General features: G+C 34.6%; 45 protein-coding genes (2 of these 45 only partly in view). 19 read left to right on the top strand and 26 right to left on the bottom strand.

Going from position 1 to position 57,671, the window contains the following annotated elements; all coding sequences use genetic code 11:
* The 5 genes from QL232_RS02840 to QL232_RS02860 all read right to left on the bottom strand — a co-directional run.
* A protein-coding gene (locus tag QL232_RS02840) for a PCMD domain-containing protein (RefSeq protein WP_281612990.1) crosses the window boundary here: on the bottom strand, positions 1-672 show its 5' portion. 657 nt of this gene lie to the left of the window's left edge; only the first 672 of its 1,329 coding nucleotides appear in the window; it begins with the start codon at positions 670-672; its stop codon lies off the left edge, out of view.
* Between the two features lie 4 nt (positions 673-676).
* Complete coding sequence (locus tag QL232_RS02845; RefSeq protein WP_281612991.1) at positions 677-1,429, bottom strand: hypothetical protein; 753 nt, start codon at positions 1,427-1,429, stop codon at positions 677-679.
* 29 nt (positions 1,430-1,458) lie between these two features.
* Positions 1,459-2,268: a carbonic anhydrase family protein gene (locus QL232_RS02850; protein WP_281612992.1), complete on the bottom strand. Its 810-nt coding sequence runs from the start codon at positions 2,266-2,268 to the stop codon at positions 1,459-1,461.
* A gap of 286 nt (positions 2,269-2,554) precedes the next feature.
* Positions 2,555-4,027 carry a DUF1214 domain-containing protein gene (locus tag QL232_RS02855; RefSeq protein WP_281612993.1) on the bottom strand — a complete coding sequence of 491 codons (1,473 nt, stop codon included), beginning with the start codon at positions 4,025-4,027 and terminating at the stop codon, positions 2,555-2,557.
* A 118-nt stretch (positions 4,028-4,145) separates the two neighbouring features.
* Positions 4,146-4,796: a DUF2490 domain-containing protein gene (locus tag QL232_RS02860; protein ID WP_281612994.1), complete on the bottom strand. Its 651-nt coding sequence runs from the start codon at positions 4,794-4,796 to the stop codon at positions 4,146-4,148.
* Between the two features lie 172 nt (positions 4,797-4,968).
* Here QL232_RS02860 and QL232_RS02865 point away from each other — a divergent pair, with 172 nt between their 5' ends.
* The gene (locus QL232_RS02865) at positions 4,969-5,934 is read left to right on the top strand and encodes a helix-turn-helix domain-containing protein (RefSeq protein ID WP_281612995.1); all 966 of its coding nucleotides are present in this window, start codon (positions 4,969-4,971) and stop codon (positions 5,932-5,934) included.
* Between the two features lie 51 nt (positions 5,935-5,985).
* On the opposite strand, the gene QL232_RS02870 is transcribed toward QL232_RS02865, so the two are convergent.
* The 3 genes from QL232_RS02870 to QL232_RS02880 form a co-directional block, all read right to left on the bottom strand.
* A complete protein-coding gene (locus QL232_RS02870; protein ID WP_281612996.1) occupies positions 5,986-7,428 on the bottom strand; it encodes a DUF1254 domain-containing protein in 1,443 nt (480 codons plus the stop codon).
* A 36-nt stretch (positions 7,429-7,464) separates the two neighbouring features.
* A complete protein-coding gene (locus tag QL232_RS02875) occupies positions 7,465-8,883 on the bottom strand; it encodes a DUF1214 domain-containing protein (protein WP_281612997.1) in 1,419 nt (472 codons plus the stop codon).
* 187 nt (positions 8,884-9,070) lie between these two features.
* Positions 9,071-12,184 carry a glycoside hydrolase family 2 TIM barrel-domain containing protein gene (locus QL232_RS02880; protein ID WP_281612998.1) on the bottom strand — a complete coding sequence of 1,038 codons (3,114 nt, stop codon included), beginning with the start codon at positions 12,182-12,184 and terminating at the stop codon, positions 9,071-9,073.
* A 353-nt stretch (positions 12,185-12,537) separates the two neighbouring features.
* Here QL232_RS02880 and QL232_RS02885 point away from each other — a divergent pair, with 353 nt between their 5' ends.
* The 5 genes from QL232_RS02885 to QL232_RS02905 all read left to right on the top strand — a co-directional run bounded on the left by QL232_RS02885 (position 12,538) and on the right by QL232_RS02905 (position 16,503).
* A complete protein-coding gene (locus QL232_RS02885) occupies positions 12,538-12,720 on the top strand; it encodes a hypothetical protein (RefSeq protein ID WP_168882476.1) in 183 nt (60 codons plus the stop codon).
* A gap of 220 nt (positions 12,721-12,940) precedes the next feature.
* Positions 12,941-14,131, top strand: a complete 1,191-nt coding sequence (locus QL232_RS02890; RefSeq protein ID WP_168882477.1) for a multidrug effflux MFS transporter — start codon at positions 12,941-12,943, stop codon at positions 14,129-14,131.
* 30 nt (positions 14,132-14,161) lie between these two features.
* Positions 14,162-14,563: a YchJ family metal-binding protein gene (locus QL232_RS02895; protein ID WP_281612999.1), complete on the top strand. Its 402-nt coding sequence runs from the start codon at positions 14,162-14,164 to the stop codon at positions 14,561-14,563.
* A gap of 192 nt (positions 14,564-14,755) precedes the next feature.
* Entirely contained in the window at positions 14,756-15,781 is a 1,026-nt protein-coding gene (locus tag QL232_RS02900; RefSeq protein WP_281613000.1) for an alkane 1-monooxygenase, read from the top strand.
* A 125-nt stretch (positions 15,782-15,906) separates the two neighbouring features.
* A complete protein-coding gene (locus QL232_RS02905; RefSeq protein WP_281613001.1) occupies positions 15,907-16,503 on the top strand; it encodes a hypothetical protein in 597 nt (198 codons plus the stop codon).
* 66 nt (positions 16,504-16,569) lie between these two features.
* On the opposite strand, the gene QL232_RS02910 is transcribed toward QL232_RS02905, so the two are convergent.
* Entirely contained in the window at positions 16,570-16,749 is a 180-nt protein-coding gene (locus tag QL232_RS02910) for a hypothetical protein (RefSeq protein ID WP_168882481.1), read from the bottom strand.
* 371 nt (positions 16,750-17,120) lie between these two features.
* Positions 17,121-18,506, bottom strand: coding sequence for an MATE family efflux transporter (locus QL232_RS02915; protein WP_281613002.1), 1,386 nt, complete (start codon positions 18,504-18,506; stop codon positions 17,121-17,123).
* 397 nt (positions 18,507-18,903) lie between these two features.
* Between QL232_RS02915 and QL232_RS02920 the strand changes: the two genes are divergently transcribed.
* Entirely contained in the window at positions 18,904-19,878 is a 975-nt protein-coding gene (locus QL232_RS02920) for an AraC family transcriptional regulator (RefSeq protein WP_281613003.1), read from the top strand.
* 190 nt (positions 19,879-20,068) lie between these two features.
* Positions 20,069-20,452, top strand: a complete 384-nt coding sequence (locus QL232_RS02925) for a hypothetical protein (RefSeq protein WP_281613004.1) — start codon at positions 20,069-20,071, stop codon at positions 20,450-20,452.
* Positions 20,453-20,719: 267 nt separating this feature from the next.
* Here QL232_RS02925 and QL232_RS02930 read toward each other — a convergent pair whose 3' ends face one another.
* The 4 genes from QL232_RS02930 to QL232_RS02945 all read right to left on the bottom strand — a co-directional run bounded on the left by QL232_RS02930 (position 20,720) and on the right by QL232_RS02945 (position 24,289).
* Positions 20,720-21,373, bottom strand: coding sequence for a T9SS type A sorting domain-containing protein (locus QL232_RS02930; RefSeq protein ID WP_281613005.1), 654 nt, complete (start codon positions 21,371-21,373; stop codon positions 20,720-20,722).
* Between the two features lie 29 nt (positions 21,374-21,402).
* Complete coding sequence (locus QL232_RS02935) at positions 21,403-22,959, bottom strand: SUMF1/EgtB/PvdO family nonheme iron enzyme (protein WP_281613006.1); 1,557 nt, start codon at positions 22,957-22,959, stop codon at positions 21,403-21,405.
* Between the two features lie 287 nt (positions 22,960-23,246).
* On the bottom strand, positions 23,247-23,774 hold the full coding sequence (locus QL232_RS02940) for a GNAT family protein (RefSeq protein WP_281613007.1): 528 nt from the start codon (positions 23,772-23,774) through the stop codon (positions 23,247-23,249).
* A 200-nt stretch (positions 23,775-23,974) separates the two neighbouring features.
* The gene (locus tag QL232_RS02945) at positions 23,975-24,289 is read right to left on the bottom strand and encodes a hypothetical protein (protein ID WP_168882488.1); all 315 of its coding nucleotides are present in this window, start codon (positions 24,287-24,289) and stop codon (positions 23,975-23,977) included.
* A gap of 277 nt (positions 24,290-24,566) precedes the next feature.
* On the opposite strand from QL232_RS02945, the gene QL232_RS02950 reads away from it, so the two are divergent.
* Complete coding sequence (locus tag QL232_RS02950; protein ID WP_281613008.1) at positions 24,567-25,766, top strand: DUF418 domain-containing protein; 1,200 nt, start codon at positions 24,567-24,569, stop codon at positions 25,764-25,766.
* Between the two features lie 224 nt (positions 25,767-25,990).
* Complete coding sequence (locus QL232_RS02955; protein WP_281613009.1) at positions 25,991-28,510, top strand: MG2 domain-containing protein; 2,520 nt, start codon at positions 25,991-25,993, stop codon at positions 28,508-28,510.
* A 564-nt stretch (positions 28,511-29,074) separates the two neighbouring features.
* Here QL232_RS02955 and QL232_RS02960 read toward each other — a convergent pair.
* From QL232_RS02960 to QL232_RS03000, 9 genes are all read right to left on the bottom strand, one after another.
* Positions 29,075-29,941, bottom strand: coding sequence for an RnfABCDGE type electron transport complex subunit B (locus tag QL232_RS02960; RefSeq protein WP_281613010.1), 867 nt, complete (start codon positions 29,939-29,941; stop codon positions 29,075-29,077).
* Positions 29,942-30,002: 61 nt separating this feature from the next.
* Entirely contained in the window at positions 30,003-30,860 is an 858-nt protein-coding gene (locus tag QL232_RS02965) for a ferredoxin-NADP reductase (RefSeq protein WP_281613011.1), read from the bottom strand.
* Between the two features lie 251 nt (positions 30,861-31,111).
* Positions 31,112-31,693 carry an RnfABCDGE type electron transport complex subunit A gene (locus QL232_RS02970; RefSeq protein WP_168882494.1) on the bottom strand — a complete coding sequence of 194 codons (582 nt, stop codon included), beginning with the start codon at positions 31,691-31,693 and terminating at the stop codon, positions 31,112-31,114.
* Positions 31,690-32,328 carry an electron transport complex subunit E gene (locus QL232_RS02975; RefSeq protein WP_281613012.1) on the bottom strand — a complete coding sequence of 213 codons (639 nt, stop codon included), beginning with the start codon at positions 32,326-32,328 and terminating at the stop codon, positions 31,690-31,692. The genes QL232_RS02970 and QL232_RS02975 overlap by 4 nt, the downstream gene beginning before the upstream one ends.
* A gap of 59 nt (positions 32,329-32,387) precedes the next feature.
* Positions 32,388-33,035 (bottom strand): FMN-binding protein, encoded by a 648-nt coding sequence (locus tag QL232_RS02980; protein WP_281613013.1) that lies wholly within the window; start codon positions 33,033-33,035, stop codon positions 32,388-32,390.
* Positions 33,032-34,048 (bottom strand): RnfABCDGE type electron transport complex subunit D, encoded by a 1,017-nt coding sequence (locus QL232_RS02985; RefSeq protein ID WP_281613014.1) that lies wholly within the window; start codon positions 34,046-34,048, stop codon positions 33,032-33,034. The genes QL232_RS02980 and QL232_RS02985 overlap by 4 nt, the downstream gene beginning before the upstream one ends.
* Positions 34,041-35,384 (bottom strand): electron transport complex subunit RsxC, encoded by a 1,344-nt coding sequence (gene rsxC / locus QL232_RS02990; protein WP_281613015.1) that lies wholly within the window; start codon positions 35,382-35,384, stop codon positions 34,041-34,043. The genes QL232_RS02985 and rsxC overlap by 8 nt, the downstream gene beginning before the upstream one ends.
* 7 nt (positions 35,385-35,391) lie before the next feature.
* Positions 35,392-40,296, bottom strand: a complete 4,905-nt coding sequence (locus QL232_RS02995; RefSeq protein ID WP_281613016.1) for a 2-oxoacid:acceptor oxidoreductase family protein — start codon at positions 40,294-40,296, stop codon at positions 35,392-35,394.
* 757 nt (positions 40,297-41,053) lie between these two features.
* Complete coding sequence (locus tag QL232_RS03000; protein ID WP_168882499.1) at positions 41,054-41,299, bottom strand: hypothetical protein; 246 nt, start codon at positions 41,297-41,299, stop codon at positions 41,054-41,056.
* An 855-nt stretch (positions 41,300-42,154) separates the two neighbouring features.
* On the opposite strand from QL232_RS03000, the gene QL232_RS03005 reads away from it, so the two are divergent.
* Positions 42,155-43,675, top strand: a complete 1,521-nt coding sequence (locus tag QL232_RS03005) for a carboxypeptidase-like regulatory domain-containing protein (RefSeq protein ID WP_281613017.1) — start codon at positions 42,155-42,157, stop codon at positions 43,673-43,675.
* A gap of 297 nt (positions 43,676-43,972) precedes the next feature.
* On the opposite strand, the gene QL232_RS03010 is transcribed toward QL232_RS03005, so the two are convergent.
* Complete coding sequence (locus QL232_RS03010) at positions 43,973-44,116, bottom strand: hypothetical protein (RefSeq protein WP_168882501.1); 144 nt, start codon at positions 44,114-44,116, stop codon at positions 43,973-43,975.
* A 496-nt stretch (positions 44,117-44,612) separates the two neighbouring features.
* Between QL232_RS03010 and QL232_RS03015 the strand changes: the two genes are divergently transcribed.
* The 3 genes from QL232_RS03015 (at position 44,613) to QL232_RS03025 (ending at position 47,055) form a co-directional block, all read left to right on the top strand.
* On the top strand, positions 44,613-45,482 hold the full coding sequence (locus QL232_RS03015; protein ID WP_168882502.1) for an AraC family transcriptional regulator: 870 nt from the start codon (positions 44,613-44,615) through the stop codon (positions 45,480-45,482).
* Positions 45,483-45,562: 80 nt separating this feature from the next.
* Entirely contained in the window at positions 45,563-46,318 is a 756-nt protein-coding gene (locus QL232_RS03020) for an MBL fold metallo-hydrolase (RefSeq protein ID WP_281613018.1), read from the top strand.
* Positions 46,319-46,473: 155 nt separating this feature from the next.
* Positions 46,474-47,055 (top strand): hypothetical protein, encoded by a 582-nt coding sequence (locus QL232_RS03025; protein WP_168882504.1) that lies wholly within the window; start codon positions 46,474-46,476, stop codon positions 47,053-47,055.
* A 155-nt stretch (positions 47,056-47,210) separates the two neighbouring features.
* On the opposite strand, the gene QL232_RS03030 is transcribed toward QL232_RS03025, so the two are convergent.
* Both QL232_RS03030 and QL232_RS03035 read right to left on the bottom strand, forming a co-directional pair.
* Complete coding sequence (locus tag QL232_RS03030; protein ID WP_281613019.1) at positions 47,211-47,480, bottom strand: YciI family protein; 270 nt, start codon at positions 47,478-47,480, stop codon at positions 47,211-47,213.
* Positions 47,481-47,490: 10 nt separating this feature from the next.
* Positions 47,491-49,428 (bottom strand): acetoacetate--CoA ligase, encoded by a 1,938-nt coding sequence (locus QL232_RS03035; protein WP_281613020.1) that lies wholly within the window; start codon positions 49,426-49,428, stop codon positions 47,491-47,493.
* A gap of 189 nt (positions 49,429-49,617) precedes the next feature.
* Here QL232_RS03035 and QL232_RS03040 point away from each other — a divergent pair, with 189 nt between their 5' ends.
* From QL232_RS03040 to QL232_RS03060, 5 genes are all read left to right on the top strand, one after another.
* Positions 49,618-49,797: a hypothetical protein gene (locus QL232_RS03040; protein WP_281613021.1), complete on the top strand. Its 180-nt coding sequence runs from the start codon at positions 49,618-49,620 to the stop codon at positions 49,795-49,797.
* Positions 49,798-50,075: 278 nt separating this feature from the next.
* Positions 50,076-50,588 (top strand): hypothetical protein, encoded by a 513-nt coding sequence (locus tag QL232_RS03045; protein ID WP_168882508.1) that lies wholly within the window; start codon positions 50,076-50,078, stop codon positions 50,586-50,588.
* A gap of 207 nt (positions 50,589-50,795) precedes the next feature.
* Entirely contained in the window at positions 50,796-53,276 is a 2,481-nt protein-coding gene (locus QL232_RS03050) for a TonB-dependent receptor (RefSeq protein ID WP_281613022.1), read from the top strand.
* A 725-nt stretch (positions 53,277-54,001) separates the two neighbouring features.
* Entirely contained in the window at positions 54,002-56,779 is a 2,778-nt protein-coding gene (locus QL232_RS03055) for a TonB-dependent receptor (RefSeq protein WP_281613023.1), read from the top strand.
* A 52-nt stretch (positions 56,780-56,831) separates the two neighbouring features.
* Positions 56,832-57,671 carry the 5' portion of a right-handed parallel beta-helix repeat-containing protein gene (locus QL232_RS03060; RefSeq protein WP_281613024.1) on the top strand. Its footprint extends 600 nt past the window's final position, so 840 of the gene's 1,440 nt are visible here — the first part of the coding sequence; the start codon lies at positions 56,832-56,834; its stop codon lies beyond the right edge, outside the window.

Raw genomic sequence — 57,671 nt, forward strand, 5'->3', positions numbered from 1 at the left:
TGGTGTTTCACCAGCATTACGACCACCATAGTACCATGATTGGAAATTAGAATAAAGAATCTGGTCTCCACTTTTTTCAATTTCTTCATCGTCATATTCTACTTCTATTATCCATTCGATATCATCAAAAAAGAAACTTACAGGAGAGGAGAAATCGTGGATTTCAAAAGGGTTAGGAGATACTATTATATCATTTGGAGAGTAATCAAATGTAGTGATAGAAAGGTCTTCAATTGCTAAAGTATCTGGAATTATTACTTGAATTCTTTGAAGATCTTTATCTATTCTAGCAGAAAGTTGTCCTTCAATTTCAAAGTGATGTAGATTGATTTCAAAGTCATCTTCAATTACAGTTATTGTCCAGTCATACTCCTGATAGGTAGTAATTGTGAGATGAACGGGTAATGAGAAATCTGTCATATCTTTAATATCAGGAGTACATTTTGCACCTTCAGTGATTTCAAAATCAACAATACTTAATTGGGTCTTATCTGTACCATATGGTACTTTTATTTCAACAGTTTGATGTTCTGTAGAAATTGAAGATTGATCACTCTGTCCTTCCATTGATATTGATAATATCTCTCCAAATAGATACGGAAAAGGGATGTCATTTTTGATACAAGCGCTTAGTCCAAAAAGAGCGATTAGAATTGTAAATAATTTTTTCATGAGTTTAGATAAATAGCGTTAAGCCAATGTTTAATGAGAAAATGTCTATATCAAAACTTGCACTACTTGTCCTTCTTGAACCAGTTTCTACTTGATTCTCAATTTGTTCGGTTGTTTTCATATTGAAACCGATAATATCCATTTTTACTTCTAGAGCTATATTATTATTGATAAAGGCAACCATACCAGGAGACATCCCAATATTCAGTTCATGAGAAGTAGAATATACTCCGGAGACATCATGAGGGCCAGATTTAATATTTGTGTTTTTTGATTGCCCATAACCATATGATATACTTGTTTCATTAAATAACCCAAACCGATTCCCTTTCCCTAAACTAATGTAGTTTCTCATGAAGATAGATGTATAATAAGTTTGTGAGATATTAGAAACACCATCGATAGAAATATTAATATCTTCTCCTAAGTCTAGTTCTAATGCATCGATATTCAATTCACTTTTCACAAAAGTAAATCGCCCTCCTACTGCTAAATTATCTTTTAAGAAGTATCCAAAGAAAGGACTGACTTTAAAGTTATGGCCTTTTCCTTCCCAATTTTTTAGCATTAATATCTGGTAATTATCATTACTATGCTCAGAATAATTAAAAGTGGCTCCTACTAGCCATTGACCTTTTGGAATAAAAACACGGTCAATGATGCCTCTATCAAACTCTGGTTCGTTTTCGTTTCCTTGAGCAAATGTGAGAGAGATACTACTGAATAGTAGTAAAAGATAGATTGATATGGTTTTCATAATTTATTATTTAGATGATATTGAGTCTGTTAAAATAATTCAGTGATGGTTTCGTGATATATCGCTCTTCCATTTATTGGCTGAGTATCTCTATAATTATTTTTAGGCATCAGTGTTTCTAATAGTTTAATTTGACGTTCTGATGCAGTACTAGCATTCTTTAATACCACCCATTGAACATCCTGAGTACATGGAGGCGTTGTTAAAGAACCCTGGTAGGTGTAAACACCAATAGAATCCATTCCAAAAATATCTGAGATCGTAGCGCCTAAATCATAACTCTCATCAATACGTTTTGTAATCCCAATCCCCACAGGTAAATGTCTTTCTAAGAAAATGAAGGATGGGTCAGGTTCACCTTGTTGTACAAGAATCGCAAAAACTATATAGGAGTCAGTTTCTTCACAATGGTGAACCACATGGATCTCCAATGGATATCGAACACCGTTAATTGTATGTTCAGAAGGAGAATGAAAATGAAACTGTTTCATTTTATATACCTTGTCATTAAAGTTCAATTTATTGCGTTCTCCATTGAAATTATATTGGATCGTATGACCATTATTGGTAATCGAAGTAATTGTAGTTTCACCTTCGAAGTCCATTTCTTTTACATCATCCAATACATTACTAGAGATAGTATTGACATCGATGATATTGATGGGAGATTGGTGAAGTCCATCACAATTCGATTCCTCCTCTAATTTTGCCCAGTGCTTTGGACCTGTTTCTCCTTCATAGGCCCATTTTTTCTCTTTAGTGGTAAGTTGTGATTTCTCAATATTCTGACATGAAAATAGAGAAGTAAAAGCGATGATAATGATAAAATAAGTTTTCATTTTTGATTAAATAGATGATTTAGATTTAGAAGTAAATGTGTATAATTTTTTTGCTGCTCTTGAATCTGAGTTTTTATCTTCTGTTGATATTTCAAGTTGCTAAACCACTTTCAAAAGCATCATGAATGACTACATGACAAAAGTAGTGGAAGGAGTACCCTAAAAATTGTACATAATGACGGGCTATTGGTAAAAAATGACATTTCAAAAATTGCTTGCTAATAAAAAGTCCTTACCACTTCTAAAAAAGAGGTAAGGACTCCACTTCACTAACTTTTATGACAACTTAGTCTACTTCTTCAAAGTCATTTAATTGCCATGTCTTGTCAAAGAAAGGTTGTTGAGGAAAATATAAACGGAAATAGGTAAACCAATTAGTACCTTCTGAAGTTTGAATCCAATTATTTTCAAAACCCTCTGGTTTAGATGGGCCAACAAAAATTGTAGTACTACCATCATTATTTTGTTTTAAACCATTGATGGAGTTTAATTCAGCTTTTTGTTGATCATTTTCGATCAATGTTCTGTATTCACTATCATAAATTGTAATAGCCCAAAACTGTTTCGCAGGAACATGAGGAGGAACCACTAACTTATAATTCTTTCCACCATCAAATCCATGTCCATCAGAAGTTTCATATTGACTTAGATATGTACTTCCAGGACCAGGGCCTGTCATTTTCATAGCCCACGTAGAACCAATTGCCTCATGAAAATATGATGCCCTTTCAAAAAGTTGCCCATGGGTATCACTTAGCTGATTTGGTGATTGTACTAATGTAGTATACCAACGTTTTTCATCATAATATTTTGCTCCTTCAAATCTCTTTTTAAAGGTGTTGTTCACTGCCATTTGATACCCTATTCGCTCTGCCTCTGTCAATAATGCTGTTAACTGTTTATCAGGTTGAAAAGGTTTTCCTTTTTCAATTCCTATATTCTTCAACATTCCATAAAATAGTTCATCCCTTTTATGCATTTTCTCTCTCTGAATAATCACATTCAAATTATTCCAATATTCCATTCCATGTGGTTGTCTCTGTTTGTAAGCTTTTCCATCTTTTCTCAACTTCTTTCTACCTGCTAACTCCGGTTTGAAATATGGATAGGAATCAAACCCATTATTCACTTTGTGATGATCTTCCTCTCTGTTTTCCATATTTCTAGTTCCCAACCAAACGACATTAGTAGGACTATGTATTACTGTATAGCTATCATCATGATCAGGAACATCTTGGTTTGGACCAACAATGAGTAACTTTATACCTTGTCCTTTATCTTTTCCAGCAACACCCACATCTAATATGGGCCTTTGCCAGTAATCTCCAACATACCCAGCGGTTCTACCTGCTGGAATTTCCCATACTGCAGGCCCATGAACATCAGTATTTACAAATGAAATAGCATAAGTAACAGCAGTAGTTGGTGTAAGTATCCCACCTACTCCTTCATATCCACTGTAAAGACTAATTTGTCCGTCTAAAGAAGAATTTGCTCCCATATCTATGTTTGCATTTTCCCAACCTTTTAAACCAACTGATGGTAAAGCCCACATATAAAGTAGTGTTGCTGAATAATAATCCATTGCATTGAATAATTGTTCTGATGAATGGGGAGATGGTACTCCATTTGTAATCTCTACACTCTGGGTATTGTAGTTACACGGTGATTTTTCTAGATCATTTTGTCCTTGAGATTTATTATAATTGAGAAATAATATACTACTAATAAATACTGTGATAAATTGATTGATTTTCATCTTATTAATGATGTATAATTTGGTTTATTGATTGATTATGAAACAAAAGTAGTGGGATTGATATCCTAAAAATTGTACATAATAACAGGGCTTTGGTAAATAATAATCGACTTTATTATTAGTGTAGTCGAAGTGGATTGATTACATGGTCAATTTTAATTCTTATCATATGATTAGACTGAACAAAGTTTAGTTCTGAGTTAGAATAGTTTCTTTCTCTGATGTATTGAATAGTTATCAGTGTATTCTTTTTTGTATATCTGGTAATTCCTAGATACCATCTATTATTGGAAATACTAAAATTACTAAGTTGGATAAAGGGTTCGATACCAAAAGAAAGCAAGCCTAAACCAGTAGAGAGTTTAGCCATAGGATTGAATCTAACTCTATTATTATTAAGGTTTTTCTGTAGAAATAATTGTTCTTCAAAACGAAGTCTGCCGGATAGTATTACTTCACCAATTTTTGTTTTTTGTAGAATATCCTGATAGAAACGTAATTCCTGGTTCGAACGGTGTCCATCAACATACATTACACCAACTCTAATATTCAAACTCTCTTTTATATCATATTTTAAACCACTTCTAAACTGCCATCGCTTTATATCATCAAAATTATTTCTATATCCTATGTCGGAATCTATAGAATATTTGTAAGAGAGGTTGAATTTATTGAAATAATGAATCCACATCATATTATCTTGACCATAAGAACTGAAAGAAAACAGTATCTTTATAAGAAATATTAGAGAATATAATATGTGTTTCATAAAATATGAGAGAATTTTAGATTTACAAAAGAGGTACTATTTTGCCTAATTTTTATTTTGTAAAAGTAGAAGGATAACAATCTCTAAAATTGTAAAAAACAACATTGTCGTTGTATCAAAAAACACATGTTATTGCTATTCAAACTATTTGTTGATATATCAGAACATAGATATGAGGAATATAGAACTTAGTTTTATTGATTCGAAGAGAAGTATTTTAGGTGATCTTAAAAAAGCATTTCCTGATGGATCTATTTCCGAAAAAGGGTTTTGTTATGAGTCTAATAATGAGTTGTTTAATTATGAAATCATTAAGTTTTTTGGCGATATTCATATTGTCTTATTTGAAGGGAAGTTAACAGTAGATACACATGTCACGATTAAGCCCAATGAGATGAAATCTGTGGTTTTGAGATTTATCTTAGAATCAGATATCACTCATGGTGAAAATGAAACTGCTATTGGGGAAGGTAAGGAAAACGGAGCAACACTTTTTAATACATATACCGAACAAAATATTCGCCTAAAGAAGAATACTAAAATAAAATGGTTGGCAATACATATCCCTATTAAAGAATGGTTAGAATTTGCTGAATCTAGATGGGATAAATTAGAAGAAATTGTGATCAATCAGTCTCCATGGATTCTTTTTGAGAGTATGACACCAACTTTTTCAAGATTAATCAAAGATATTTTCTCTTATCAAAACCTTGAAGTAGGAAAAAAGGGATTGATCTCAGCTAAGGCTATAGAGTTAAGTACCTACCTTTTTGTGCAACTTTATAAAAGACATGATGATAAAGAGAAATACGGTATTCCTGATGTAGAATTAAGTAAACTATTTGCAATTAGAGATTTACTTTCACAGAATTTAGATTCTCCTCCTGATATTGATTCTTTAAGTAAAACATTTGCCATGTCACCGACAAAGCTCAGAGCAAATTTCAAGAAGGTTTTTGGAATGCCTCCATACCAGTATTTGCTCGCAGAAAGACTTAATGAATCTTATAGATTACTCGAATCATCTGACCGATCATTAACAGATATAGCCTTATCATTGGGATTTAATGATCAAAGCCATTTTACAAAAAGCTTTAAAAAGAATTTTGATTGTTTACCTAGTGCCATCAGAAATTAATTTAAAACTCCCCTAAAAGAGTATAATTAGGGGAGTTAAGTCTTCATCAAGTTATTTTATCAATTGAATTTCACTTGGTCTCCAAGTTTTGTCCATAAATTCTTTTTCTGGACCAAATAACCTTAAGTAGACAAAGAAACCAGTTGTTTTGTCTGTCTTTACCCAGTTGCTTTCTAATCCTTCAGGAGCGTCTGGTCCCATATAAAGATCAATACTACCATCCTTGTTTTTCTGCACATTACCATAGGAATCTATACCTGCTTTTTGCGTATCTGTAACGACCATAGATCGGGTATCAGCATCATAAACCATTAGTGACCAAAAGTTCCTGACAGGTACATTTGGAGGTAAAGTAAGTTTATAGTTTTTTGCTCCATCTAACCATACTCCTTCGTTATCTTTATAGGCTGCTATATATTGTGAACCAATACCTTCCATTTTTAAAACCATTGCATTTGCAGTAAAACATGCTTGATGTGTATAGGTTAATCTGGCCTCTAAATCAAGATAATTAGGGGTATAAAAGTTAGGGTTCTCCGTTAAGAAAATCCATTCCCACTGACTATTTTCATAAGGACTTTTTTGTTCATTTCTTGACGAATATGCAATTGCTCTCGACATAGCATTACCGGTTTTTGCCGCTTTCACAAAAATACTTTTTTGCTTTTCATTAGGGGTAAAAGGTTTACCGCTTTCTATACCTAAAGTTTGTAACATACCTAAGTAACTCAAATCTATATCCCTTATATTTTCTTTTGAGACAATATTTGATAACTGCTCAAAGAAACGCTCGTCTGTTGGGAAAGTAAGATCTGCATTGATATTTGAGACCATTTTATATTTCATTTTAGGAGGGTGGTCTTTTTTATTTAGAGGGTAAGTTTGTATTTGCTTCAACGAGTTGACAGGTGAAGAACCATCTTTTCCTTTAAAGCCCCTAACCAACCAGATATTTAAATAGGTGGATGATTGGAAGGTATGGTAACCTTCTGGTAGCTCACCTTCATAATGTGGAGGGACAATGAGGTATTTTCCTCCTTGTCCTCTATCTGGACCTGCCAATCCTAAATCTGTTATAGGTGAATACCATATGTCATTTACCATTCCCAATAAATTCTCTGGAATATCTAAAACCATTGGTCCCGTTTCTGACAGATCAAAATATCCTACAGAATAAATGGATTGTGAGTTTCCTGTAAGTACTACTGTTTTAGGTGATGCTGAATTTTCCCAGATATTTACTGTAGACATATCAGCTTTGTAATCTCTTTTTAAACCTTCAATAAAAGAATAAGTAGCTACTGCAGGTGTCGCCCATAAATAAGACTGAACAGCTCTTTGATAATCTAATTCATCATAAATTTGAGGGATTTCGGATAATGCAGGATACCCATTAGTAAACTCGTATTCTTGTTTTGGTTGTTCTATCATTGTACTTTTTGTACATGAGCCTAACATTACTATTGCAGCAATTGATATTAAAGTCTTTTTCATTTTCTTTTTTAATTATTATCGTCTGAATGGAATAGTTTATATCTTTTGAAAATCTCCTAATGCCCATCTATCTGAAGCAGTTGAGAACAATTCTGGTAATGGAGCATACCACCTAAATAATGTGAACCAAGTACCTTCACCCACAGTTGGAATATGGTTTGATACAGGATATCCTTCTGGACAAATAGGACCAAAGGTTAATGTTACAGACCCATCCCCGTTTAGTGATAGTTCCTCATCTAAAGAAGAAATTGCAACTTTTTCTACATCACTAAAGAATGTACCTCCTGTTTCAAGTTCGTAGACATTCACCGACCAGAATTGGCCAGCAGGTACATCTGCAGGAACTGTTAAAGTGTAAGTTTGTTGGCTTGACAGTACTTCACTTTTTTCATCTTTTTGTCCCACTAAATAAAATGTTTCTTTACCTAAATGTTTGGGAGCCCAAATGGCCCAGTGGAAGGTTTGTGCTCTAGTTTCCCAATAGTAGTTATTTTGTTCATCCACATAGGTGAACTGAGTTGAAGGTTCAACTTTATCTACAGGTGTAGTCCAATTTGAATTTGGGAAAAATGATGTACCTATATTTCTAAACCCTTCCTGTAGTTCTTTTTTTAGTAGTTGAGCCACTCTTTCATGAGATTCTTCAGGAGTAAATACTTTACCTTTTTCAATACCCAACTTTTTCAACATTTGAATAAAGTCAGTGTCAATGTCTTTATGATTTTCAGTTTGTATATAGTGATTCACCCATTTAAAGAAGGTTTTATCATATTTTGGTGTTGGATCATAAGGTTTATTTTCCCCATCTACAAAAACAGTTTCTTGATTAGTTCCTAAAGGATACAATTTCATTTTGTGAATAAACTGAATAGCATCATTTACATCTTTTTCATTAAAAGATTTAGGAGTAACCCTAATACCAGCAACTGTATTATAATGTTCAGATGAAATTTGAATATAGTCAGAGGGAATTTCCTTGTCATAATGTGGAGGTGTAATTAATAATTTGGCTCCTAACCCCTTATCGACTCCATTCGCTCCACCAATATCTTCTAATGGTACCATGAAAGGGTCTAGAATGGAGCCAAACAAACCAATATTGTTTTCTTCTTTTGGAATTTCTAAAACCATAGGTCCATCAAATGTTTCTATTGGAGTAGAAATATATAATACCACATCATTGGGTGTAAGAATTTTATTATTGTGATCTAATGGTTTTGACCAATATAATATTTGATTGGGTAAGGCTCCCATATCTCTTCTATTGGCTTCTTTCTGTGCGAAGAATGAAACGAGTGGCATAGCCCATTTTCCGATTTTTATTGCTTCTTCTTCGTATTCACTCTTACTAACTTTATTAGTATTGATTTCATTTTTATCAAATGAGGCGAATATTATTATACTTACTAAAGCAATAAATCCCAAGATCTTGTAACGGTTTGAAATTTTCATTTTGTCTTTGTTTTAATGTTTAATACTCTGCAAAATTGAGAATTCTAACCTCCAAGAAATTGTACATTACAACAGTCTGATTGTAAATTATGATTTAACTAATTTTGAAAGACAATTAAGGCGACTATAACAAAAAAGGCCTGAAGTTATTCACCTCAGGCCTTAAATTGTATTGATTACTGTCTATTTATTTTCCTAATTCAATCTCTTGGTCAATAGAACCAATTTCAAGATTAAAATGATATTCCGTTACAGGAGCAAAGTACTTTTTAAGTGGAATTGCTCCACAAGAACCGTTTCCTAAAGCACCTTGGATAAAATCAATATTAACGATATTGAAATCCTGATGCTCTTCTAATTGCCAAGTATTCCATGCATTTTCAAGGTCTTCAACAGTATACTTTCGAATTGAGAAGTTGATATAATCCGAACTTCTTACTGCTAACCCTTTTTGTTGGTCGTTGTGGAACTTCACCCATCTGACTAACGATTTGTTTCCATTCTCTTGAGGTTTCGCATAATTGATAAACTGTTCCTCCATGGATGCTGTATAAATACCCGTTTGCATACCTACTTTACGATCTACGTAAGATGATCCTGGTCCTTTACCATACCAAGTAGAATGTGCAATATCTTTTGTAACCTTAATCGTATAACCGACTCTTGGTAAAGTTGTAGCAGCTTTAGTCCTTACAGTTTCGGGAGATAATTTTAAATCGATTAATAATTCACCTTCTTCCGAAAGACCAAATGTTTCAGTAGTGTAATAGATAAACTTAGACATTTGTGCCTGATGTATCTTCTCAATCTTCACCTGTCCATTTTCAATAGTAATGTTTTGTACTTTGGACATCATTTTATCGAAACCTGCTTTCTGCCACATCTCCATTAACTTTTTATCATTGTCAATCGGAGCTCTCCAGAAATCTAAAGACATGTTTCCATTAAAAAAGTTCTTTCCATTTTTGGTATAGGCTACAATTTCACCTGTTCCTTTATCAATCTTAATATTAGATGATGACGAAGAAATCTCGATCTCTCTGCCTTCACTATTCACTTTAGCTGCTGAAATAGTTTTATCTAAAGGATTAAATGTATAAGGTTGAATCACTTTTTCTGCATAAGCAATTTCATAACCTGACTTTGCCCATGCGGTTTCTTCTTTTTGTTTTACAGAAAATTGTAAAATATACTCAGCATTTTGATCTAAATCTGTCGGAGCATTTTTTAATGTAAAAGTACCTTGATCCAAAGGAGAAAGCTTTACCTGAAGATCTCCACTAGTGCTTTCCTTTCCATTTTTTAGAAGCCTCCATGAGAAATCAAATTCGCTGAGGTTAGTAAATAAGAACTCGTTACGAATAACAACTTTATTTACACCCTGAATTGTGAAATCAATATTTTGGAATACTTGTTTTACCTGTAAACTTTTTGGAGTAGGTGTTAAGTCAGACATAAACACTCCATTCATACAGAAGTTATTGTCATTACTGAAATCATGTTTAAAATCCCCTCCAAAGGCCCAATAGTAATCTTCACCCGGAAGCTGAGCCTGTTGATGTGCTTTATCAACATCTTGAATCTGATTTCCATATTGACCGTCAATAGATTTAGTAATTCCTTGATCAACAAAGTCCCAGATGCAACCACCAATCATGGCAGGGTACTTTTCAAAAATATCTTGGTACTCTTGTAAATTACCCATAGCATTACCCATTCCGTGGGCATATTCATTCAGAATATAAGGTTTATCTACACCATCTTGAGCTATTTTTTCAAGATCTGGAATATCGATATATCTATTTTGTCTTTTGTGATGTAAAGGGAAACCTCCACCATAAGTATCAAAAGAAGAAGGTAGCGTTGCAAAGTGATAATGCGTAGGTCGAGAAGTATCTATCTCTTTAGTTTTACGTTGCATTGCAGTCATGTTTACACCATTACCTGCTTCATTACCAAAAGACCACATAATTACTGAAGGATGGTTTTTGTCTCTTTCAACCATTGCTTCAATACGTTCTACATGCTGTTTTTCCCATTTCGGGTTATTGGCTAAAGTTTCGTTTTCTTTATAACCAAAACCATGAGATTCTACATTAGCTTCATCAATTACTAACAAACCATATTGGTCACATAGTTGATAAAAGTAAGGGGAAGCGGGGTAGTGAGACGTTCTAACTGTATTGAAATTGTATTTCTTTAAAGTCATGACCGTTTTTTCAATACGCTCTTTTGGGATGTATTTACCAAAAATAGGATCATGTTCCACTACATTTATGCCTTTTATAGTAATTGGTTGACCGTTTAATAGAATTTCGTTTTTATCAGAAATAAGAATTTCTCTAATACCGACTTTACCTTGAATCTGATCAACAACTTTCCCAGCTTTTAAAAGGGAGATGTCAAGCTGATATAAGTTAGGCGTTTCATTCGACCAAAGCTCTGGTTTTTTAAGAGTAGTCTTAAATGTTGATGAAAGTGAATTGATCGCCTCATTTCCTTTGACAACTATTTTTCCTTTACTATTGGTTAAACTATATTTTAATTGGTAGTCAGAAACTTTTTCATTTGTATTTTTAAGATCAATTTCTAGTTGAATTTTTGCAGAATTATTCGATACATCTGTTGTTTGAATGAAGTAATCATTGATATGTAATTTTGATCTCTTGATAAGAAAAACATCTCTAAAAATACCACTCATTCTCCAACCATCTTGGTCTTCTAAGTAACTTCCATCAGACCATCTGATCACTTGCATTTTTAAAGAGTTATTCCCTTCCTTTAAATATTTTGTGATATTAAATTCTGCAGGTGACCAACTGTCTTGGCTGTACCCAACTTTTTCACCATTGACCCATAAATAGAATGCAGAAGAAACGCTTTCAAAACGTAAAAATACTTCTTGATCTAAAGCGTCTTTTTCAACAGAAAATTGATGCTGATAAAGGCCTACAGAATTGCCCACCTTCGAATTGATAAAAGGAGGATTTTTTTCAAATGGATAAGTAATATTTGTATAGATAGGAGAGCCGTATCCTTGCATCTGCCAAGCAGACGGAACATCTATTTTTTCCCACTTATTAGGTTTAAGGTTTTTTGGCACTTTTGTGATATCATCATAAAAGGCAAAATCCCATTTTCCATTTAAAAGGGTAACATTATTCGAGGAGGCATCGTAGTATAATGTGGCATGTGGAGTCTCCTTATTTATTTGTGTTATCTTTTCATTTTCCCAATCGTTTTGCTGTGCCAACAAGCTAGTACTCACACAAAAAAGGAAAAGTATAATAATTCTTTTCATTCTAAAAATTGATCTGATAGTTCATTAAATATAGATGTAATTGTTTACTTAATCGTAATAGTACGATATAAGCTACTGTATTGTGATGAGGATATCACAGAAAAAGGTCACATGTCAATTTTAGGTTAAATTATGTTGAATTCGTGTTAGTGGGTGGTGACTTAAAACTGACAAAAAGGTGATGATAATCAATGTTTTTTAATGAATTAATTCGCGTAAAATCAACACCATTTTACCTCTAGATTAAGCTTTTATAAAATGTCTAAACAAACCTTAATTAACATGTTTTTGTACTTCATTTTACCGTATTTAAGGGTATCAAAATAAAGGCCATCACCTCTTATAAATTGAAAATGGAAAACACTATTTTGTCAGCCATCGAAAGCTTAGAAAAGCAAGTTGCAACTATGCAAGGAAGAATCCACGAAATGCAATCAAATGGATCTTCACTGAAGGATACAGAGCACATCAAAGTACGTATTAAACGTCACAAACAAGAGCTCAACGAACTCAGATTTCAACAGGCGAGAGGGTAGTTTTTTTCAAAACAATCAACCACTCCACTAATCATAAGAAATTTGAAAAAAAGACAAGTAGTATTTTAAGCTACTTGTCTTTTTTTGTTTCAAAAATTGTCTATTCGAATTAATTCTTGTAAAGATATCATTTGTTTAAACAGGTTTTACATTAAATACTTGTATTAGGAATAAAAACAAACAACCTTCGTACAAACCATCGAAACATTAAGTAGAATAAATGAATAAAAAAGAACGTAACTTTTTCGTCTTGCTATTAGGGGCATTGGCTATGATTGGGCCATTTAATATTGATACCTGTTTGCCCGCACTTGGTCAGATTGCCGAAGATTTTGGTGTGCCTTTCCAAAAGGTAGAATTAAGTATGAGCTTATTCTTTTTCTTTTTTGGTTTTGGCCAATTGTTTGGAGGATATTACTCTGACCGTTTAGGTAGGAAATGGATTGTTTCTGCCGGTTTAATTATCGCTACAATAGGAAGTGTATTCTTAGTATTTACACAGTCTTTAGAAATGTTTTATGGAGGCAGAGCTTTACAAGCTATCGGTGGAGGGTTTGTAGGTGTATCTATTGCGGCTATTGTTAGAGATCGATTTCAGGGAAAAGAGGCTGCTAGTATCATGTCGTTGGTCATGATGATTGCTATGGGGGCACCTTTGGTCGCTCCAACAATCGGAGCGGGGTTATTGCAACAGTTTGGTTGGCCTTCGATCTTTATATTTATTGCCATTTATATGGTGGCTGTCTTTATTCCTCTTCAACTAAAAGTAACGAATAGAGTACCAGAAAATGCATCGAACATGACCTTCTTTAAGGGAATAAAAACGGTGTATTCGAATAAACCTGCTTTGGCATATATGTCTGCTATGGCAGTACCATCTGGAGCATTATATACTTATTTAACTACAGCTCCATTTGTATATCAGGAATACTTCGGACTAAATGCATCCAATTTTGCTTTGTTATTTGGTTTAAACGGTGGTGCTTTAATCATCATGAATAAATTGAATTCTGTACTTGTGAAGACCTATTCTCCAAGAAAATTACTGCATATTGGCTTAGGGATTCATATTAGTACATTAGCTATAATATTATCTACTATTTCTGTAGCTGAACCGAATATGTATATTGTGTTGCCACTGTTAACGGCACACTTGTCATCTTTAGGCTTTTTATCTGGTAATGCAACATCTATTGCGTTGGAGAAATATCAGAAAAATGTAGCAGGTTTAGCCAATTCGCAAATGAGAGTGGTTGGTATTGCCATTGGATCTTTGGCTGGTGCTATCGCAAGTAGTTTTAATAACGGAACATTATTTCCTCCATTTATTGTGATGTTTACTTGTTCAACATTAGGTATTTTATTATATGTTACGCTTAAGAAGCATGACTTAGATAGGAGATCTATTTAGGTAACATAAGTTTTAAAATTCAAGAATTATATGAATTCGGATCAAACATGCCCTTGTGGAAGTAAAAAAACATACAAAGAATGTTGTGGTATTGCCCATGGTAATATTATGGATGTAAAAACTGCAGAACAATTGATGCGTTCAAGGTATACTGCATTTACATTAGCTAATGGAGAGTACCTTAATCTAAGCCATCATTCTAAGACAAGACCGCAAACTAGGTCGGAAAGAAGAGATATTATCCGTTGGGCGAAAAGTGTAAAATGGATAGGGCTAGAAGTTATTCAGAGCATAAAAGGAAAAGAAGAAGACATAGAAGGTATTGTTGAGTTTAAAGCTCACTTTACAGAAAGAGGGAGACCCAATCTGATTCATGAAAAGTCCACTTTTATTAAAGAAAATGGACATTGGGTGTACGATACAGCATTGTAATACTAAAAGCAGAAGGTTAAATTAAATCTTCTGATTTTTTGTACTATAAAAATATGTACTACAAATATAGGGTGGAATTAGTTTGTAAATTGTTGTAAAACAATAGAGTAGAATTGACCTCGTATTGTTTTGAAATACCAATTATTTATGTAGATTGAAGGTATCTACTTCCAAATTATACCAACACTAACAATGCTTACTACTCTATTAAAGGAACTAAAATACACGACAGCCTATTGTATTCCTATCACTTGTTTTATGGGCTTTTTCTTTGGCGGTTGGCTATCTTGGCTAACTGTGATATTTAGTTTTGTCATCACTCCATTAATGGATCTACTGCTCCCGACTTCATCAGAAGTTTCTGATCCAAACAATAAAACTTATTCAAGAGTGTATGACTGGTTTCTATACATCAATGTTATTTGGGTATATGGCTTGGTGTTCTTTGCTGGTTACCAATTGATGCATAATAATTATTCGACAACAGAGTTGATCGGATTGTTGTTAGGGTTGGGTTTAGTGTTAGGGACTAGTGGAATTAATGTAGCTCATGAGTTAGGACATAGAAATAATAAGAAAGAACAATTAATGGCTCAGTCATTATTATTACCCTCTTTCTATATGCATTTCTATATAGAACATAATAGAGGGCACCATTATCATGTCGCTACACCATTAGATCCAGCAACAGCACAAAAAGGAGAGTACTTATATTTATTTTGGCTAAAAAGTATTTTCCTGTCTTACATTGATTCATGGAAAATTCAATTCAAGATCTTAAAAGGTGATTGGTTGTCATGGAAAAATAATATGCTTTGGTACTTAGTACTTTCGTTAGGATACATAAGTGTATTGTTTATGTTATTTGGTTTTAAAATCACCGTATTATTAATCATTTCTGGAATTATCGGAATCTTATTGTTAGAGACCATTAATTATATAGAACATTACGGATTAGAGAGAAAACAATTAGATAATGGTCACTATGAGAGAGTACAACCTTGTCATTCTTGGAATGCAAATTATACTTTTGGTAGGATTATCTTATTTGAATTAACGCGGCATTCAGATCATCACTATAAAGCATCAAAGAAATATCATACACTAGCACACCAAAAGCATGCACCAGAATTGCCTTTTGGTTACCCAGCGGCAATCATTTGTTCGCTAGTACCATGGTTGTGGTTTGCCATTATGCATCCTAAGTTGAAGACATAAAAATACATTACACATAACATTATGTACATTTATAGTATTATTTGTGCAAAATCTATAACAATTCTTTGAGGATTGGAGAACAATTAATAAATTTAAGCGACTACACAACTACTTTAAACTTAATTATGGATCTCGATTTACTATCATTTTACGATGACTTTACATTAGGAGTGGCAGCTTATCAAAGGGTTTCTTCTAAGAAATTCAAGATTATTTATATTAATAACGCAGGTGCTACTTTAGATAATATTGGACAGAATCATTTAGGTAGATTTATAGATGACATTTTCCCTGAATTGAACGGTTTTGGATTAATCGATCAATTAGAGGAAGTATATCTTAGTGCGGAAGAATTAGTATTACCTTTTACTCCTTATCAAACTCCATTGAATAAGGAATACATCTATAGAGCGAATAAGATTAAGAAGATGGGGGAAGATATCATTGTGAATATCTACAATGATGAATCTGAAACGTATTCTTATATCAATGAAATGAAACAGAACAAATCGAAATTGGATGATGCTTTACATTTAGTGTCACACAATATTCGAGGAGATGTTTCAACTTCTTTAGGTATGATGGAATTGATTAAATTAGGTATTGTAGGGGAAGAACAGTTAGAAAATTCTCTGGATATGGTAAAAAAGAAGATTGAGAATATCGACTACAATATCCATGATTTGGTCCGCTTACTTTACAAAAAATCTAATAGTGCTTAGTTGAAGCACGCAAAATATAAGACACAAAAAAGCCTCTCAATTCCCAATTGTGAGGCTGTCTTTTTACTAACGATTTCCTTTGTTTTGTACTATTTGGTCTAATAGATACTTGTAATGAATGTACTCTTTGTCTGTTGTTGTTGACGGTACATAGAAGTTGTTCATTTTGTTTATGACTTCGTTAGTGTCTCTATTCTTTTGATCTCTAGAAGATAATCTTCCAGCATTTTTTCCTAATGATTTCATTTTTCTTAGTGAGTTAATGATAGTGTAATACATATTTTATCTACACATTGTGCTGATAAAATCAATTGCGCTTAATTTAAAATAACAATTACTGCTTAGTGCTCAAAAAATTTGTGAGCGAAAAGGCAAAGTAGCAAAAATAATTTAACTATCCAATAAATAAGGTAGTTACTACACTTTTTTCTCAGTTGCCAGTCGTTTTAGCAGTAGAACTAGAATATACGAGGGGTAGAAAGATAGGTTGTAGGAGCTAGATATAAAAAATCAAATATTGTTGTTAAATAGTAGTTAAATAGGCTTTTATATAAAAAAATAGCTCAATATCCGATGAGTTGTCTTCGGATATTGAGCTATAGCTATATTGTTATTATTTATGCAACGACTTTAGAATAAGCCGATACATGTCTTATTTGAACGGTCTTTAATCTATTCTTATATCTTGCGACAAAGAAAAGACAAATAATACTAAGACCTAATGGGAATCCCATCCAGATACCTGCTTCACCTTGTCCCCAATGGAATGCACACATATAAGAAAAAGGAATTGCTAAAATAAAATATGAGATAAAGATCAACCACATAGGTACTTTAAAGTCATGAAGACCTCTGAGTGCACCTGAATATACAATTTCGATGGCATCTGCGGTCTGATAAGAGGCAAGCCAAATTAAGAACACTTGAACAAAGGCAATGATCTCCGGATCTTGAGTAAATAAATTTGGCAACCAAGATCTACCTGTTATAAAGAAAACTACGGCTCCTAGAGACATTGCAATGATAATCACTAACGATGCATTGGTAATCTTATTTACCTGTTTGAAATCTCTTTCTCCAAAAGATTGGCTGACTAAAATTCCCGTTGCCGCACCAATTCCTTGGTATACCATAAACCCTAAAGTACTTAGACTAATTGCTACTTGATGAGCAGCTAATCCTACTTCGGAAATCCAACCCATCATTATTGTTGATATTGAAAATGCGCTACTTTCCAATAATAGTTGAAAGGCTGTGGGGATACCATTTTGGAAAAACTCCTTTATTTCTTTCGCTTTAATTACAGCGTCTTGATAAAGCTCTACAAATGGTTGATAGGCCTTTCTTCTCTTAAATACATATACAGCAGCAATACCCATCACAATTCTTGCTAGAAGTGTACCAACACCTGCCCCAAGAAGCCCCATTTTAGGCATACCTAATAGCCCAAAAACAAAAATAAAGTCACCGATAATATTTACAATATTCCCTATTAAGGTAATGTACATACCTGATTTGGTATCACCCATACCTTCAAAAAGTTGTTTGAAAGTGAGGAACACCATAAATGGAATAAAGGAGATAATAAGGATTACAAGGTAAGCTTGACTGCTTTCAATAATACCATCCGGTTGCCCCATATGTGGCATACCAAAATATAACCCTACAAGGATGAGTACAAGAAAAATACTAATGATCAGGTTGGAGACCAGACTATTTTTAAAAGAGGAAACTGCTCTTAGAAGATCCTTTGAACCTAATGCTTCTCCAATTTTAGGAGTTAGGATAAAGGTGAAACCCATTCCAAAGAGTAAAACAATTCCAAAAATAGTATTGGTAAAAGAAGCCGCTGCTAAAGGTGTTCGTCCGAGTTGTCCGATGATCATATTATCGACAATACCTACTGATATTTGTCCAACTTGAGCCAAGATCACTGGCCAACCGAGTTTAAGAATTTTGCTGAATAGTGGAGAATAATCCTCCCATTGTCTTTTCAATTGCATTTTCACTTTTTACTTTAAAAATTTCATTGAAACGACGAGACCTTTCCCTTTACTATTTCTACTGGTATCCTATTTGGGCAGCTGTTCAAGCTGGGCTTTAAGGTGAAAAACTAGGTTACCGATCATCAAAATAATAAAGTCGTATTTCGAGTTTGGTTTAAAATTTACCCGCAAAAATAACAAAGTCTGTATATATATAGTTTAATTATTTCTGAAAGGTTGGGAATTATTCACAGAATTCAAAAATGTTAGAGGCCGAAAATCTTTTAGTATCAAACTCTGCTGATAACAATGATAAAACCACTTTTTGATGTGATTTTTCCATACTTGGGTTTAATAAATAAAAATTCTTTTTGTTATTTTTGATTGACAATCAAACTAAAAACGCTTCGAATACATGCACAAGGAAATAATTCACGATTTTAATCAGCATAAGCAATGGCTTCAGAACTACTTCCAAGGTGAATTTGTCCATCCTAATCTATTAAAAGTAGATAGTGAAATGGGTAAAGGATTCGTTTATTTTTACAAGATTCATCCTTCCAATTATTTTATGCTTTTTAGAGTAGAAGCAAGGCAAGATCTTAATCTACAGATTGATTATTCAGCCTCATCCTACTTTAAATATGTTGCTTCATTCTTTAATACAGATCTATGGATTGAAAGTAATGATGGGAATATTCAACATGAGATAAAATGGAGTGGATTTTATACTTGTACAAAAGATATGGCAGTGAATGGGACCGTTAAAAAGGGTGAGTTGCTAAAGCGCGTGTCTATTTTCTTTTCTGATGATGCATTGAATGAGATTGATGACTTGCAGGTCAATCAATATTACACAAATAAGAAGCAGTTTTTCCATTTTTTTGAAGAGCAAACTGACCTAAAAGCTTTTAGATTGATGTTACTAGAGATATTGAATTATTCTGATATCCTACAAACAAAAGTCCTTTCTGTAAAAATGCAGGAGTTGTATTATATTTTCCTGAATGGATTAAAAAGAGTAGATACAACAGTAGGGCATCACCCAAGAAAAATTACAAACAACCAACTTGCCGCTTTATTTAAAATTAGAGAAAGAATCCTTGATGACCTATCACAAAGACCAGATGTCAGTCAGCTTGTAGCTGAAACTGGATTGGATAAAACCCAAATCCAACAACTATTTCATGAGGTATTTGGCTTTACGATTTATAACTATTTCACTGTTAGACGTATGGATAAAATCAAAGACATTTTGCTAGAAGGTAGCATGAATACGTCCGAGATTGCTGAAAAATTTGGGTTTACACACCTTCAACACTTTTCAAATAGCTTCAAAAAATATTATGGTTTATCTCCAAGGAAGTTCTTAAAAGAACACTCTTTCTAATATTAAATATGGCATTAAGTTGTGGTCACAAAATGTAATACTGTAATTACAGTTCCCTTACTTTTTGTAACATAAAATTAAGCAAATATTCAATTAATAGATTTGCAAATGAACTTATATGGTCTAAATTTGCTATTTGAATAATATTGCTTGTTGCTAAATTAATTACTTCACAAACTTAAATTCTATCATGTTACTACAAAATTACACTGACAAAGAACTGCTTGAAATTGGTAAGGTGATTTTTATAGAGTTACCATTTGACAAAGACATATTAAATAAACTATCATTTCTTGGATACCCAGCTGCAAAATTAAATCAAGGTAAACTATTACAAAAAAGAGTTGCTGAGCTGGATGAAGAAATAAGCTATTTAATGTCTACCAATGAGGCTGTTTCAATAGAAGGAAATGTATTGGTTAAGACTGACCATAATGTTCAAATTGATGGTTTAATTGATACAAAAACAGCTTATATCCAAAAATTGAGAAGTTGGATTGAGTTATTTTTTGTAGCATTATCATTCTGTCAAGTAGAAAATTCGTTATTAATAAAGAAGCTAAGCAAGTTTTAATGTTTAGTGGTCAACAAGATATTTTTACTTTAACTCTTTAGATTAATAGTCAAATAGAGCTTTTTATTAAAACTATGCGTTATGATTTGTTCGATATTTAATTAGTTTAATATGAAACAAAAATCAAGCTCAGGTAGTTTATATAAGTGAAGTTAGATGAATGCGCTTAGTAGATAAGTGAAAAAAATTGAGAGAGTTAAGTTCATGAAACACCTTGTCAATATTATTGGCAAGGTGTTTTTTTATCAGCTTATTTTATTTTTTCTTCTATCGTTTAATTATTCTTCCACTTAGGTTTCTTGTCTTATAATAATAAATGCCTTTAGGGTGTCCTGATAGGTCTATTTCCTTTATATTATCAATTGATCCATTTTTCTGAAAACTTATTTCTTTTCCAGATGTATTGAATAATCGTAATGTTTCTATTTCTACTTCATCGCCTGTAATGACAAAGTGATCTTGAAATGGATTAGGGTAGGTATATAATGGAGAGGTTGAGCTTTCACCATTTTGATAGAGCAATACATTAGAATAACTATATTGACCATCAAAATCTACTTGTCGCAGTCGGTAGTAAGAAGTTCCAACAATTGTATTTTGATCTGTAAATGAATATTTGATAGATACATTACTATTTCCTGCTCCTTGTTCTGTATGGATAACGAGCCAATGTTTAGCATCTTTTGATTTTTCTATTTCGAAGTGCTTGTTGTTTATCTCAGTAGCAGTTTCCCAAGATAAATTGACAGTTCCATTTTCATTAGCAGTTAATGTAAAAGCAGTAAGCTCCACAGGAAGATCGAAAGTTTCTGGAGAAGATAAACCTCCAATATCTGCACCTCCTCCACTACCTCCAGAAAACTGACCATAGGAGGTATTAAAAAAGAAAAGAAAAAAAGTAATTGTAATAATATGTTTCATCATCAATTTCATTAACTAAACAACAATTTTTATTCTACAGTTCTGACACCCCTAGCACTGATAAAATTAGAGTCTACATTACTTGCTTTTGCTGCAGAATGTCGATTAGAAATTTTAATTAAACCTGCTCCTTCAAACCACGATGTGCCTTTTAAACCAATACCAGAGGCCGAATCATTATCTGGCCAATTGGCAACATTTGCATCACCATTGCTTGAAAGTGTACCGTCGCCATGTGCACCTGTAAATGAACGTCCATCGCTAGAACCTGCAGAAACGACTCTTTCTCTCATATTTCCTCCCATATTCATAATGCCATAATAAGTAGCTCCCGATGTCACTCTATCGGAGGAGGCGGTAGCATAAATGCCTACTCTTAATGGGCCAAAGGCATCATCAGAAACATTTTCATAATTAACATTTCCTTTTGAAGTAAGCACTGAGGCATCAATGGTTTCACTATCTTCTCCTTCGGATTGTACATAAGAATCGTCGGGATTATCTGCATCATAATAAGGGGTATCATTAATTGTGTTTGTTCCCCAAGGATTAGCAGCTTTAGTAGGGGATAAAGTTGTTCCTCTGCATGCCTTTTCAAATTCCAATTCTGTCATAGGTCTTAATCCCGCCCAATCGAGGTAGGCTGCATTATCACTCCATCGAAGTCTTTGCATGGGCAAGTGTGGACTTCCAGTAGTATAATTTGTTCCTATAACAGATATATTATTTCTTGATTGTTTATAATGAGAGAATTGTTGAATTCGGTTGGTTGCTTGTGTAGTTGTCAAGGTATTTAAAAATTCAACATACTCAATTTGAGTGACTTCGTATTTCATACAATAAAATGCAGCAACTCCTTTCGGATAATCCTTACTTAACGTCTGTGGGGTGCCCACTACTGCATCTCCATCTTGTCCACTCAGAGAAGCTTTAGTATCATAAAATAAGCTATCTGTAGTTGACTCAATGTTTAATGTCGTGTTTTTGTGATGTACCCAGAATGGATCAGTAGAACCATATTTGTAAAAATGTGCAGTTTCAGTACCTCCCGAACCAAGATAATAAGCTCCCTCTGGTACGTAAACCATTTCTATGGCATGTACTTGTACGTCTAATTCTGCATCGTCCACTACACCATTCGCAGCATAATCCCAGTAAAATGTGACATCATAATTAACATTGCCACTAAACTCAGAACGACCATAAATAAACGCACCTAAAGCTTCACCACTTCCAGAATCGTCATTAAGTTTTACTGTTGGGTTTGTGCCAAGCCCACTTGTTTCTGTAATAGAAAATTGTGAAGCATCTAATTGAACATGATACCAATTGTCTTCATATTCATACTTAAGAAATACCCATGCTGCATCCCAATTGTTTAGCACTAAAGGGTCATTCCATGAGTTTTCCCATTGTATTGTAAAGTTCACTTCAACCACTTCATTTTCCAGGTCGAACTCACCAATAGATACTGAGCTGATAGATATGTTATTCGCAATGCAAATATTATTTCCAATAAATGAGATTAAAATTATTGGATACAAGTATTTGATACATATTGTATTAATGTTTAATGAAGATCTCATAGTGCTGGCAGAAAATAGATTATTTATATAAACAAATGTAGATTGTTTTTAAGTTTAAAGTCAGCACTATTTTGATGCTTATAATTCATTTTTATCCAAATGTGATAAAAATGAGGTGATCTAAAAGTAAAATTGAAGTGGAAGGGGCGGCGAGTTTATTAGAAGTAAAGAATAAGTCAACTTCTATATAGTAATGACATAGCATCATTGGGTAGAAGTTGACTTATTTAAAATACATCACTTTGTCTATTTTACATGATATAAAGTATAAGTCTGTATTTTTCTATTTATATCAACGCTGGTTTAATCTCCCATTGATTAACATCTTGTTCAAAATTTAAGGAACCCGGAATTGTTCTATATCTTTTTATCAATTTAAACCCTACTTTTTCTAAAGTTTTATTGGGGGCAGGGTTTTCCGCATAGGGCTCACAGATAATTGACTTTAATTGAAAAAGCTCAAAAAAGAAAGGGAGCGACTGCTTGACAAGAATTGTCCCTGCACCTTTTTGCCTTACGTCTTTCTCCCAAAGGTGAAGGTGCATATTGGCAATATTCCCAAAGCTGATATCCGTAATATTAGAATGCCCGACAGCCTTTCCGTCAATTTCCCAAATTACTGCAAAAGAAGGTTTATCCTTGTATTCAAGGCTTATTTGCTTAGAAAGCATGGTTTTTAACTGTTCTTCTGAAGGAAGTTTCTGGATATCGACCCCTAAACTTTGTAAGTATTTATGGTCTGATTTTAACCAATAGTCGATGATATGTTGTATATCATTTGTATTTATTTCTCTAACGTTATAAGTCGATGCCATTAGTATTTTGATTGAAGTGTTTATTAGAATATAAATATATCACTACATATTTACGCCCCAAACTAATACTTGTCAGAATAGGAGTACTCTTATGCTCTGACCTATTTTTTTAACTTATACTTCTCTCTATATAATTGGTGATTACGATTTGAAAGATAATTACAAGAGGATGGCTATTATTTTAGTCACCCTCTTTTACTTTAATCTTTATGTATAGCATGATGTAATGCATCAGTCAATGCTCCCACTTCTTTTAAGGTAGTGGAGTTATCATTTAGCGTATTTACAAATGCTACTCTTTCTTCATCTTTCAGAAAATGTTGATTTTCAAGTCGAAAAATGGCGAGAATAACATGTGCCAGAAAGTCTCTGATAAATGTTGAACTGTCTGCAGTTTCACCATTGGAATAATCTTTTACAGCTAAATCCATGATTACCCAATGAGATGGATTTTCAATATTAATGTCTGCGATAATCATCGCACCGATCATTCTTGTTTTTTGCTGTTGAGTCATATCCTTTCAGTTAAGTAATAATTATGCTCGAAGTTACTTCGAAGAATTTATGGTTAGAATACTTTAAATTACTTAAAAAGGGTAATTGATATCTCTATAATAAATCACAAAAGTGAGTAATGTTATGTATTTTCTTTTCTTTGTTCAACAGAAATTGAAATGATGAAATAGTTCTTCACTCAGATGAAGAATAAAAAGAATGAAACATCAATATAAATCATCTTTTAATCATCAAAAAAACAATACTTTTGTGACCTAACCTAATACAAGCAAATTTATGAGCACTACTTTAACCTCGCCCATCATCACACAAAAAAAGCAACGTATCGATGTAGTTGATGTTATGAGAGGATACGCCGTAATGGCCATCATGTTGATCCATAATATCGAACATTTTAATTATTATCATTATCCTGATAAGACACTAAACCCAACTTGGTTGAATACTCTAAATGAAGAGGTATTGTATTGGGTCTTTTTCTTATTCGCAGGAAAGACTTATTCCATTTTTGCCATCCTTTTTGGTTTCACTTTCTATTTAATGAATAATAAACAAAAGGAGATGGGGAAAGATTTTGGTCCAAGGTATCTGTGGAGGCTTCTCTTGTTAGTAGGTTTTGCTCTTTTCAATGCCGCATTTTTCCCAGGAGAGGTACTGATGTTATATGCATTAACTGGACCTATATTATTTGTAGTGAGGAAATGGAGCAACAAAGCATTATTGATTGCAGCCCTTTTCTTTTTAAGTCAACCTTTTGATATTCTACAATATGTATACAGTCTTATAAACCCAGAATATACGGTATCACAACAACTATTTGTGCCTCTTTGGAAAGAAGCGATGGCAGTGATCAAAGAGGGGAATTTTTTTGATACAATGTATGCTAACCTAACTTTAGGTCAAGGTTTTTCATTACTCTGGGCAATCGAAAACGGTAGGGCTGTACAAACTATGGGACTATTTATTTTAGGTTTTTGGTTAGGTAATGTTGGAGCATTTAAAGCGGAAAACTATAACCAATGGAAAAAAGTTTTGGTAGCATCGGTGCTTACAATGATTCCATTATTCTTCATCAAAGAGCATTTTACAGGGTCAGAGGTAAGTGAAGTAATAAAAAGATCATTGGGAGTAGCTTTTGATATGTACTGGAAAGTGAGTTTCACTTTTATATGGATTTCACTGATTGTGCTTATATACAAAAATAAAACAGTGGTGAAATGGTCTAAACCATTGCAGACCTATGGAAAAATGAGTTTGACAAACTATATCACTCAATCTATTTTTGGCGGTATCTTATATTTTGGGTACGGTTTCCATTTAGCAGATACATGTGGAGTGGCTTTTAGCTTATTGATAGGTTTTGGCTTCCTTGCCGTTCAGATGTTATTCTGTCATTATTGGCTGAAAAATCATAAGCAAGGGCCATTTGAGAGCCTATGGCATCAACTTACATGGAATCTCCCTTCAAAAAAATAAATCTCTTAAAAAGGGCAGCTTACACTATTGTAAACTGCCCTTTTTAATATAGTCGTAAGATTGATCAATTTTGTACTAATTAAAATAGTAACAAATGATTATATTTGAATTCTAGTTAAATAAACTTATCCAACACAGTAACCTTTGTCATGTAGAAATGAAATGATCAGACTAGAAGACTGTGGATTGTGACTACAAATAGAACAAAGTAAACAACTAACATTATGAAAAAATTAGCAGTAACTATTGTTACTCTATCTGCATTGATTTGGGGATTTTCATCCTTTCAGGAGGTTTCATCAATAGAACAATTGATTGAAAAGATCAATAATAAACAAAAGAGAGAAGCCAAAGAAACAATCTACATACATACTGATAAGCCATATTATATGGCAGGTGAAACCATTTGGTTCAAAGCGTATCTCCGAAATTATCAATCTCTAAAGGACAATCAAGTAAGTAAAACGATCTATGTTGAGCTTTTAGATGAAACGGGAGAAATTGTTGAAAAAGAAATGCTCTATGCTAAAGGGCAAAATGTTCATGGTGATTTTAAGTTAAGTACTGAAATGGCTGCCGGTGAATATAGAATTAGAGCCTATACCAATTGGATGAGAAACTTCGGAAAAGAATACCTTTTTGAAGAAAGAGTAAATGTCTTCCAAATTAATCCTGACGAAAGAAGAAAAGTTACGGATAGTGATGTTGCTGTAGATGAATCGAATAATCAAATGGCGATGTCTGAAGAACAATATGATCTTCAATTTTTTGCAGAATCAGGTCATTTATTGGCCTCTATACCTTCAAGAATAGGTTTTAAGTTAGTGAATAGCACAGGTAAGGGACAACCGTTTTCTGCCACTGTTTTTGCTTCCGAAAATAAAGAAATTACAAAAATTCAAGGGAATGAAAAAGGTATGGGTAGTTTGTTTATTGCTCCATTTCCTAATGAAAAATATTATGCAGTGCTAGACAAAGATTTAGGGAAAATCAATCCTCAAAAATATTACCTACCGGTAGTAGAATCAGAGGGAGTCTCTTTGAAGTTATCAACAAGTAATGCCAACAAATGGATGGTACAGGTAATTGCTACCGACGATCACCTAAAAGAAGGAATGTATTTGTTAGCGACCCAAAGAGGGAAAGTATTGTATATGTGGAATTGTAAAGGGGAGAGACCTAGTTTACGTTTCGCCTTTCCAACAGATGGTTTAAATAATGGTGTAGTAAAATTCACTTTATTGGATAAAGACCATCAACCAATATTGGAAAGAAATGCTTTTAGGTATTTGGAAGGAAAAGTAGCCTTAACTTCTGATAAGGATAAGTATAAAAAAAGAGAAAAGGTAGCACTATCAATTCAACTAAAAGATGATCAAGGAAATAAGGTAGCGGCAGATGCTTCTATGTCGATTGTTGATGATCATATTGTAGATATGGATAGAAAGAAAAATACTATTCTTTCGGAACTACTTTTCTCTAAAGAAATCAAAGGAAATATTGAAGACCCAATGTTCTACTTCAACAATTTTGATGTAGCTAAAATTGAAGCATTGGACAACTTGATGTTAACTCAAGGGTATGAAAAAGTGGTATGGATGGATGATCTAAACGATACGATTCCTCCAGTTTTTATTCCTGAATTTGGTGCGTCTATCTTAGGACAAACCACAAGCTTATGGAACAAAGACAAAACAAGAATGTCTGAGATTACTATGGCTGCGATTGGCTCTAAACAATTTATAGCTGAAGAAGTGGTTACAGACGAAAATGGAAAGTTTGCTTTTACTGGTATGGTATTTTTCGACACCACGGAATTTGTTTTCCAAGCTAAGAAATACAATAATAAGAAGAAGAAAACCACAGAAAATAGAAATGTAGATATTTCTCTGTATGGTATTGATAGTCCGAAGGGCTTCCCAATTATCACGGATGAAAACGAAGATGTAAAACACAATTCATTAGCAGCATTCGAAAAGGAAATTCTCGAAATTGAGAAAATTAATAGAGCTTTTGATTCTAAAACAATTATTCTTGATGAGATAGAAATTGTAGATGAGAAAATCGAAGATGAATTCGATCGAGCAGGGAAATTACATAGTAGTGGTTCGGTGAGATCAAGGTTAGTGATGGATTCTTTAAACTATGCAGCAGGTATGGATGTGTGGTCTTTCTTACAAACAGATCCTAAAACTGCTCAAGTATTAAGAAGAAATAGCTTTGGTTCCAATACAGGTGGTAGTGTAACGGTGGATGAAGAAGGGAATGTTACTTCTTTCTCAGGTGAAGAATCAGTACCAGTCATTTTAGACGGTTTTGAAGTAGATATTGATTTCTTAAGATCAATGCAAACCTCTGAACTAAGTTTTATAGAAGTATTGGATGCATCAGAAGGTAGCTTATATATGAGTAATGCGATTAATGGTGTTATCGCATTATATTCTAGAGATGGTTCAGACCAACCTAATTATGTGGTGTATGGTATTAACTCTTTCAAGCACCCTGGTTTCTATGTTGGTAAAGAGTTTTACTCTCCAAAATATGATGTACCGAAAGAGGAACACATCAAACCGGATCATAGAATTACGCTATTATGGGAGCCTTATGTAACGATTGATTCTACAGGAACTGCTAATATTGAATTCTATACAGATGATAAGTCAACAAGATACCATGTTGAAGTAGAAGGAATTGATAGTAATGGAGAACCTTTCTATTCGACCTATCAATTTGATAACAACTAGTTTGAATTATTGATATCTCTAAAAGTCCCAATTGGCGTAATAGCGAATTGGGACTTTTTATTTCCTACATATACAACGTTAGCCAAAACAAACAAACTGAATAGATTTCTTTCTGACATATTGATTAAAAAAATATCACTATTTCGACTATAAGGTACTGTACGAGGTGTGTTAAAAGTAATGGAATGTATTCATTATTAACACTAAACGTTAATAAAAATATAACAAAGTATACGTTATTGGTTTTTATTATTAAAAGAAGGGTAAAACGTGTTAAGTTTACATTATATTTGACTTATATGATTACTTAATTGTTCTATATTAGGTCCGTTACTACTTTATAAAAACCAACTTATCAGCTATATATGGAAAACAAAGAGAAAGTCGCATTAAATTTCAAATCAATTATCGAGACATTATACTTAGGTGGAATTATTTCTATCGTAGTATTAGGAGTTAATGCACTATTAAATCTGTAGGTAATTTTAAGGAATTAAAGACAAGAAAAAGTAAAGCCTCCGACGTAAAACATCGGAGGCTTACACACTTACATATTTTAGGGTATTAAGAGAAAGCAATTTTCTTTTTTTCTTTACGAATAATTCTTTTGCTTTCCTTTCCTTTGATGATCCCGTGGTCATCATCGAGCCAGACAATCGCACCCGTAGGACAACGTTGTATAGGTTTTCTTGTAGTATGATTTTTATTATAATCGATCTCAGGCAAATTGTTGTTCATGGTGATCAATCCATTTTCAGCATCCATCACACATTTTCCACAAGCCGTACAACCTACCTGACATTCCTCTAGTATTTCATCACCTTTCTGAGTGTTTTTGCAAGCTACCCATAGCCTATGATCTAATGGTTCCATGGAAATTAATCCTTTAGGGCAAGCTTCTACACAATCTCCACAAGCCGTACATTTATCTGTATCAACTTCCGGAATATGATGTTTATTCAATTGTATAGCATCAAAATCACAAGCAGACACACAGTCTCCATGACCTAAACATCCCCAATTACAACCTTTTTCTCCTCCTGAAATTAAGGAGGATGCACTACAACTTTTTTCACCATAATAGTTCACTCTATTGATGGCGACGTTTGCGCCACCTTGACAAGCTATTCTGGCAACTTGTTTATCTATGCTTCCTAAATCAACGCCCAAAAATTCGGCAATGGCTTGTATGCCATCTTCAGAATTGACTGTACATTTCCCTGGGGCTACCTCTCCTTTAACAACAGCTTCTGCAAAGGTTCTGCATCCAGGCAATCCACAAGCACCACAATTTGCTTTTGGCAATAAATCATCGACAATATCTATTCGGGGATCTTCAAAAACATACAATTTCTTATTGGCAATAATTAGCATAACCGCCAATAGAAAAGTGAGTCCTCCTAATGTTATTAATGCAGTAACTATAGACATGGTTTTCTCTTTTTTTATTGAAGTAGTTGCAGGACTATCACTACAACTACTTCTTTATGATTTAATAAATCACTTCTGCCCATTTACCGCCTGCAATTAGTTCTGCTTTACGGTTGTTCCATCTTTTCTCAGATCCAAGAATGTTTGAGAAGGCTTGGTCTAGTTTTTCCAACACATCTTTGTAGCCTGCTACATAAATATGAGTGTTGTTTTGGTTGAGCATTTGTTTTAATTCATATGATTTTCCTTCAAGGACCGCATCTAGATTGATAGGGTCAGACCAACGAGGTCGAGGACTAACGGCTTGAAGTGCCTCAAAAGTATCTTCATCATAATAATTCGTAAGATCATTATTTTTATGATTCATATACAGCATATCCAATCCACTTCTTGCTCCATAGAAGAGTCTTACTTTGCCTTTCCAATCATCAATTTCATTGTAAATATGTTTGATAAAAGCTCTGAAAGGAGCAATACCAGTTCCCATTCCAATAAGAATGAGGTTAGCATCATGGTCTTCAGGTACATTGAAGGCTAGATTAAATGGCCCCGTGATGGTAATTTCATCTCCAGATACTCTATTGCATAAATAGTTAGAACAGATACCGTTGAAAATCTCACCACTTACATCATCTACGTATTTACAACGTTTGACTAATAGTTTTATACGTGTTTTACCTTCTACGACTTCTGGTATATCAGCAACACTGTATAATCTATGGTGGTAGTTATTCCCAAAGTCGCCATTGGCATGAACCAATACACCGAAACTTTGGTTGACTTCACATGTAAATTCAGGATCTTGAACCTCAAGCAGCAATTCTCTTACTTCTTCAGAATCTGAAGGAGTAAGGTGATCGGAATGTAATACAACCGCCTTATAGCGGATTTCTGTTGGGTATTCTTTAAGGTGTGTCATAATTTTTATTGGTAATAGAGTGATCAATAAAGTGGTATTCGATTAATTACTCAGTTTTCTTTTTTTACATACTACGCCACATTTACAGCCTCCACATTTTGAACGGGAAGCCAGTGCATCATCACTTTTTACATGCTCTTTGAACAATGAAGTCCACAAGTGCTGTATGATCATCCACCCTGTAAACAGTGCGATAACGAATAATATGTTGATGAAATGTGACATCATTTTAAATGCTTATTTTCAAAGTATCAGCTACCAATTCCTGAAAATCCCATAAATGATAAGGAGAGTATACCTGCAATTAGTAATGTAATCGCAGTTCCTTTTACAATTTTTGGTGTATCAGCAAATTCAAGCTGTTCTCTTAAACCTGCCATGAGTAACAAAGCAATGGTGAATCCGGCCCCGGCACCCAAGGCATAGACAAAACCTTCAAATAGGTTATATCCTTTTGCCGTTTGGAAAAGTACTAGTCCTAAAATTGCACAGTTGGTTGTGATGAGCGGAAGGAAGATACCCAAAGCATTAAATAATGCGGGACTCATCTTTTTCACAAACATTTCTACCAATTGAACGGTAGAGGCGATCACAACAATGTAACTGATTAATTGTAGGTAGGGAGCATCCATCCAATTCAACAGGCTATTGATCCCAAAGGCACAGATTGAACTGATAATCATTACAAACGTTACTGCAGCTCCCATTTTAGAAGCAGTAGAAACTTTACCTGAAACTCCTAAGAAGGGGCAGATACCTAAGAAATATGCCAAAACAAAATTGTTAATCAGGCATGCATTAATGAAGATGTTCCAATATGATGCTGTATTCATAACTTACTTCTTTTTTCTTTTAGGTAATTGAACAACAGTAACCAAAATGCTAAGGTGAAGAAACCTCCTGCAGGTAAAATCATAATGATCCAAGATTGGAAATTTTCTGGTAAGAGTTGTAATTCGAAAACGGTTCCGCTTCCAAATATTTCTCTTACTACTCCTAAACATAAAAGAGCAAAGGTGAAACCGATTCCCATCCCCAACGCATCCAAAATAGAATGTTTGAGGTTATTTTTTGAGGCAAAAGCTTCTGCTCTACTAAGGATTAAACAGTTGACCACGATCAATGAAATAAATGCTCCTAAGCTTTTGTGTAACTCTACACTAATAGCTTGAATCACATAATCAATCACTGTAACAAAAGTGGCTATAATTAATATGTATGACGATATTCTTACTTGCTTCGGGATGAAATTCCTTAACAAGGAAATAAGGATATTCGACATCAATAAAACAAAAGATGTGGCGAGTCCCATGGCTAATGCATTACCAGCAGTGTTGGTAACGGCAAGTACAGGGCACATACCAAGAACTTGTACAAAGACTGGGTTTTCTTTCCACAGCCCTTTGATAAACTCATCGGTACTTCGATCTTCTTGTTTCTTCTCTTTCTTTTCTTCTAATGCAATCATAAGCTTTGATTGTTATTAGTAATAGTAAGTGATGTTATCTACTGAATTTTCACTTGTCATTATTGATTTACTTTTTCCATGCTATCATTGATGATTTTCCCAATAGCTCTACTCGAAATGGTTGCTCCTGTAATTCCATCAATTTCCCATGGATGGTTCTTCTCACCATTTTTTACAGTGATTACGGCATTATTGAGTTGCTTCTTTTCCTTGTCCCAACTGACATCCAGAGCGATAAAGTTGGCTAGAAAGTTTTCATCTTTTTCAATCTTATCACCTAGGCCTGGAGTTTCTTTACTCTCTAATACATGGAACCCGACAACTGTTTCTGTTTTGGGATCATAACCTATCAAGATTTTAATAATGTCAGCATACCCTTGTCCGCTACACTCCAATGCATACCCAGACATGTTGCCTTCATCGTTGTATCCAACATAGATTTTGGTTAACCCCTGTTTCTTTTGGTCGAAGGGTATTAATGTTCCGTTTTCAATCAGCATGGGCTCCATCTTTTGTGTATTGGGAATCACTTGAAAGATGGCTTTTTCTAAAGCTTCTGCTTTTAAGAAAGCCCGTCTCTCACTTGTTCCTTCGTAGATAGATACAATTAGTAGAGCACAAAGTAGACCCAGCCCTACCATTGCTGATAGCATTTTTCCACTCTTTGGAGTATCCTCTTGTGGTATAGGTTGACTTGGTGCATTCATGACTTTTTACTTTTTGATGTACCGTAAACTTTAGGTTGTATCCATCGATCAATCTGTGGAGATAAAGCATTGGCCAATAAAATAGCATACATTACTCCTTCGGGAAGTCCTCCCCAAATACGAATGACGACGACTAAAATTCCAATGAAACAACCATAGATGCATACTCCTAAAGATGTGATTGGTGAGCCCACCATATCTGTAGCCATAAACATAGCTCCCAGCATTAGTCCTCCAGAGCATAAGATAAACCATGGAGTAGGATATACTTCGGGTTGTATCATATATAAAATGCCGGAAAAGATAAACGCACTACTTAGAATGGATAATGGAATCCTCCAATTCATCATGCCCTTGTAGATAAGGTAAATGCCACCTAGTAGAATAAAAATAACACTGGTTTCTCCCGTTGAACCTCCTACAAACCCTAAGAAAAGATCTGAAGTTTCTGCTGCAACATGATCAAACTTAAAAGCCGATAATGGTGTAGCTCCAGAACTTCCATCAAATACAGGTTGTAGTAAAGGAACAGTAAATAATGAAGAAGGAACTGAGGTAAAACGATTGTCAAGTAATGCAGGATACCAAGTGGTAATAGCTACAGGAAATGCTGCTTGCAATACCGCCCTACCCACTAAGGCAGGATTAAATACATTGTAACCCAACCCACCGAATAAGAATTTTCCTAATCCAATGGCGATTACACCCCCAACCATTGTCATCCAAAGTGGAAAAATAGGAGGGAGTGTAAGGCCCAGTAGTAAACCAGTTATGGTTGCAGAGTAATCATCTATTGTAGTGTCTTTATTTGTGACCTTGCAAAGCAAATGTTCTGTGATTACACAGGAAGCTACCGACATACCTATGGTCAATAATGCACTGATACCAAATACATAAACTGAAAATAATGCAGCAGGTAATAGTGCATAGACCACATTCTTCATGATCACATCAGTGGTTACACCTTTAGTAAGGTGAGGGGATGTGCTGATATGTAATGTTTTACTAAGCATGTATTTTGGCTTTTCTTTTTCTAACAATAGATTTAGCAATTCTAAACCTCTGTACTAACGGAATATTGGATGGGCATACATAAGAGCAGCTTCCACATTCAAAGCAGTCCATCAAATTGCAATCTTCTGCCATCTGATCATATGATTCTGCTTTTGCCAATAACCCCATTTTCGAAGGGTTTAGACTAATAGGGCAGGCATCTACACAGCTTCCACATTTTATGCAGGCAAAAACTCTATCGTTTACCTTTACTTCATTCTTTGTGAAAACTACTATTCCAGAGGTACCTTTAACGATAGGGATATCTAAGTTGGAAACTGATACACCCATCATTGGTCCGCCGAGATATACTTCTGAAATATCATTGGAGACACCCACTTCCTCGAGGACAAACCGTAATGGAGTACCAATAGGAATAAGGTAATTGCCTTTTTTCTTTACCCCAGGCCCTGTTATTGTTACTACCCGTTCTTGAATACCTTGACCTCTAGGTAATAGTCTTCCTATTTCTGCAGTAGTCGCTACATTAACGACAACAACACCAACATCAATAGGTAATCCACCCGATGGCACTTCGATATCAAGAACAGAAGTGATCAACATTTTCTCCGCACCTTGAGGGTATTTTACAGGAACTACTTTTACCGATATAGGTAAGTCTTCTGGAAGTAAACTTTCAAGATGCTTTGCGGCATTTTTCTTGTTGGCTTCAATGCCAATGATACATTCATTTGCTCCTGTTGCCTTTAATAAATATCGAATACCCATAAAGATGTCTTCTGCTTGTTCTAGCATAACTCGGTGGTCTGTAGTAAGGAAAGGCTCACATTCAACACCATTGAGTAAGAGGACTTCACAGGTTTTATCTTCAGGTACTTTCAGTTTAACATGAGTGGGAAAAGCTGCTCCTCCAAGGCCAACAATACCAGCTTGTTGAATACCTTGTAGGATATCACTTTTGTCTGCATCATAATGGATGGGTGTACCTTCTGCTACTTCCTGTCCTGAATAAGGGAACGCTTCAAGGTAAATTCCCTCAGACATTTTTCCACCTACAGTGGGTACAGGTTTTATCTTTTTAATAATTCCCGAAACAGGAGCATGTAGTGGTACTGACATATATCCATTGGCCTTAGCTAGGAGCTGACCTCTTGCTACTTCCTGTCCTTCTCTCACAACAAGTTCGGCAGGTTGGCCAATATGTTGTGAGAGGGGAAGGATGTACACCGGAGCAAAAGAAAACTGTCTGATCGGCAGGTCTTTTGTGTCGTCTTTAAACTCTGGTGGATGAATCCCATGTTTGAAAGTATTTTTATGGAAATTAAATAACTTCATGGGCTTTCTAGTTCAAACGCTCAGCTCTTTTAATCCATTTTTCGATGTCCTTTGGAGAAAGATCTGTCGGTAATCCTGGATGAATTACTCCCTGCGAACATTTCTCACCAGCTTTCACCAAATCGGAGAATGGACCAGCACCAGGGTTTTTAATGATCGCTTGCTTTTGATCATTATATTCAAACATTTTGTTGTTGATCTTAATGCACTCATCACAGCCACTACATTCTTCAGATTCTATCCATGGAGCCATTGCATTCTCATTGCTTACAACTTCAACGATAGTTTCCGAACTTTGAGAATCATCTTGTGATGGGACAATCATTTCAGAAATATCACCACTTTCACCAGTAGCTAATTTCATTAACCCTTGAGCGAGTTTACCTACAATATCTTGTCTGATTTTATTTTCATCGACAGTTTCTATTTCTTTAACCCCAGCGATGTCTTTCAGCATAATCCAGAAATCTCTTCTTTCTTCAGCAGAATCGACAATTGGAGCGGCAACCATAACACGTATTAAGTTTTCCTTTTTATCTACTGCCCAGATGTATGGGAAAATACCGTCTCGATCTTCTTTAGGTAACTCCATGAATTCAGCCAATGGCATCATATTATCATTCCAAGTATCTCTTGGTGCTACTCTAAAGTGTTTTCTAAATCGAGCTTCAGTAATGGCAAAATCAGCAAAAGTCATATCGACTTCCATCGATTTATCTTTACCATTGTCTTTGTATTTCAGTGTGTACGATGGCCAAAGTTTATCCATATCAGGGTTACCCGATAAGTCGAAGTTTTCTGCTGCTGTTGTGCCAATATCAGGGTTGTATTTAAAGACCGGATACGTACGCGATTCTATCGCTAGTTTCGCTTGATGTGCCCCCAAGTCATCTGCTACGCCATGTTCTGGTTGGCAGGTAGTATAAATATTAAATAAGGCAGGGCGCTTTGTCATCAAACCATCGATAAACCCTTCTAACATTTGTGATGTATTCGCAAGGGTAGATTGTAACACATAAGTATTTCGATGTGCCATAGCTATTAAGCCAATTTCCTTACGAGGTTCAGGTTTTCCTTTCCATACCTTACCATACTGAGCCATATCAGAAACCTGACCAATAAAGCCTGAAGTACAAGCCTGTCCACCAGTATTGGAATAAACCTGAGTATCTACAACAACGACTTTAATAGGTTTTCCGGAAGCCATCATTCTTGAAAGGTTTTGGAAACCGATATCATACATAGAACCATCGCCACCTAAGGCCACAACAGGTGGGCACAAGTGCCATTCCTCATCTGAGAATTGCTGCCAATTGAAGTAAGTGAAGAAATCATCATGTTTATCAGGGTCGTAAGCGTTTTCAAGCTCTAACTCTGCTTTACGAACGGCTTTAAATCCATCGGCCATTTTTGCCATATGGCCTTCAAAGATACCCATCGCTAATGAGGTGGAATCTTGGAATAAGTGGTTGGCCCATGGGAATGGATAAGGATTGTATGGATAAGTTGACCCCCAAACAGAAGTACATCCTGTAGCATTGGTCATACCCATAGAAGCTCTTCCTCTTCCGGTAGTACCTTGTTCATATTTCCATTTTAGCTGCTTCAGTTGTGCCATCAACTGAGTGACATTTCTGAACCAATCTTGATCGATAGGATCTGTACCTTTGGCCGACTCAATACGGCTTGTAATACCAGACATGGTCAGGTCAGTATCAGAAAGTTCTGAAACAATAGATGACATCAGATCTGCATCGTTCAAATTGACTGTTTCCATCAATTTCAATTGAATGTGCTTCTCTAGTTTTCCGATGAGTTCATTGAGGTACGCCACATGCTTTTCTACTCTTGGCATCATCAATGACTCTACTGTTGCAGTGAATAAATGCACTACTGTTTTTTCAGAACAACCTAGACAAGCTCCATCACCTGAAGCGAAGGCTGAATATGCTGATTTATTAAGTAATAGGGTTTCTAATGGACCAATTTTTTCTTCAAGGTCATCAATCCTATTGTATTTTGGAGGAGTAGAAGGAAGGGCTTCCCAAAGGTCCCATTCTTCTCGTAATTTGGCTACAGAACCATCAGTCTGTATGACGGGCTTTAAAGCATCATCTTCACAAACCTTGATACATTCCATACAGCCCTTACAAGTTTGAGGGTTTAATGTAATGCTAAATAAACCACCACTACCTTTTTCCTTCTTCTCATTTAAGTGATAGTACGGACGAGTTAATGCAAATTGGAAGTCACCAATTTCTTTTTTGAACCATTCTAATTCTTGAATTAACTCTGGAGATGTATTGGCATCATAGATTTTTTCATCTAAAATGGCATGAATCTGATCGCTCACGGTTACATCACCTTTAACCGCATCAAAGCGGTCACGAATTTTGGTTGTCATCATTCGAATGGCTTTAGGCAAGTGATCTACTTTACCATATTTTTTTCGAACTCTTTTCACTACCGTGTCCATCACATCATCTAGTTCGGAAACCAAACCAGGCAATGCAGTATCTGGACAAACGGTATAACAGTTTCCGCAGGCAGTACAATTGTTAGGTATCCATTCAGGATGTTCAAAACGGATACCTGTCATATCTCTGAACAACGACGAAGCTGCAGGCATCACACTAAGACCAATAAATGGATCAGTGATATTGTCGTTGCCCATTCCTTTTTGGTAGAAATTACCAGTTTGCTCCCAAAATCTATGAACGTCAGAGAGGTTAGACTCACTAACAGGAGCCGCTTTAAGCATGTTGGGGACAGGGATGTTTTTATGAATGTCTTGAATGACTTTCTGTTCGGTGATCTCTTTACAAGTAATTTCATTTACTTCATCAAAGCCACGTTTTACTACACGCATGTTGTCATCAACAACTCTTTGCCCTTTCGCACCGAATTTATATTGTAATTGATCTTGAATTGCATCTAATAATTTATCTGCATTCAGACCTGTTTTTTCCATCAATGGAGAAGAAGAGAAGAATGCCCCTTGGAAGGCAATACCCTGCATACGTAGTTGTAATTCAGGATCGGTAGCTTCTTCTCTAGCGATTTTAAAACCATCAATATAGAATACATGAATGTTCTTATCGATGATAATTTTTTGATATTGTTTAGGGATATCAGCCCAAACTTCTTCTTGTGTTGCTTTATCACTTTGGATAATAAAACAGCCCCCTTCCTTAAGTCCTGCAATTGCATTTGTATGCTTGAATACATTTGGATCAGGAGATAGCACAACATCCACAAAATAATATTCGCAGTTGATTCGGATAGGTTCAGGGGCTGCAGCAAGATAATAGGTAGTAGGTTGACCCTTTTTCTCAGAACCGTATTTCGGATTAGCTTTAATATCATAACCTAATAGGTCAAAGAGGGTCATGGCAAGGTTTTTACCTGTTGTGATTGCACCCCATCCTCCGATGGAATGGAAACGAACGGTAACCGCTTCTTTTGGCATTAAGTTAGGATTTTCTGATCCTCTCACAGAAAGTTCCTTAATGTTAGGGTAGGATTCTTGAATGGTTTCTTGATACTGTCTTTGTTTTGGACTAAATGATTTTTCCCTTACAAAGTCAATGGATAAGTAGAACTGTTTTTTCTGAGTTCCACTTTCCAGCATATTTTCAATCGCACCGATAATACCTTCCGGTTGTAGATCTCGGCTACCCATACCGAATGATCCAGAATATAGTGCAGGCATTTCTTTAGGTTGGTAACCTACTAGCTCTGGGTAAGGGACGTTTTTCTTGTGCGTTCCGTTTTCTAGACATTTTGAAAGGACCGATCTGATCTCTCTCATAATTGGAGCATCTTCAGCAAGAGGTTGGTCGAGACGTTCTAAGATGGTTACCCCTTTTTTACCTTTCAATATTTTTGCTAAACAATCGGCAGGGAAAGGTCTAAACATCACCAGATCCACCACACCAATTTTTAACCCTCTCGTTTCTCTTAGGTAATCAACGACTGCTTCTGCACTAGAAACGACACTACCTTGGCCAAGAATTAGATAATCTGCATCCTCTACCTTGTAAGTCATTACTCTTTTATATCGACGGCCTGTGAGTTGATAAAATTCTTCAAATGCATCATCGGTAATGTCCTTAATATGATCAAAGAAGAATGGACGCTGTGCAGCAACTGACTGCATATAAGCATCTTGGTTTTGAACAATACCAGTCATTAATGGATTGTCTACATCCCAAACTTCAGGAATTCTTCTTCGTTTTTCTCCATAAATTATTTTTTGTGCCGGAGTTGGTGTATCGATTATATCATCAGGTCTACCTAGAAATTCTTTAATAAGTTCTCTTTCAGGAAGGTCTAATGATTCGATCAGGTGAGTAGTAAGGAATCCATCTTGCGCGATCACTCCAGGGGTTAATGCCATCTCAGCAATTTTATGTGAGATGATATTTAAGTCGGCTACATGTTGTGCCTTTTTAGCGAAAAGTTGGAAAAACCCTGTATCATCAATCGCATGGTAATCATCATGCCCTGCATGTACATTTAACGTGGATTTGGTCATGGCTCTTGCACCAATATTCAACACATAAGTAAGTCGCTTACCTACCGCTGCATAAAGAGATTCATGCATATATGCAATCCCCTGACCTGACGAGAAATTGGAGGCCCTTTGTCCTGTCATTGATAAACCTGCGGTAACAGCTGCTGCTGCATGTTCCCCTTCGGGTTCAATAAAAATAAGAGGTCTATCAGAAATGTTGAGATGTCCTTTTGCGGCTTCTTCAGCCCAATATTCACCCATTTGGGTGGAAGGAGTAATAGGGTATGCACCCGCTGCATCTGACGATTCCCTTTCGCACATAATAGCTACAGTGTTCCCATCCATAGCTACACGAACTCCAGGGTACTTGACGTTAGTTCTGTTGTCGTTGTCCATTGAATATATAATTTTCCGTTGTTTATTTTATGTATAACAAAAATAAACTAATACTGTAAGTGTGATTGTATTAGTATCTTTTGTACTTGTTTCTATCAAGGATATTCAATAAAAGCGAGGTTAGTATGCCTCTCAGCTACAGTGACTTGTTCGTCCTGTAGCTGATGTGAGAGGTCAAAAGTAGATTAGTTTTATATTTTATTCATTTCTACTTATTAAGTAATAGTTCTAGTTTTCTAATTCTAAGTTTTGATAAAGAATTAATAGGTAATAGGTTGATACACGTGATAGTTATATGGTTATAGTAAGATTCATTTCATACTTTTTCGTTGTTTGTTTTTCATTATGTGTAATGATTACACTATAAATGTAGGCAGACCCTAAAAAAAATGACATGACGATGATCAAAGGAAAAAGTGACCAAGGTCATAAAGAAGCTTATACTTCTCCAATTACTAAGAAATCTATTTTGTAATATCTCATTGATTAATATTTCATAATGAGATGAAAATTAGATATTTATAAACTTGTGAATGTTGTTTGGTAGTCAAATTAATAGAATGGTTAAAAGAGTGATTTTATTTATTTAGAATCTTTCCAAAATGTTAATCTCAAGCGATTGTTAACAATATTTACAGAGTGAGGAGCAAAAAAATATCAGTTATTTCTAACAAAAATTATTTAACCAATAAAAAAGGCTGTTATATCTTTCTGATATAACAGCCATTCCTAGTTACACAAATTTCAAAAATTTGGATTAAAAAGAAGTCTCAAGTAAATCCTTTGCTTTCGCATTACCAGCTTCAGTAATACCGCAGAATACACCCTTTGGGCTTTTTTCGATATTATCAACATAGCCAGCAAAAGCCAATTGATCTACCATTTCTTCAATCTCAAAAGTGGACGCCTTAATTCCAAACCTACGGACGATTGTTTGTAATGATACGCCACCATTTAAACAGATTCCAGCTAGTAGCTTGATTGTTTTGAGTTCTTTGGACATTGTAATAACAGTTAATAGTTGTGTGGACATTTGTAAGTGTTTTACAATTATATATATTTTTTCGAATTTCGGAAACAATTGTATTCTAATGTGATAGCATATTTATATTTTGATGCTAAAAGTCATTATTTTTTTTGAAAAATTAGGATTTAGCTTGAAAATCGACCCTCTGCAACCGGTTTAAAATGTAATTATTACACTAAAAATGAGGGTTTTATCTATAAATTGTACATTCCTTATAAATGGCCTTCTGTTTTATATAGTATTAGAAAAGAAAGTATTCATTTTAACTATTTAAAGATTATTTCTCTGTTATCGATGGAATTGGTAGAGAATTTAACACTAGAAATTGTGTTGAAATAAGGAAATATATTCATCACTTTTGTAAGTGAACTAATCTGTTATTGTTGCTGTTTATCTTGGTGTAACTCATTAACTATCTTTCTCGACCTATTATCATGCACAACAACCAAAAGTTACTATTACAAGTGATCTCAATTCTTTTTATATCTGTAGTATTGTACAATAAGCTTTATGCTATTATTGCAGATTATGATCTCAGTCTTTATTATTTTCTAGATCTCATCAAAGATTCTTCTCATTCTTTATTCAAATTGAAGGCAGGGATTCAAACCCATCTTTAGTGCTTACTAATTTCTAGATTTGTGATTAGATGATTTTTGTTGGGATGCCACAAGTTGAATGGCATTAATGATTTATTCATCTATAGTTATGTGAAAAAATTATTAATTTGCATTAGCTGTTACATCCTTTATGGATTCAGAGTGTCAAATATTAAATAGAAACTAGTAATAATACATTGAGAAATGTATTGAAGCCTAAAACTATCAACGAATGAAAATTATCTACTCAATTGTCATTTTATTATCTCTCTCTTTCACTACGTTTGCACAAGACATCATTAGGGGTGTTGTAGTAGATGCTGAAACGAAAGAATCATTACCGTATACCAATATTATTCTTTCCAATGCTAAGAAAGGAACGGTAAGTAATGCTGATGGGAAATTTAACCTGTCTTTAAAGAATATCGATACTTCAGATACCCTAGTTTTTAGCTATGGCGGCTATGAAACAGTAAAAGTAGTGATCGATAAACTGCCAAGAAATTGTCAAATTGCATTGAAGCCAAATATTGTCAACCTTGAGGAAGTTGAGGTGACCGATAAGCAAGAAAGTGTAAAAGACATTATTGCTAAGATCGAAGACAACTTTGAGAAGAACTATGTTGTTGAAGCTCCTTACAAAGAAAAACTGTATATCCATAACTATGGGATAACAGAATTTGACGATGATATTCTAGACCCAATGTTGGTCAAAAAATCTAGCTTTGAAGGGCTCAACCAGGAAACTTTTGATGAGTTGAAAAGAGTGCTACCAAAAGAGTTTATCAATTACAATGATGCACAAGTGATGTTGTATCATAAAGAAGATGAAGCCAAACTCTCTAATCTTCAAGCAATTTCATTAGAAGAATCTACAGCATCTGAAGCTTACGATCAGATGACAGAAAAATTTGAAGGTTTTGTAAACGATATGGAATCCAGTTTTAACGATGATGAAATCTATTATCGTTTTAAAATGGGAATCATCTCTACTAAAATCCGCGGTGATTCTACTGATACGGAAGATGCTTCTGATGATTTTGAAAGAGATAGCACCAGTTATACTGTAGGTACAAAATATATTAGAGGAGGTATCAATGAATTAAAAAAGAACTATGCTTCCTTAGATAACAAGAACTGGGAGTTTGTCACCAAAAGAGGAAAGTACAATTATACTTTAGAAGGAGCGTCGATGATGGATGATGATGTAGTGTATATCATCACTTTCAAACCTAAAAATGGAGGCCTATTCTTTGGCAAAATGTATGTTTCTACAGAGACTTTTGCCGTATTGCAGATTGATTTTGAATATGCTCCAAACAAAGAAGGGAGAGATATCCACTTATTTGGTTTTGGCTACACTGAAACCTTTAAAAAAGGGCGAGTTCTCTTCGAAAAATCTGGAGATAAGTATTATGTGAAATATATTAATGCAGAAGAACACACCACTTTTAGTGTTGAAAGAAGCTTTGCATTAGTGAAAAAACAAAAGCGTTTCTTTGTTGATAAGACATTGAATGAGATTAAAATCAAGTTTAATATTGTTGCAGACTCGAAAGAAACGAAAGAGTTATTGGTATTAGATCGCAAAGATATCACAGAACAATCTTATGATATGGTGGAGGAAGAAGAAAAGATGAAGTTTCAGAAGATCGTAACCACTCAAGATTATATCTGGGAACATGGGACTGTCATCGAACCTACACAGGAGCTCAAAGCATATAAAAGAAAAGAAATAACGGAGAACAAATAATCTTTAGATGAGGTTCAATAGTTCTGCTAATAAAGTTTAAAAACACATCTTTAAGCGTTGTAAATCGTTTAAAAATGAAGGCATTCATTTAACAAGATCAAGCAATTTATTCTACACTTCATTCAAAAAAATTGTATTGATTTTGGGATTTAAATGTAATCGAAAGGCTGTTTAAGCTACCTTTAACCTTAGCAGATTACATATGCTGTTGTTATAATTGACAATGGCAGATTTTACTATTAACCGATTATCAATAATTTGGCTGTTTTACAATTATAGATGTAAAACAGCCTTTTTTTATCTTAAATCCGGTGTGTTGATATAGCCTATAGCTATCATTTCATTTCTAAATGTTTTTACTAATTCATTGTCCTTATAAACCAGCACCTTTCCATCCTGATGCTTGATTTCATAATTGATGTTCTTCTTAGCTGATTTCATGGTATGTGTACGTTAAGTCTGTTTATTTATCGAATGTTATTATAGCAAAAGTTAATATCATATAAGATCATGCAGAAACAAAAAATTGTAAGTTAAGAAGTGTTTTATAGATGTTAATAAGGTCAATTGCTAGCATTCAAAAGAATTTTTGTTGAACGTATATGAAAAATAATCAACTGAAATGTAACGTTGTAACAAAGTAAAATAATGTTTCATTTTCAATCACTTGCATACTAAATTTCTATCTATCATATTTAAAGTATCAATGTTACTTATTAGAATGATACAAGTAATATTAATGCAATAAAAGGTTATTAATAGTTAAGTTAAAGAGTGTAGAAAGGTCTTTCCTAATGGGGAAGACTTTTTTGTCTTCTACTTATTGAGGACTTTGTGAATTCAAAAAATAATTTACTTTTGCTACTGTGTTACTAGAAAAATATTCTATTATTTTCCATCAATAATTTTTCAATTCCATAACGGTAGAGATAGTACTATGAAGCATGTGAAATTTAGTAAAACGATTTGTGGTGTTGATTTTCTTTTAAATATCTTAGACTTCGATCCTTCACAAAAACACGGTCTTACATCAGAGTTACAGACTACTGATTTTTTCCAGGTGATCTTTATTAAAAGAGCTAAAGGAACTTTACAGCTTAATGATAAAACAATTGATCTTAAAGATAATTCTGTAGTTTTTATTTCTCAGCATCAAAGGCATCAATGGAAAGTAGATTTGGACAGTTTCGATGCTAAGGTTTTAGTATTCCAGGAAGATTTCTTAAATGAATTTTTTGCCGATAAATATTTTACCTACCGCTTATTGTATTTCTACCAATCGGCTTATGAGTTATTCTTGCCAATTGATACCAAAGAACTACAAAGGTATACGTCTGATTTAGAAGAGATACAAGCAGAACTTCTCGAACCTAAAAACGATAGTACTCATCTTATCCGTTCGTTACTTTATTATATACTTATTCGATTAAATCGAAGCTACTCAGAATACAATAAGATTACCTGTGCGGTGTCCATAGACAATTTAGCTTACAAGTTTAGGAAACTAGTGGAAGAAAACTATATCACAAAACAACGACTGGAAGAATATACCGAATTGTTAAATATTAGTAGAGTGGCACTAAATACTGCGGTTAAAGCACAATTTAATATTACAGCTTCAGATTTTATCAAATCAAAAATCATCTATGAAGCGAAAATGAAACTGATCTATTCGAATTTGACAGTTTCGGAAATTGCCAGACAGCTTAATTTTTCTGAGCCCAATCATTTATCTCGATTATTTAAGAATAAAGAAGGGGTGAGTCCGAATGAATATAGAGCCACTTATCAAAATGGTAGGAATTGATAATTTATTGGTAAGCATACTGTGACTGGGTTTCATGACCTTTGTATTAGAAATTTAATAAAAACCTTAAATACATAATCATGAACTCTGTAGATATCCAATTGATCAGAAATGCGACTTTAAAACTAAATTATGGTGGAAAGACTCTTTTGGTAGACCCGATGTTAGGTGAGAAAAACTCAATGATGTCTTTTGTTGTTCCGGATCAAAACTTGAATCCAACCGTCGACTTACCTTTTTCCAAAGAAGAAGTAATTGAAGGAACGGACGCAATGTTATTGACACATGCACACCCAGATCATATTGACCCAACTGCAATAGAACTATTAAATAAAGATTTACCTGTTTTCTCTCAAGATACTGAAGAGCAAATGTTGAAAGATGCAGGATTTACACAAGTAACACCAATTACAACTTCTGCGACTTTTGATGGTATTGAAATCGAAAGAACAGGGGGTAAACATGGTCCAGAAGAAGTATTAGATGCTTTAGGTCAAGTTTCGGGATTTGTGTTAAGAAAATCAGATTACCCTACTATTTACATCATTGGTGATTGTTTGTTAGATGATGAAATCACAGAAAATATCAAGATGATCAATCCAGATATTATTATTACCAATTCGGGTGGTGCGATTTTTATGGGACAGGCAAGAATTTTAATGGATGAATCTGAAACAGTGAAAGTGGCTCAATTAGCTCCAAATGCTAAAGTGATAGCTACACATATAGAATCTTTAGATCATTGTCAGGTAACGAGAACATCGTTAACAGCTGCAGCAGCTGAGGCCGGTGTTGAAGTGCTTATACCAGCAGACGGAGAAGTTATCTCTTTCTAATTTTACTGAAACCCTTTCCTAATTTCAATTAAGAAAGGGTTTTTATGATGCTCTTGTTTAATCGTACGTTTGAATATATTAAGATAAGGTATAGAACCTTATTTTTTGATTAAGCGTATTAATCAAACGATCGAATAATTATTTAAATTTTATCTATGCAAAACACTTTTACTGTAAACACTACTCAATTAAAGGTTCTCGCATTGGTGTTCGTTGGATTATGGTGGGGAAGAAGCGAAGTAAATGCACAAACCACTATACTTCAATTAGCCGGCTGGGACAATTCAGTAGAATTTTCTGCTTGGCAACAATTGGGTAAAGATAACTCTAGGCATTTCTTAAATTTTAGAGCCGGAGTAAATGATTGGATGTCTCCGATGGATCCGTCTGATGTAAACAATAAAAAGATGAAAGGAAATTACTCACTTTCATTAGGTTATGGTTATCAATTAACGGATAAGCTCATGCCTTATTTAACAGTGAGAAAAGACTTGAATAAACTAGATAATATAGGTTTTGTTACAGGCCTTGATATTCAGACCAAAACCAGATTTAACTATACTGTTGGTTTTACAAGTACATACGATGTTCTCAAGGACTGGAACAGAAGTAATGCTTGGGTGGATATCTATTATCGAATAGGAAATAAAGGATGGAAGATAGGCATGGAAACCGCCGTCACCGTAACAGGAGAAGTAGGCTTTCTATGGATGATCAATAAGTCCATCCATTGGTAAGATAAAGTAGTTTTTATGAGTTATACAAATTCCAATGACTCATTGCTAATTATTCAACTAAGATATCAGGTTTGAGAGTTCTGATATTGCCAACAACTCAGAGGATTAACATTACTTTTCCCGAGAATGAAATTTCATTCTCGGGTTATTTTTATCTAAAGGCCAACCATAACGACCCAGGGCCTGACATACCATTTCTTAATAAGCTTTTCTTTAACATAGGGGTCATTAGAAGCAAATTTCTCTGCCTGTTCTCTTTCGTTAAATACCAATAGAGCTGTATCTGCAGGTTCACAAAGGGCACCACCAATGAGTAGTTCTCCATCTTCATGTGCTTTATTGACTAGATACAAGTGTTCTTCTCTAAAGGGAGCTCTGAGCTTGATAAAATTATCGACAGTCTCATAAAATAGTACATATTTCATATTTTTAATCTTAATATGTTAACTCTTCTAGGTTGGCATAAAGTTGTAATGCTTCAGGGTTTAAGAGAGCATCTGTATTCTTTACAGGTTTATTGTGAACAATATTTCGAACGGCAATCTCTACAATTTTTCCACTCCTAGTTTTCGGAATATCTGATACTGCAATAATTTTAGCAGGAACATGTCTTGGTGTGGCATTTTTTCTAATAACCTGTCTAATCTCTTGAATTGTACTATCTGTTAGCGTCTCTGACGGTTTCATTACAACAAATAAAACAACACGACAGTCATCCTTCCAATCCTGACCAATAGCTATACATTCTTTTATGCTTTCGACTTTCATGGCTTGTCGATAAATCTCTGCTGTACCTATTCTAACTCCCCCTGGATTTAGAACAGCATCGGATCTACCATGAATAATCAGTCCGCTGCTTTCAGTCACTTCTGCGAAATCTCCTTGTGCCCAGATATTTTCAAAACGAGAATAGTAGGCATTAAAGTATCTTTCATTATTCGTATCGTTCCAAAAATAAAGTGGCATTGTTGGAAAAGCATTTCTACAAATCAGTTCTCCTTTTTCGTTTTTGATACTTTTTCCGTCTTCGTCGACCACATCCAAATCGAATCCTAGACCTTTACATTGCAGTTCACCCGCTATAACAGGTAAAGTAGGGTTACCTGCTACAAATGCACCTATTAAATCAGTGCCACCACTTATTGAAGAGAGTACGAGATTGCTTTTAAAATGTTCATAGATATAATGAAAACTTTCTGAAGAAAGTGGTGATCCTGTCGAAAGTATCGCTCTAAGCTGGCTCAATTGATGTGTATCTTTGGGTGAAATACCTTCTTTTGCTAACGCACTGATATATTTTGCACTAACTCCGAATACAGAGATACTTTCCTCATCAATAAGGTCAATAAGGTAACTAGGTGAGGGATAAAAAGGATTCCCATCTACAATCAGTAAAGTACAACCAGTTGCTAAACCAGTAACTTGCCAATTCCACATCATCCATCCGCATGTAGAATAATAGAAAAATACATCATCTGCTGTGAGATTCGTATGTAACTGATGCTCTTTTAGATGCTCAAGAAGTACGCCTCCAGCTATATGTACAATACATTTTGGCTGGCCTGTAGTACCACTAGAATACATGATGAATAGAGGGTGATCAAAAGGTAATGATACGAAATCCACTTCTTTTGCATGGTTATCAAGATAAGTATTCCACCTTACCGCATAAGGGTAATCCTCCAAGGAGACATCTTGATCTATAAAATCAAATACAATTATTTTCTCAATTGAGGGTACAGCTTGATGTAATTCATCTACCTTTTTTAAACATTCATGAACCTTACCGTTATAACTGTAGGCATTGGCTGTAAATAGCACTTTCGGAGCTACCTGCCCAAAACGATCTAACACTCCTTGAAAACCAAAATCGGGAGAGCAAGAAGTCCAGATTGCACCAATACTAGAGGTAGCAAGCATTGCAATAATAGCTTCAATACAATTGGGTACAAAGCCAGCAATACGGTCACCTTTTTCTACTCCATCTTGTTTTAGTTGGTGAGACAACTGAGCTACTTTTTGATAGACCTCTTTGTATGTTAATGTTTTACGATCACCATTTTCTAGCCTTCCGACTAAAGCGATTTTATTATCTCTTCTTTTTAATAGGTTTTCAGCATAGTTTAATGATGCTGTAGGAAACCATTCACTTTTGGAAATGTGTTCATGAACAATTTGATAAGGAGGCTGTCCCTTTTCACCTTTTACATCACAAAAGTCCCAGATAGTAGACCAGAATTTTTCACTTTCTTTGATGCTTTGGTGGTGAAGTTCATGATAGTTGTAGTTGTCGGTTTTCAGAAAGGTTTTATTAAAGTCAAAAAGCCGACTTTGTTCAATTTGCTGGTTAGATGGTGTCCAAAGTTTTTGCATGTGTGTTGATTTATATATGTGTTGTTGTGTATTTACGAACATATAAAAAATAGAGGAATGTAGTGAGAGAAGAGAATTGAAATGGGTAAATATTCGGAGGAAAAATATTAAATCATATTAAAAATTACATTAGTTATATGTATAGTGCAAAATATGATTAAGTTTGAACAACTGTTAATCCTATTTTTTATGAAGTCACTTTTATTCTTCTTTTTTATTGTCCTTTCCGTGTTAAGCCATTATCCTTTTTTATCTGACAAATGGGAAGAAATCGAATTTTTTCAAGAAGAAACTGAGCAGTTAGAAAAAACCGTTAGGGGCAAAAATTTTAGGTTACCTGTAGAAGGGCCATTAATTTTTAGAAAGTAAAAAGCATCTTTTGTAATCACTGTATCTTTATTTATTTAAAAAATATATTGGAAGACTCCTATTTGGAATGATAGTTGAATTATTACTAGTCATATTTACTATTAATATACTTAGTGGGTATATCTAATTGTAATTCAGTTAAATACGAGTGATGTTTTTTTGATTTGATACTGTTATTAATGATTTCTAACTAAAAAAAGTAAACACGACTATATAATTTCACGACTACAGTCAAATAAAAATATCGACATCTACTTAGCACAAAAATTATCATAAGAATGAAACATTTTTTACTATCATTATTATTTATTGTTACTGCATATTCCGTTAATGCACAACAATCTGCTCATTTCACTACAGGTAACCATCCAATAGGGGTATCTATTGGTGCTTCATTAGGGAGTGCTACACAATTTAAAACGAGTATTTGGGCATACAACGTCTATTTTTCTGCAAGTTCTAACTTTGCTTCAGCACAAGGTTCAGTATCTGACAACGAAACAAGTGGTTTGCAAGATAAAGGGAAGTTCAATGCTACTCAGTTTAATGTAGGTGGTATGATTCGAATTGTGAACCAATACCTTTATGGGTTGTACTTAGTTCCACAGGTAACATACTGCACTAAATCTTCAATTTATCATGGTGAAAATGACAAAACCTTTAAGGGAACACCAGAAGAACAATACGGTGCAGCCATCGACGTAATGTATGTGGATCGTGGTGGATTTACAATTCAAGGAGGTTTATCTACTTCTGCCGGGGCATCTTTACAAGTTGGTTTTTCTTTCTAATTATTAGAAAAGAATGTAACCCTTCGAAGTTAATTATAGATTATATCTGAATACATTCTCTACATTGATGTTTATCATCTGTAGTGACCGTATATTTGTAGCATCAGTAAGCATTTCATTTACTGATGCTTTTTTTATTCACCCAGTTAAGACTACGTAAAGTAATCTAGAAGAACATTTACTATTCTCACTACTGACCCAATTTCTATGAACAACCGTATTGTTCAATGTATTTTACTATCACTTATTATCATCACTCCTTTGTACGCTCAAAAAATTATTATTGAAAACGAAGAAGGAGAGGGAATTCGTGGTGTTTTAGTTTCATCAGATAGAAATGAGGTAAGCATTAGTAATGCGGTGGGCGTTGTACAATTAAACCCAGAGGCCAAAAGTTTTTCCTTTTCTCATGTGAACTATGAAGCCGTTGAATATACAAATGAGCAGTTAACGTCAGTGATTGTACTTCAACAAAAAATTCAATCATTACAAGAGGTCATAGTTGGGGCAAATAAATGGGAAGAAGTAAAGTCTGAGGTACCACAACAAATCTTAGAAATTCAGAAAAAAGAAGCAGAATTTGCCTTGCCTCAAACTACCGCTGATATGTTGGGGAATACAGGAGAAGTCTTTATTCAAAAAAGTCAGATGGGTGGAGGTAGTCCTATGATTAGAGGCTTTGCAGCCAATCAGGTGCTCTTAGTTGTAGATGGAGTACGTATGAATAATGCGATTTACAGGAGTGGCAATCTACAAAATAGTATAAGTATTGATCCTTATTCGATAAGTTCTGCAGAAGTGATTTTTGGTCCAGGAAGTGTAATGTATGGAAGTGATGCATTGGGTGGAGTAATGGATTTTCATACCACCTTACCTGAATATGCAGAACAGTCTAAAAAACTATTCTTCGGAGATGCTCAATTGAAGTATGCTTCTGCAATGAATGAAAATACAGCTAATGTTCATTTTAATTTAGCATCACAAAAGTTAGCCTGGACGAGTACTGTCTCTTTTTCATCGTTTGATGATTTAAAGTCAGGTGGATGGTTTCCTTCAGAGGACTATCAATTTGGTAATAAGTTGTTTCTAGTGTCAACGGACGAAAATGGTCTGGATCAATTAAATACCAATCCTAATCCGTTACGTCAAAGCCCTTCCGGTTATCAGCAGTTGAATACTTTGCAAAAAGTAGCCTTTAAAGTGAACGATCAGTTGGAATTGATGTATACCTTTTCATTTTCAAATACGTCATCAATTCCTAGGTATGATAGGTTAACAGAGCTGAACCCTATTATGAGTAATGGTGCATATAAGGAGGTAACCATGGAAGATATTATAGAGATAAACTCCACAAGTTTAATCACTACTTATGGAACAACTACCCCAAAATTTACTGAATGGGAATATGGCCCGCAATATTGGATGATGAATAATATCCGTTTAATCGCCCAACAAAATAGAAGTTGGTATGATAATCTTTCTTTGATAGTAGGACATCAGAAGGTAAAAGAAGATAGGTTTTTTAGGAAGTTCAATGATACAAAGAGAAATGAATCTTATGTTAGCTTAGATCTATTCCATCTTAATATGGATGTGAATAAGGAAATCTCTAAAAAAGCATCCTTGTTTTATGGGATAGAGGGCACTTACAATGATGTACAATCGAGTGCTATCGGTAAGAATATCCTAACAGGAGAAGTGAATAAAGCATTACCACGCTATGCTGGAGGAGGATCACAAATGACTACCTTAGCAGGGTACATTACAGGGAAATATAAGCTAACAAATCATTTGGTTGGAACCGCTGGATTAAGGTATACAGAAACAATTATTAAAGCGGATTACACAGATGAGGCCTCTAAAACTTTACATCTACCTTACGATCAACTGAATACTCAAGTAGGAAGTTTAACAGGAGCTATAGGTCTTGCCTATCATCCTGATAATTGGCAGTTGAATACACAATTTGCAAAAGGTTTTAAAGCCCCAAATATAGATGATATTGCAAAAGTTTATAACCCTTCTAAAGATGACTTAGTGATCCCCAACCCACAGTTGAAGCCAACTGATGTGTATACATTAGATGCTACAGTGATCCATTATTTTGGGGATAAACTAAGAGTGGGAGCCAATGCTTATTATTCTTGGTTGACGAACATTATGGTTAGAGGATCATCTACCTTTCTTGGAATGGATTCCGTTTTCATTGAAGGGGATGAATATGCTGTTACTTCTTTACAGAATGCGGATCAAGCAAGGATTTGGGGAGTGTCGGCTCATGTATTTTACCATTTTACCGAATATCTACATCTCAAAGGTACTTATACTTACACCAATGGACGAGAACTAATCACAGATGCCCCATTACGACATGTACCCCCATTTTTTGGACGATTGACATTAGGGTATAAAAAACAAAAGGTACACCTTGCCCTTGTTGGAAATTATAGTGGTGGAATAGCTTATGATGCATTGGCACCAATTGAACAAACTAAACCTTATCTATATTCAAAAGAAGGAGCATTACCTTGGTGGACTCTCGGGTTTAATTCAAGCTATAGGTTAACGAACTATCTTGAATGTCATTTTACTGTCGATAATATCTTTGACCTTGCTTATAGAACGTATAGCTCTGGAATTAACTCACCCGGAAGAAACTTCGGAATTGCTATAAAAGGATATTTTTAGGGTGACATTTTATTGATTATGTTATTACCAATTGTAATTATCTCAATTATTAAAACAATTATGGTAGATCAGATATATAAAAAAACACTAAAGGGTATTGGCAGATACCTAAGCATCTCCTTCTTCACCATTGTACTGATGTTAATGGTTTCTTACTCCATAAAATATTTCTATTCCGATATGAACGATCTAAGTTTTGTTGGTTATACCATGGATTTAATTGATAGTATTCAACATATCGAAATAATCTGATAAAAAAATAGGATTAGTGATTACAATACAAGGTTATCCTTGTCTTATTTGAAATGAAAAACGATAAAGAAATAACGCGATAGCTTCATACTAATAAGAAAGAGTTATTGTCCGTTTGTACCTTAAACGAAAGATTCAACATAACTACTTTAATAACTACGATAAGGCTCAATGTATACACATTGGGCTTTTTTGTTGTCCTAAAAACTCATTTTAATTTTTTTAGAATTACACTTTATCATTTAACAATGTAATATTGAATTCATATTGGAGATGTGGTATTTGTCACTCTTTCATCGGTTTATTGCTCAATTTTTATTCTTTTAACTTTAACATCTAAAACCCAGTGTTAAGTTGTGTTTTTTGTTAGCTCAAACCATTTATTTATTCCTTAATATTTCCCTAAAAAAGACATCATAACTGTTTGCTTATTTTGCAGTGTTAAAAACAAAACCAGTGATTTCAACTAAATAATGTCAAGGATACTTACTTTATTAACTTTACTACTATTTCCTATAATTATCCATGCAGGTGGAATAAAAGGATCAGTAAACGGTAGTGATGGAGAGCCCTTAATTGGGGCAGTAATTTCTATTGAACCAATCCATAAACAAAGCATTGTGGGGATGGATGGAACTTTCAGAATTAATGATTTACCAAAAGGAGATTATACTATTGTAGTTAAATATATAGGATACAAAGACCTTGTAAAAGAAGTGAGTGTATCTTCAGAAGGATGGGTTTCTAATGATCTCATACTTCAGGTAGATGCAATTCAATTGGATGAGGCAGTAGTATATGGAACTAAAGAAAGGAAAACCGCAGAAAGTGCGAGAGCAACAGAGAGGGTTTCTTCTAAGGTGATGACGGTGGTTTCTGCTCAGGATATCGAATTGTCGCCCGACTTAAATGTGGCTAATGTAGTACAACGTGTTTCTGGCGTATCCTTAGAAAGGAATAATTCAGGTGATGGTCAATTCGCCATTGTAAGGGGTATGGATAAAAGGTATAATTATACGTTGGTGAATGGTGTGAAAATTCCATCTCCGGATAATAAAAACCGTTATGTACCTTTAGATTTATTTCCATCGGACCTTTTGGATCGTTTAGAAGTGACAAAAGCTTTAACTCCAGATATGGAAGGCGATGCAGTTGGCGGTGTGATTAATATGGAAATGAAAGATGCTCCAGAATCATATAGTGGTCAATTGAATCTATCTATTGGAAACAACACGCTCTTTGGAGGCAATAATCCATTTATGACATGGAATACGGGTGGGAACATGACATCTCCTCCAAGTTGGAATGGGGTAGCTAGAGCAGATGCTTCTGATTTTTCTAATCAACATTTATTGAATCAGTATAAAAACTATGTACCGAATATCGTAGCCGGAATGTCGATTGGAAACAGGTTTATGGATGATAAATTGGGGGTGATTGTAGCAGGAAGTTACCAACAAACTGCAAGAGGTTCCGAGAGTACTTGGTTCGATACAGGTATGTTGGCTGATGGTTCTACTTCTTTAGATAATATGGAAGACCGTAATTATTATCAGCTTCAGAAAAGAATGGGACTCCATGCTAAAATGGATTACAGAATTAACCAAGATCATAGTATTCAATGGTACAATGCTTTTGTTCATTTACAAAATGACCAAGTAAGAGATGTGACTCGTACAAGAACTTGGGGTAGTTATGATCCAATAAACGGTAATGCTGGAGAAATGAGTTATGTTACAAGATATAGATCTACAATCCAGCAGATTTTCAACTCAACATTAACGGGACAACATCAATTAAACCCATGGTTTAAGGCAGACTGGTCTGCTGTTTATTCAAAAGCATCGAACAGTATTCCTGATAATGCAAAATTCACTAGATCAGGAAGTATGAATAATTGGGTGCATGAACCTGAAAGAATTGCTGGACGATCAGCCTTAACAAGAAGGTGGGATTACAATGATGACGAGGATATTGCTCTATATACTAATTTTACTTTTACCCCAGAAATTAGTTTTATCTATGATACTGAATTTAAGGTTGGTGGATTGGTTAGAAATAAAAACCGTTCGAATGATTTTGAACAATACCGTTTCAATGCTGGAAATAGAGCCTTAGTAAAAGGAGAAGATTGGAATGATATCACAGATGTTGATTGGATTATCGAAAACCCTACGGGAGTAAACTATTCTCCCAATAGATACCAATCACATGAGAATATTAGAGCAGCTTACGGACAATTTAAATTCGACTTTAGTAATCGTTTTGAAGTGTTGGGTGGTGTAAGAATGGAGCACACAGATATTGGTTATTATCTACCTCAACCTACCAATGAAATTGTTGAAAATGGATTGGAAGAGATGAATCAAACTTATGTTGATTTCTTGCCAAGCATCCATTTTAAATATAAAATCAGCGAGAAATCAAATCTGAGATCTTCTTATTTTAAGTCTGTCATTCGACCTGGATTCTCAGAGTTTGTTCCTATTGAAAATGGAGATACTGAAGATGATTGGACCGAAATGGGTAATCCTTTAGTAGAAAGAACAATAGGACATAACCTTGATTTGAGATACGAATTGTTTCCGAAGGGAATGGACAAATTTATGATTGGTGGTTTCTATAAAAAGCTAATCAATCCGATAGAATATTCACTGAACCGTCAGGCTGGATATATTATGCCGGATAACTATGGTGATGCAGAAAATATGGGTATTGAGATTGATGTAGTAAAGTACTTCAATAAGTTCGGTATCAGTGCCAACTATACATATACTCACTCATCGATCACTACAGAAAAAGCGTATTACGAAAGAGAAAATCCTGATGATGATACTTCGGATATTGTGATTCGATCAGCATTAGAAGAGCGTCCACTACAAGGACAGGCGGCACATATTGCCAATCTATCCTTACTTTATAAAAATACTGATGCCGGTTTGGATGTACAGTTAGCAACCGTATATACAGGTGATCGTATCCACAGTTTGTCTGCCTTTTATGGTAACGATATGTGGCAGAGGGGTTTCTTCCAAATGGACTTATCCGTAGAAAAGCGAATTAATCCTAAAACAATTGTCTATTTGAAAGCCTATAACTTGTTGGACAACGCTTACGAAGTAGAAATCCGCCAACCAATCAACGAGGCACAGTCTTACTTTCCTAAGCAAGGTGATGTTGGGGACAATGTACTTGTAAGACAAGACTTCTACAGACGACAATTCTTATTGGGTCTAAAATATAATTTCTAAAAACATAAAACTGCCGCTTTGATAAAGTGGTCTAGCAATCAAATCTAAAACCATGAAACAAAATTTTATTTACCGCTTATTAGCATTTATCCTGCTATCTGCTTCAGTAGTTTTTTCTACTTCTTGTACTAAAGATGAACCCATTGTAGATGACGAAGACAAGGAAGTGCCTGATTTTGATAAAGGTCAGCCAGAAGGAAGCATTAGTATTGGAGGGCGTATGAGTAATGATCTCACGCTAGAAAGTGGAGAGGAATACTGGTTAGCAGAAAATCTTATTATCGAAGAAGGAGCCACTTTGAATGTGGAAGAAGGTGTCACAGTTTGGGTAAGTCCTTACAATAACCCTGAAATTGTTGTACATGGAAATATGTATGCATGGGGTACAGAAGCTCAACCAATCTTATTTACGCTATCTGAAAACCAGCCTAACTATTTTGATTATGGTAGAGTAAACTGGGGTGGTATAAATGGTGGTCAAGTTCCAGAAGGAGCAACGCGTCCTGATCAAGAAATTGGAATGACTTACGTAACTATTCAATATGCTGGTGGTCCAATGAATGAAAACTCAGAAGCAGTAAGAGTAGGTAAATTAGAGCCGGGAGAGTTAGGATACTCTGTATTCTTTAACAACAACCAAGGTCAATTGTATATGGAAAATTGTACTGTAGAGCATTCTGGTGGAGATGCAGTGTATGTTGAAAGAGGAAAGATTGCCTTATTCCATAATGCGGTAGCTTATGCTGGTACAACAGAAGATGAAGCATTTAACTTTAAACAAGGTACGATTGGAGACTGTGCGTTTAACCTTATGTATTCTGCAGCGACAAATGGTATTAAAATCAACAATTCAAAGCCGGTAGAAGATGACCAACAGACTAATGTCAACATG

It is taken from the genome of Flammeovirga sp. SubArs3 (genome assembly GCF_947387565.1).
GTDB lineage: Bacteria > Bacteroidota > Bacteroidia > Cytophagales > Flammeovirgaceae > Flammeovirga > Flammeovirga agarivorans.

Bases quoted from the DNA above. Each gene is read 5' to 3' on its own strand.
- QL232_RS02845 (WP_281612991.1), bottom strand. From the start codon at position 1,429: ATGAAAACCATATCAATCTATCTTTTACTACTATTCAGTAGTATCTCT.
- QL232_RS02850 (WP_281612992.1), bottom strand. From the start codon at position 2,268: ATGAAAACTTATTTTATCATTATCATCGCTTTTACTTCTCTATTTTCA.
- QL232_RS02855 (WP_281612993.1), bottom strand. From the start codon at position 4,027: ATGAAAATCAATCAATTTATCACAGTATTTATTAGTAGTATATTATTT.
- QL232_RS02860 (WP_281612994.1), bottom strand. From the start codon at position 4,796: ATGAAACACATATTATATTCTCTAATATTTCTTATAAAGATACTGTTT.
- QL232_RS02865 (WP_281612995.1), top strand. From the start codon at position 4,969: ATGAGGAATATAGAACTTAGTTTTATTGATTCGAAGAGAAGTATTTTA.
- QL232_RS02870 (WP_281612996.1), bottom strand. From the start codon at position 7,428: ATGAAAAAGACTTTAATATCAATTGCTGCAATAGTAATGTTAGGCTCA.
- QL232_RS02875 (WP_281612997.1), bottom strand. From the start codon at position 8,883: ATGAAAATTTCAAACCGTTACAAGATCTTGGGATTTATTGCTTTAGTA.
- QL232_RS02880 (WP_281612998.1), bottom strand. From the start codon at position 12,184: ATGAAAAGAATTATTATACTTTTCCTTTTTTGTGTGAGTACTAGCTTG.
- QL232_RS02885 (WP_168882476.1), top strand. From the start codon at position 12,538: ATGGAAAACACTATTTTGTCAGCCATCGAAAGCTTAGAAAAGCAAGTT.
- QL232_RS02890 (WP_168882477.1), top strand. From the start codon at position 12,941: ATGAATAAAAAAGAACGTAACTTTTTCGTCTTGCTATTAGGGGCATTG.
- QL232_RS02895 (WP_281612999.1), top strand. From the start codon at position 14,162: ATGAATTCGGATCAAACATGCCCTTGTGGAAGTAAAAAAACATACAAA.
- QL232_RS02900 (WP_281613000.1), top strand. From the start codon at position 14,756: ATGCTTACTACTCTATTAAAGGAACTAAAATACACGACAGCCTATTGT.
- QL232_RS02905 (WP_281613001.1), top strand. From the start codon at position 15,907: ATGGATCTCGATTTACTATCATTTTACGATGACTTTACATTAGGAGTG.
- QL232_RS02910 (WP_168882481.1), bottom strand. From the start codon at position 16,749: ATGAAATCATTAGGAAAAAATGCTGGAAGATTATCTTCTAGAGATCAA.
- QL232_RS02915 (WP_281613002.1), bottom strand. From the start codon at position 18,506: ATGCAATTGAAAAGACAATGGGAGGATTATTCTCCACTATTCAGCAAA.
- QL232_RS02920 (WP_281613003.1), top strand. From the start codon at position 18,904: ATGCACAAGGAAATAATTCACGATTTTAATCAGCATAAGCAATGGCTT.
- QL232_RS02925 (WP_281613004.1), top strand. From the start codon at position 20,069: ATGTTACTACAAAATTACACTGACAAAGAACTGCTTGAAATTGGTAAG.
- QL232_RS02930 (WP_281613005.1), bottom strand. From the start codon at position 21,373: ATGAAACATATTATTACAATTACTTTTTTTCTTTTCTTTTTTAATACC.
- QL232_RS02935 (WP_281613006.1), bottom strand. From the start codon at position 22,959: ATGAGATCTTCATTAAACATTAATACAATATGTATCAAATACTTGTAT.
- QL232_RS02940 (WP_281613007.1), bottom strand. From the start codon at position 23,774: ATGGCATCGACTTATAACGTTAGAGAAATAAATACAAATGATATACAA.
- QL232_RS02945 (WP_168882488.1), bottom strand. From the start codon at position 24,289: ATGACTCAACAGCAAAAAACAAGAATGATCGGTGCGATGATTATCGCA.
- QL232_RS02950 (WP_281613008.1), top strand. From the start codon at position 24,567: ATGAGCACTACTTTAACCTCGCCCATCATCACACAAAAAAAGCAACGT.
- QL232_RS02955 (WP_281613009.1), top strand. From the start codon at position 25,991: ATGAAAAAATTAGCAGTAACTATTGTTACTCTATCTGCATTGATTTGG.
- QL232_RS02960 (WP_281613010.1), bottom strand. From the start codon at position 29,941: ATGTCTATAGTTACTGCATTAATAACATTAGGAGGACTCACTTTTCTA.
- QL232_RS02965 (WP_281613011.1), bottom strand. From the start codon at position 30,860: ATGACACACCTTAAAGAATACCCAACAGAAATCCGCTATAAGGCGGTT.
- QL232_RS02970 (WP_168882494.1), bottom strand. From the start codon at position 31,693: ATGAATACAGCATCATATTGGAACATCTTCATTAATGCATGCCTGATT.
- QL232_RS02975 (WP_281613012.1), bottom strand. From the start codon at position 32,328: ATGATTGCATTAGAAGAAAAGAAAGAGAAGAAACAAGAAGATCGAAGT.
- QL232_RS02980 (WP_281613013.1), bottom strand. From the start codon at position 33,035: ATGAATGCACCAAGTCAACCTATACCACAAGAGGATACTCCAAAGAGT.
- QL232_RS02985 (WP_281613014.1), bottom strand. From the start codon at position 34,048: ATGCTTAGTAAAACATTACATATCAGCACATCCCCTCACCTTACTAAA.
- rsxC (WP_281613015.1), bottom strand. From the start codon at position 35,384: ATGAAGTTATTTAATTTCCATAAAAATACTTTCAAACATGGGATTCAT.
- QL232_RS02995 (WP_281613016.1), bottom strand. From the start codon at position 40,296: ATGGACAACGACAACAGAACTAACGTCAAGTACCCTGGAGTTCGTGTA.
- QL232_RS03000 (WP_168882499.1), bottom strand. From the start codon at position 41,299: ATGTCCAAAGAACTCAAAACAATCAAGCTACTAGCTGGAATCTGTTTA.
- QL232_RS03005 (WP_281613017.1), top strand. From the start codon at position 42,155: ATGAAAATTATCTACTCAATTGTCATTTTATTATCTCTCTCTTTCACT.
- QL232_RS03010 (WP_168882501.1), bottom strand. From the start codon at position 44,116: ATGAAATCAGCTAAGAAGAACATCAATTATGAAATCAAGCATCAGGAT.
- QL232_RS03015 (WP_168882502.1), top strand. From the start codon at position 44,613: ATGAAGCATGTGAAATTTAGTAAAACGATTTGTGGTGTTGATTTTCTT.
- QL232_RS03020 (WP_281613018.1), top strand. From the start codon at position 45,563: ATGAACTCTGTAGATATCCAATTGATCAGAAATGCGACTTTAAAACTA.
- QL232_RS03025 (WP_168882504.1), top strand. From the start codon at position 46,474: ATGCAAAACACTTTTACTGTAAACACTACTCAATTAAAGGTTCTCGCA.
- QL232_RS03030 (WP_281613019.1), bottom strand. From the start codon at position 47,480: ATGAAATATGTACTATTTTATGAGACTGTCGATAATTTTATCAAGCTC.
- QL232_RS03035 (WP_281613020.1), bottom strand. From the start codon at position 49,428: ATGCAAAAACTTTGGACACCATCTAACCAGCAAATTGAACAAAGTCGG.
- QL232_RS03040 (WP_281613021.1), top strand. From the start codon at position 49,618: ATGAAGTCACTTTTATTCTTCTTTTTTATTGTCCTTTCCGTGTTAAGC.
- QL232_RS03045 (WP_168882508.1), top strand. From the start codon at position 50,076: ATGAAACATTTTTTACTATCATTATTATTTATTGTTACTGCATATTCC.
- QL232_RS03050 (WP_281613022.1), top strand. From the start codon at position 50,796: ATGAACAACCGTATTGTTCAATGTATTTTACTATCACTTATTATCATC.
- QL232_RS03055 (WP_281613023.1), top strand. From the start codon at position 54,002: ATGTCAAGGATACTTACTTTATTAACTTTACTACTATTTCCTATAATT.